Source organism: Enterobacter cloacae complex sp. IR53041, from assembly GCF_049238285.1.
Lineage (GTDB): Bacteria > Pseudomonadota > Gammaproteobacteria > Enterobacterales > Enterobacteriaceae > Enterobacter > Enterobacter roggenkampii.
Genome location: NZ_JBMKHB010000005.1, coordinates 1 through 57671 on the forward strand (window position 1 = coordinate 1; position 57671 = coordinate 57671).

Genomic DNA, 57671 nt, shown 5'->3' on the forward strand with positions numbered 1-57671 from the left:
AACTTTTGCTTTGCCACGGAACGGTCTGCGTTGTCGGGAAGATACGTGATCTGATCCTTCAACTCAGCAAAAGTTCGATTTATTCAACAAAGCCACTTATCTTCCTAAATTGCTGGCAGCTGCGACAGGATCAACTTTTCCTAATGTTAGCAAAGACCTTATTAATAATATTCCAGTAAGTGTTTTACCTGTTGAGAATGCTTGTAATATTAGTAAGCTCATCGAATTGCAGGAAGAGAAAGTATTCACGAATAATCAGATAAACCAAACCCTCGAACAAATGGCACAAGCCCTGTTCAAAAGCTGGTTTGTTAATTTTGAACCCGTAAAGGCCAAAATGGCAGTGCTGGAAGCGGGCGGTTCGCAGGAAGACGCGATGCTTGCCGCTATGACAGCGATTTCCGGAAAAGATGATGATGCGCTGGTGGTTTTTGAGCGTGAACACCCTGAACAATATGCCGAGTTAAAAGCCACGGCAGAACTGTTTCCGTCCGCGATGCAGGATAGTGAGTTGGGAAATATCCCTGTGACATGGGAGTTAGGGAAGCTTCAAGATTTGTTGGTATTACAGAGAGGTTTTGATCTCCCTTCATCGGCACGAAAAGATGGTGAGTTTCCTCTGATTGCCGCCAGTGGCCCCAACGGTACTCATAATGTGGCAATGGCTAAAGCTCCGGGCGTTATAACTGGTCGTTCTGGTGTGCTTGGTAAAGTTTATTTAACGCTTGAAGATTATTGGCCATTGAATACAACCCTTTGGGTAAAGGAATTCAAACGTGCAACACCCTGTTACGCTTATGAGTTGCTGCGACTATTAGATATGAAAGCGTTTAATGCAGGTTCAGCTGTTCCTTCTTTGAACCGTAATCATATACATAGTTTGAGCTATCCACTCCCCCCTATGGCATTAGTAAATTTGTTTGAATCATCAGCCTTGCTTTTGCATCAGCGTGCACATGTAAATTTAAAACACTCTCAATCTTTGGCATTACTCCGCGACACCCTTCTCCCCAAACTCCTCTCGGGTGAAATCACCCTACCGGAAGCCGAGCAGGCGGTAAGTGAGGCGGAAAATGTATAAAGTCGATACGCCGACCAATAGTCTGCATTCTCTGCAAGAGGTGTCGTTCAGCAGCCTCGGCTTTCGCGAGCGCGATCACCTGCAGGAGTGGCTGGCAAAGAATCCCCAGGCGTTAACCCGCGACAACGACGATGAGTTGCTGATTATCCAGAAAGAGTTCGCCGGTTTTGACGACACCAAAGAACGTCTCGATCTGCTGGCGCTCGATAAAAAAGGCAACCTGGTCATCATCGAAAATAAGCTTGATGATTCCGGGCGCGACGTCGTCTGGCAGGCGCTGAAATATGCCGGCTACTGCGCCAACCTGCGTCAGGAGAGCGTGGTGGAGATCTTCCAGCTTTATCTGGATCAGTATGAGCCCAACGAGAACCGCCAGGCGGCAGAGGTCATCGCCGAATTTATGGGCTGGGAAAGCCTGAAAGAAGGGGTGCTCAACCGCAAAGGCACCCAGCGCGTCATCATGGTTGCGGCCAATTTCCGCAAAGAGGTCACCAATACCGCGCTGTGGTTGATGCAGTTTGGTATCCGCGCCCAGTGCTTCAAAGTGACCCCCTACCGTTTTGGTGAAGACGTGTTTGTCGATATCCGCCAGGTTATCCCAACCCCGGAAGCGGAGTCGTACATGATTGGCATGGCGCAAAAAGAGGCGGAAGAGCAGTCCACCTCCAGCAGTAGCGAACTGCAGCAGCGTCACTATCTGCGCCGCGAGTTCTGGACGATGGCGCTGGAAAAATTCCGCACCAGCCCCTGTTCACTGTTTAACAACCGCGCTCCCTCAACCGATCACTGGCTGGCTGCCGGGTCGGGCGTTAGCGGCGTGCCGTTTGAGCTTATCTTTTCCCAGAAAGACGCTCGCGTGCAGCTCAATATTTCGCGCGGAGATGCGCTGGAAAACACCTGGTTATTTGAACGCCTTCAGGAACGTAAAACGCACATTGAATCGCTGTTTGGCGAGCCGCTCGACTGGCGGTTGCTGCCAGAGCGAAAAAGCTGCCAGATCGTCTGTTCAAAGACGTTTGACGGCGGCAATAAAGAGATCTGGCCTGTCATTATCGACTGGATGATGGATAGCATGAACCGTCTGGAAAAAGCGATCCGCCCGAGCCTGCTGGAACTGGCGATTGAGCTGAAACAGACCGGTATGATCACCGAGGGAGAGGAAGAGTAATGCTGAGCGAAGACGATTTAGAGCAGCAATGCCTGAAATGGTTTGCTGAACAGGACTGGGAAGTGCTGCACGGGCCAGATATCGCGCCGGATGGCGACAACCCGCTGCGTGCTTCATTTCATGATGTGTTTCTGCGCCCGGTGATGCTGGAGCAGCTGCAAACCATCAACCCCCATCTCCCTGTTTCCGTGCTGGAAGAGGTGATACTCCGTATTACCCGCCCCGAAAGCCCGGATCTGGTCGTCAGCAACAAAGCATTCCATCACCTGTTGCTCGACGGCGTACCCGTTGAGTACAAGCGTGAAGACAAAACGGTTCACGATAAAGCCCTGCTGATGGATTTCAACCATCCCGGCAATAACCGCTTTATGGTCGTAAATCAGGTGGCTATTCAGGGGATAAAACAGGTTCGTCGTCCGGATATTATCTGCTATATCAACGGCCTGCCGGTGGCGGTGATTGAGCTGAAAAGCCCGATTGATGCCAATGCCGATATCTGGGCTGCGTTTAACCAGCTGCAGACCTATAAAAACGAACTCAGCGACCTGTTTATCTGTAACGAAGCGCTGGTAGTGAGCGACGGGCAAAATGCGCGTATCGGCTCTCTGACCGCTGATGAAGAGCGTTTTCTGCCGTGGAAAACGGTGGCGAACGAAGATGATAAACCGCAGTTTCACTGGCAGCTTAAAACGGTAGTGCAGGGCTTCTTTAATAGCGAACTGCTGCTCGATTACATTCGTTTCTTTGTGCTGTTTGAAAACGATGGCAAACGGCTTATCAAAAAGATTGCCGCTTACCATCAGTTCCACGCGGTGCGTGAAGCGGTTGCGGCAACGATTGTGGCCTCTACCGGTAAACATCTTCCGCTGCGCAGCAACATTACCCCCGGCAGTAAAAAAGCGGGCGTGGTGTGGCATACCCAGGGCTCCGGCAAAAGTATCTCCATGTGCTGTTACGCCGGAAAGCTGCTGCAACAAACAGAGATGAATAATCCGACCATCGTCGTGGTGACCGACCGTAACGATCTTGACGGGCAGCTCTACGCCACGTTTTGCCAGGCGCATGATTTACTCAAGCAAACGCCGTTACAGGCCAACGACCGCGACGAACTGCGCGAGCTGCTCAACGCCCGTGAATCCGGCGGCATTATCTTTACCACCGTGCAGAAGTTTGCGCCGCTGGACAGTGAACAGAGCCATCCGGCACTTAACGTCCGCAGCAACATCGTGGTGATTTCCGATGAAGCGCACCGCAGCCAATATGGCCTGAGCGCCACGCTGGACCGGCAAACCGGGGCCTATAAATACGGCTACGCCAAGCATATGCGCGATGCGCTACCGAATGCGTCGTTTATGGGCTTCACTGGTACGCCGATTGCCTCGGAAGATAAAGATACCCGTGCCGTGTTCGGTGATTATGTCTCTATCTACGATATTCAGGATGCGGTTGATGATGGCGCGACGGTGCCGATTTACTACGAATCCCGGCTGGCAAAACTCGATCTGAACCATGACGAGCTGGAAACGCTCTCTGATCAGGTCGATGAACTGGTAGAAGACGAAGAAACGGGCCAGCAAGAAAAAACCAAAGGTGACTGGAGCCGTCTGGAAAAGCTGGTCGGTTCAGAGCCACGTATTCAGCAGGTCGCCGCCGATCTGGTTCAGCATTTTGAAACACGTAACACTGCCATGAACGGCAAGGCGATGGTTGTCGCCATGAGCCGCGAGATCTGCGTGAAACTGTACGATGCCATCGTGGCGATACGCCCTGAATGGCACAGTGAAGACGTTGAACAAGGGGCGATCAAAGTCATCATGACCGGATCGGCGTCAGATAAAGATCACCTGCAATCGCATATTTACAACAAACAGACCAAAAAACGCCTGGAAGCCCGCTTTAAAGATCTGAACGATCCGCTGAAACTGGTGATTGTGCGGGATATGTGGCTGACCGGGTTTGATGCCCCATGCTGTCACACCATGTATATCGACAAACCGATGCGCGGCCATAATTTGATGCAGGCGATTGCCCGCGTTAACCGTGTGTTCCGGGATAAACCCGGCGGGCTGGTGGTGGATTATATCGGCATTGCCAACGAGCTGAAGCAGGCGCTGAAAACCTATACCGATTCAAAAGGCAAAGGACAGACAACGGTCGATGCCAGGGAAGCCTTTGCGATTCTGCTGGAAAAAATGGATGTCATTCATGGGATGTTTGCCCGTTCGGCGGGTAAGCCGGGATTTGATTACACGGGCTTCTCCCGCGATCCGCTGGCCTTCTTGCGTGATGCCGTGAACTACATTCTGGGACTGGATGACGGTAAAAAACGCTACCTCGATGTTTCGCTGGCGATGAGTAAAGCCTGGTCACTGTGTAATACGCTGGATGAGGCGAAACCCTTACAGGAGGAGTTCGCGTTTCTTTCGGCGGTCAGGGTGGGGCTTATCAAGCTCGATCCGAAGGCAAAGTTTAGCCAGTCAGAAAAAAACTCTCTTCTGAGCAAGATCCTCGATAACGCGGTTGTCGCGACCGGGGTTGAGGATGTCTTCGCACTCGCCGGGCTGGATAAACCGAACATAGGTTTGCTGTCCGATGAGTTTTTGGAAGAAGTGCGGGAAATGCCGCAGCGTAATCTGGCAGTGGAACTGCTGGAAAAACTGCTCAATGACGGCATTCATGCCCGTTCGGGCAATAACGTGGTGCAGCAGAAGAAATACTCCGACCGACTGAAAGCGGTGCTGCTCAAATACAATAACCGCGCCATTGAGACCGCGCAGGTGATTGAAGAGCTGATCCAGATGGCGAAAGCGTTCCAGGAGGCGATGGCGCGTGATGATGCGTTAGGGCTGACCCCGGATGAAATCGCCTTCTATGATGCGCTGGCTGAAAATGAAAGTGCAGTGCGTGAACTGGGCGATGATACGCTGAGAAAGCTGGCCATCGAAGTGACATTGAAATTGCGGCAGTCCACCACCGTGGACTGGCAGGTGCGTGAAAGCGTGCGTGCCCGATTGCGTATTCTGGTGCGCCAGACGCTGCGTAAGTATAAGTATCCGCCGGACAAAACGCCGGGCGCCGTGGAACTGATTTTGAAGCAGGCAGAAGTGGTGTCGAACAGCTGGACAGTCTAAAACGTTCATCGATTATCTTGACGGAGGAGGTTCAATGTCGGTTACTGTAACAGTTGAAAAAGTAGGGGCGGCATTTGCATTGATCAAATGCCACCATAGGCCTGAAGCAGAATATGAATTTACTGGTGAGTTTCTCGGGCTTTCACACGAGCTGAAGTTTGCAGGGAAGAATTTACGAGAACTGAGAGAAACTGGCTGTTCTATTTATGGAATTTATCAGGATGAATACGGCATGACCTTACTTCCTGATCATCCCGGCATTAAACTGGCCGAAATACTAGCGGTATCAAATATAGGACTGAATAAATTTTCGGTTTACATGGGATGTCGCGAGCAAGAGATAGTTGAATTGTTGAACGGTTCAGTTTCACTGACGAAAGCTATGGCACTCCGGTTATCGCATGTAGTCGGTGGAAGTTGGTCGAAGTGGATGTTAATTCAAGAGCAGTTTGAATTACAGTTGGCACAACGAGAGATTAAAGAATTAATGATTTTGACTAATATCGGGGATGAGGTCGTTGGATTATAGTAAAACAACCATCTTTAACTGATGGGTTTGGCCTTTCCATCCATAAGAAAGGCCATTTCTGTAAAAAAATAAATTACCAGCGACTGCAGCCGAAGCTACGGTCGCCATCTCCGTATACTTTTGTATCAAGTTTAGCCAGGTAGTCAAGACGATTCAGTAATTTATTGTATTCTCCTTCAAAGTTAAAATCATTGACGTCTAATATATAACGACAATTTTCAGGGTAGTGAACCAATCCCGGATAATCATCCAGTTCCAATCCCAGTGCGCTATACCATGCTCTTACAATCATCATCCTTAAATTGCTTTCGGCCTCATAATCACCTAAATGGTAATAAGCATCTTTGTTAAAAAAAAGACCAATATGAAAATGACATTTCCCCTCTTCGGAAAACTCCCTTACCCAAACATGACGAACACGATTTGGATAAATTCGTTTACCGTTAGCTGCTCTGGCTTTCTCATTGGCCTCCAGCATTGCATTTAACGCATTACGGAAACGGGATATAGCACCAGGCTCTAGATTAGGAAAACAGCAAACAGTGTCACCTCTGTCTAAAATGGGTGGATAATGAACATCAACACGTAACGCCATTGTTCTGGGGAATTCACTGATAGCATCATTGACGACTCGTTCAATATGTTTTTTATAGGCGAGCACATGCTCACCATGGGAACCATGATATAATTCCATGCTTCGATCCTGTTGTTAGCCCTACGGCTTATGATAGCCGTATACAGTAAAATGATCAGACATAGCTGAATGTCTGTGGTTAGTTATATTAATTAACTATTAATAGTAATGACTGTTGTATAATACCTTTCCAACAATAAAACTTGTTATCAACCCATTACCCATGCAGTAAAATACTTAAAAAGCAACTCTGCAATTATAATCACCCAAAGATGCCATTATCCCAGTGTCTTTTTACCGTGGAAATACTTATTCCTAAGATCTTTGCCACCTTGGATTGAGAGTAATGCTTAGCCTTCTCACTCTGAATTAAATGGTAATATTTACTTCCTTCAGGCCTTCCTAGAATTTTCTTTGATTTTGCTTTGTTAGTAGGCATCTTTTACCCTCATCAAGCTATTAGGTACTAACTCCATACTGTCGAGATGTATGCAACTAAGTGGTTATGCTTAACATTGGTATCAGAAAGTATGGTTTACTTCACCGTTAAAGGGGTTAATAATGATGGCATCTCCTCCTTTCATCGCCTTTTGAGGTGTATCGCCTTCGGCAATCACCGGGACCATTACCGCTAGATCATTTGTGTAATAAATTGGTATCCAGCAATAGCATGATTGTTTATGGTGGATTTTATTTCTTTTCAATACCTCTTCAATTCCAAATGTAATAAGTTCAAAGATTGGCATAATCACAATGCTGCTCAAATCAAAAAAACAACCATCGTAAACTGTTTCCTTTATCAGTATGATATTTGACAACCCTCCTGCAATTAGATGTTTGTGGTTCACGCGCCGATCTGTGTAAATAAAAATTGCTTTTTTTACATTGAAGCTTTTTATAATGTATGTGAGCTTTTCATGAATTAATTTTTTTTCACTCTTCCCCATCTTATCATGAGATATTTTGTGTGCATAAAAATTCTGGTCGATAACCTCGTTCCGGTGTCGAATGTGAGTGTTCCAGACGGAATGAAAAAACTCTTCGTAAGTTAATTTTGGCTCCCCCCGTGCTATTGACGGGGCCTTCTCTTCAAAAATACAGCCTAATGTTGACTCCAAAGTTTGAGCTATATGATATTGCGATGTTATTTTATTCAATGCTGGGACTGTGGCGTTTAATAAAAATGATATCACCTCTGACCTGGAGTATCCTTTTGCATTGCTATAGTCGTCAATTGCATCAATAGTAGAACTATTGTTTACGCTGAAAGTGATGCGTTTTTTCATATGTGACCTTGAATTTTGTTAATGTGAGATGTGATAAATAGTATTAATCTCCCCCCATTGTTAATGGAAGGTTTGTATTAACTAACCCGGCTATTCTTTAGGGAGGGTGCGAATAAGTACCCTCCGCAACGAAAATGAAACTTTTAGTCAATTAAATTCAATCACTTACATAGGCGTTTTTTTGCGTTTGGTGACTTATTCGCACCTTCCCTAAGGGGCGTAAAGAAAGAATATCACGAAAAGTTTAAACCTTTCCGCTGTCAAAAAGTCCGGGTTACTCATCGTGTCGGAAGTTGTGACCGAGTCGGTGACCCAGCGAGAAATAGTGGCGAAATAGATAATAGAGGGGTTTCCATTTCTCCACATTAAATTTTACCCCTCTCTGAGTACGAATTAATAAAGCCTCAGATATGTGGACGCAGGTTATCGTGGCATCAACGGACACCAGGTTCCCCTGCGAACCGGTCAGGGGCGATATCCCGCAAACCTGAGCCTCTATTTGTACAGGACACTCTTTAATTCTCCACGAGTTAATCGTCACCGCCTTTTCCTTATGTAAATTCCCGCAGCTAAATTTGTCCTTTTCAAAAACATATCCCCTCTTTTTCTTCCATTCCGGTGGCGATGCTTTTCCCGTTTTATTTGCGATAGCTTCAATATTCTGCCAGAGCCTGCTGTCCGGGATGTTCAGAACAATATCGGGGTTACCTGTGATATTTTCATAACACTTTCCGGAGGTGCCAAGCCCGAACACGATATTCCGGTCGAGGATCCACCACGAGGAGACCGGGCTCAGGTTGGTTGAACCGTCAGGATTTTGGCTGGAGATAATGGCGACCGGTGTACCAAAATATAAAGAAGCAAAATCGACCTGCTGGGTTTTCATTTTATCATCCTCTGATTAACGAAGGCCCAGTCTACGTTGTGCAAACGTGCGTTACTTCGGTGAAGCGCGAAGTAAAACGCGCCTCACGGAATTTCCAGGAGCGCAATGTTAACCACTTCTTTCTGAGCAGGGGGAAGACATCACGTTCAGCCTTTAAGGAAATAAGAACGTGTGAAATTATGAGCCCATATATGCAGGTCTCCTGGTTTACTTGCCCTTATTTTTGTAAAGCATCGAGACGCAAGCGCCACAAATCATAGCGTTCTTCTCCCGGTTTAACGGTTCCCGCGAAGTGGTCATTGAGGCGACTCGAGGTAAATACCAGGTCTCCGTTAGGACGGATTGCCAGCGTGTCTGGCCAGCGCACCTCTTCGCTTGCCGCAATCAGCGACATGGAATGGGTTTCAGGATCGTATCTGACGATACCATTGCGTGTGACATCGGTAATGTAGAGGTTACCTTTTACATCTGTCACCATTCCGTCGGTGTTGCCCCCCACGCGACCCAGATCGCGGATCTGCCCGGCAATTTGCGCATTGGTTGACGCAGGCTGCCTCAGTATCGCGGTCGGTACCGTATAGGCGTGCGTGCCGGTTGTCACTGTCCAGTACAGCGTGCCCGCATCGGGTGAAAGCGCAATGCCATTGATACCAATCAGTGATGGTTTACCAGGCCAGACTTCAGTCCCGTGCGAGACGACGTTAACGCCTGGCTCAATCTGCAGCGCAGGATGACGATCGAGCACGCGCCGGGCCGTACCGGTAGCGAAATCGACGATAATTAGTCCCACCTGGTTTTCAGGCGCGCTCCGCGAGCCGCTGTCGGAGATATAGGCGACACGGCGGTTTTCATCGACCACCACATCATTCAGAAAGCTGGCCTTGCGGTCCGCTACGCCGTCCAGGGCGATACGTTTGATGGTGCGGCCAGAGTGGAGATCCAGTACGACCAGTTTCTGCGCCCCCGTGGGGGACTCTGTTTCGCCTGCAACAAACCCCATGTCCAGCGCCCATAGCCAGCCGTTTTTACGGTCAATATAAAAACCGAGCACGTTGCGCAGGCTCTGAGCGGGATCGGTGTTCACCGCATTCCCCTCGCGGGAGGGAAACGCCGTCAGGCGGGCAGGGCCAGACTGCGCCGTCGTATCCAGAATGCTTAACGTGGCGGGTGCTGCGGCGGAAACCAGCCGGGGCGTGCTGACAAAGGCCCGGTCCATTGCATCAAAGTGGATACCTGCAATAGGGGCATTGACCGAACCGGAAAACGTCGCAGGAATCTTCCCTTCTTGAGCGGTATCCCAGCTCACACCGGCATAGCTTCGCCAGCGCTTCAGAGGCGGGTGGTTCGCCGCGTTGACAAGACTTGGGAAAGCGAACAACGCCGCCATTGCGATGGCGGGCAGAATATGGGGACGGTTGAACATTGACAGGCTCCAGTGGAACGTTCAGGTGATGAATGCTGGCCACTTTACTCATCGCTCAACGGGAGATAAATTAGCCAAATTGAAAAACATTTGTTCCTGAGAGAGCAAAATGAGCCGGAAATTCGATTACCTCGGCGACGTTGAAGTCTTCATTGCTGTGGTTGAGCACGGCTCATTTACGGGCGCAGCGGTTGCTCTTTCAACCACCCCTTCGGTACTGAGCCGCGCGGTCACCCGTCTGGAAGCGCGTCTTGGACGGCAGCTATTACAGCGAACGACCCGCCGTGTGGGGCTGACTGAAGCCGGACGCGTCTATCTTGAGCAGGCGCGTTCTGCGTTCTCTCTGCTTGATGACGCCGAACGCGTTGGCCGGGGTCAGGAGGGCGATCTGACCGGTCGCGTGAGAATGAGTGTCCCGACCACTTATGCCCACTACCGCCTGCCGCCGCTGCTGGCGCACTATAATCAACGCTACCCACGCGTACAGGTGGAGCTGAACATTACTAATCGCAACGTTGACCTGATCGCAGAGGGGTTCGATCTGGCGATCCGTCTGGGACAGTTGCCTGACAGTGGACTTGTGGCGCGTAAGCTGGAAGACGCGGCATTGCTTCTGGTCGCCTCCCCGGACTACCTGCATCGGAGAGGAAAGCCTCAGACGCTGGAAGAGCTGCAGCGCCATCAGTGCCTGCCGTTTATCATGCCGCGCACCGGGCGTATCGCCCCCTGGGTATTTCATGACGAAGGGCGCGATATTGACTGGATGCCGGGGTCAACTATCGAAATATCAGACGATGTTCTCGGCGTGGTTTCGCTGGCGGAGCAGGGGATGGGGATCTGCCAAAGCTATGAATTTATCGTTCGCGACAGAATACAGGGCGGCCAGTTAGTTGAGGTGCTGCCGCACCTTCGGGGACGATCGCGACCTTTCTCCGTGCTGTTTGCCCCGCACCGACGCCAGTCAGCAGCAACCCGGGCAATGATTGACCTTCTGACCCGACAAGAATGACAAGGACGAGTCCACCATGAAAAAAGCGCGTTTTTCCTTTTGGATCCCTCTCATCGCGGGCGGGATAGCACTGATATCGGCTTTTGTGGTCTGGTCAGTCAACATTTACCGCGTGACATACCTTTCGATCCGCGGGGAGCAGTACCTTGCCTGTGGGGCGTTGCTGCTGGCGCTGGTGCCGATGGTCTATTTCATCAGAAAGGGGAGACTGAAAGGTAAGCGCCTTGCTGACGCGGTAAAAATCTACCTTGGCTTCTTTATCTGCAGCCTGCCGGTTGCCATGTTCGTGGTCTTTACAACGGCCTGGCTGCTGGAGGGGGACTATTCGGCCTGGAGCAAACCTTACCGGTATGAGTCCAGTACCCGCCACACCTGCTCGGGTGCGGAAGTCTACGAGCCGGAATTAAAGAAGGAGATCCGCATCTGTAACCCGCAGGGTAACGTTTATTCCGATACCACCCTGTATGTGGAAAAGCGGAGCAATGCCCTGGGGATTGTGGTGCTCTGGGCTATCACGCGCGCCTGAACCGGAGAAAGTCAGGGCGCGAGAATCAGCCTCAGCCCGCCTCCAGCATCCCAAAACTCACAATCCGCGCACGGCCCAGCTCTTTCGCCCGGTACAAGGCCACATCCGCAGCGCGCAGCAGATTGTCGGTCTGGGCATGTTGTGGGTAGCTGGCAATGCCAATCGACACGTCCACCGGCCCAATCTCGGTCAGCCCGTAGCGAAGCGACAGCTCATGCACGCCGGTGTAAATCTTCTGCGCGCAGGCGTACGCTTCTGCTTCATCGGCACCGGAAAGCAGCACCAGAAACTCCTCGCCCCCGTAGCGGAATGCCAGCCCGTTGTCATGTGCGGCCCGCTGAACAATTGACGCCACGCTTTTGATCACCAGATCGCCCGCTTCATGGCCGAAACGGTCATTAATGCTCTTGAAGTGGTCGATATCAATCATCATGCAGCTTAACGGCACGCCGGTGCGTATCGCCTGTGCCGTTTGGGTTTGCAGGGTATCTTCCAGATGATGACGGTTACGCAGGCCGGTGAGCGGGTCAAACAACGCTTTTTCCAGCAACGCGTCGCGCAGACGCTGGTTGGCCAGCGCCAGCCCGAGCGCCTCGGCCATCAGCTCCAGATACGCGCGGGAAGGGGCATTATCCGCCGTGATATTCTGGAAGGAGAGCAGGCCAATGGCCTCACCCTGAGCGATAAGCGGCACGCAAAGCGCGCTTTCCGCCTGGGATGCCGGAAGATGATAACAGGCAATATCCGGCTCGCCGTTCACCGGCGGGTGACTCTGCCCGCGACGCACGGCCCAGCACTCGTCCGGGTGGAACGTCGTCTCTTCACCAACCGGCGAAAGCCATTGCGCGACGCAGCGCATCTGCCACGGCTCGCGGTCAAGGACGTAGAGTCGGCCCGCGATCCCCGGCGCGATATTGGGGGCAAACAGCTCCGCCACGTTAATCACATCGTTAAAGTTCTCACAGCCCTGCAGCCGCTGGGTCATGCGCGCCAGCAGCTCGCGGATGGCCCAGTCGGCATCGCGCTCTTTTTCCAGACGCTGCCGCGCCAGGCCGTTTTCACGGAAGATGCTAATGGCCTGAGCCATATCGCCTATCTCATCGATCTGGTTGAAATTGGGCGTTTCAACCGCGTAATCCTGGGATGCCAGGCGGTGCACCACGTCGCTCAGGCGCACCACGGGACGCAGCACGCGGCGCTTTAATATAAAGCCGAGTACAAACAGGAACAGCAGGGCGGTCAGGCCGACCGTCAGCTCAGAGGCGGTACGCAGCGCTTTCGATTTTTTTGTCGCATCTTTAACGGAGCCGATAACGCGCTTGTCGAGTATCTGGCGAAAGTGATCGATCTGATTCTGCGCGCGATCCAGCTCCTGCTCATAGGGCTGACCATAGAGTAAGGCAACGGCCTGGGCGTCTTCACCGCGTTCCAGGCTGGCGAGGGCGGTTTGCTGTTCGTCCTGCAGCTCATCGATGATTTTTATGCCTTCGCGCAGCAGGGAGAGCTCATCATCCGATGCGCCGTTATCCTGCAGCTTTTCCAGCCGAAGCTCGATGCGCTTCAGGCTGTTTTCTGCCTGGTTATATTCCTTGAGCACCTGAGGATCTTTTTTAATGGCGTACAGCCGCGCTAGATCAGACTGCGCCCAGATATCGGTTTCGATATCTTCCGTCAGCTGATCAAATTTCTGCCGTTGTTCAACGGCCTGACGCTCGAGGGTATCCGCACTGGACGCCATCAGCATGATGATGCCGGAGGCGATGGTCAGGCAGACCGTGGCCCCATAGGCCCAGTTTGTTATCGTCGCGATTCGCACCAGATGATCCTTTTACGACATGAGTAGGATGGCGTTCTTCAAATTATAGAAAACGTCTGATTTAAGGCGAAAAAAAAGGCGGCACGGCGCCGCCTGGTGTGGTCTTTATCGTCACGTCCTTACAAATCTGGAGGATTTTTTCCTTCTTCGATGAAATCCGCGTCCAGCTCTTCGGCGTTGCCTTCGTGATCGCGTCCGGAGAAGAGGTTCCAGCAGGCGATAAACAGCGCGGCGATGAGCGGCCCAATCACAAAGCCGTTAATGCCGTACAGCTCCATGCCGCCGAGGGTGGAGATCAGAATCAGATAGTCCGGCATTTTGGTGTCTTTCCCCACCAGCAGCGGGCGCAGAATATTGTCCACCAGCCCGACGACGATCACGAAGAAACCGACAATAAACAGCCCCTGCCAGATCTGGTGCGTGGCGAACAGGAAGATAGCGGCAGGCACCCAGACAATCGCCGAGCCGATGGCGGGCACCAGCGAGAGGAAGGCCATCAATGCGCCCCAGAGCACGCTGCCGTCGATACCGGCAATGGCAAAGGCAATCCCGCCGAGGATGCCCTGAACCACGGCCACCGCCGCCGTCCCTTTTACCGTGGCGCGCGACACGCCGACGAATTTGGCGAACAGATGCTGCTTGGCAAAATCGGACAGGGGCAGGGAGTCGAGGATCTGGCGTACCAGATACGGGCCGTCTTTCAGCAGGAAGAACAGCAGATACAGCATGATGCCGAAGCTAATCGCAAAGCCAAAGGTGCCTTTGCCGATCAGGAACGCGCTGCCCGCCAGATACTGTCCGCCCTGCAGCGCGACGTCGGAGAGTTTTTTCTGGATCTGCGCCGCGTTGGTCAGGTTGTGATCCGCGAGGAAGCCGCTGGCCCAGTCAGGCAGGTGGTTGAAGATGCTCGCCACCACTTCCGGGAACTGGGTGTTGTTCTCCTGCAGTTTGGTGTAAACCACGTTCAGCTCAATGGCGAGCGAGGAGAGGATCACCATCAGCGGAATAAAGACGATCAGGCAGATAATACCGATGGTCAAGAGCGAGGCCAGCCCGTTGCGATCCCCCAGCGCGGCGCGCAGCTTGTTTTTTACCGGATTGAAGATAACGGTCAGAATGGCGGCCCACAGTATCGCGGAGAAGTAGGGCGACAGCACGTCGAAGAAGGCCCAGGTCACAAGGGCGAGAATGAAAATAAAGAAACCTTTAGTCAGTCCGTTAAAGCGCATCAGTCAGTCCTGGTTACTAAGAAACTGTGACGACTATAGAACCGATTTGAGGATTTACCAATAATTCTGCGGCTGGCGTGCCGGGCGATGGCTTCGCATGACCTGGCCTATAAATCCTCAATAGTGTGTTATGTTTTGATGAGATTTTAAACAGCTCAGGACGACAGTATGGAAAAGGTTTTTTCAGGCGGGTGCTTATGCGGCGCGGTTCGCTTTAATGCTGCGAACGGGGGCAATGTGCATACCTGCTCGTGTGATATCTGTCAGAAACACACTGGCGCACAAACCGTCGTATGGATTGAATTCCCTGCGGAAAACGTGCAATGGATCGGCCCGGGCGGACGTCCGGCGACATGGCGATCGTCGGACTACTCCAGCCGGGCGTTTTGCCCCACCTGCGGCAGTTCAATTGGCGCAATTGATGATGCACCCACCATTGCCTTTTTTACTGGCGTGTTTGACGATCCGGACCAGTCGGAGTTTGCCCCGGAAAATCACGCCTTCGACGACATGAAGCCTGCCTGGTGGCGACATACCATGAGGGAAGCGTAAAAGTATGATCTGAGAGTTCATCGATACCACTTTCGACTGACCGAAGATCGCCTTTTCCCGCACCATGCTGTAAGTATCTGCTTGCGGAGGTGCTTATGGCCTGGCGTCCGATTCTCTATGTGATCCTCACAACCCATCCCAGACTCAGCGCGCGGCGCGCCCGTTTGCGTCTGGTCATCTAGCTTTTTATTAACAATCGCGGTATAACACACCTTCTTTGGATGTTTAGATGTCCATACGTATAGAAGGTAATATGCAAACACAACAAGAATATGGGCAGCTTAAGCGCACCATGAAAACACGCCACCTGATCATGCTCTCGCTGGGTGGCGTGATTGGGACAGGGTTATTCTTCAATACCGGCTACATCATTTCCACGACCGGGGCGGCGGGCACGCTGCTGGCGTACCTCATAGGTGCGCTGGTGGTCTGGCTGGTGATGCAGTGTCTGGGCGAACTCTCCGTGGCGATGCCGGAAACCGGCGCGTTCCACGTCTATGCCGCGCGTTATCTTGGCCCGGCGACGGGCTACACCGTGGCGTGGCTCTACTGGCTCACCTGGACGGTGGCGCTCGGTTCGAGCTTTACCGCCGCGGGCTTCTGCATGCAGTACTGGTTCCCGCAGGTGCCCGTCTGGGCGTGGTGCGTGGTCTTCTGCGTGGTGATATTTGGCCTGAACGTCATTTCCACGCGCTTCTTTGCGGAGGGTGAGTTCTGGTTCTCCCTGGTGAAAGTCATCACCATCATCGCCTTCATTATTCTTGGCGGCGCGGCGGTCTTTGGCTTTATCCCGATGCAGGACGGTTCCCCCGCGCCGGGCTTAAGCAACATCACCGCCGAGGGCTGGTTCCCGCACGGCGGCCTGCCGATCCTGATGACCATGGTGGCGGTGAACTTTGCCTTCTCCGGGACCGAACTCATCGGTATCGCAGCAGGGGAAACGGAAAACCCGCACAAGGTCATCCCGGTGGCGATCCGCACCACCATTGCGCGCCTGATCATCTTCTTTATCGGCACCGTGTTTGTGCTGGCGGCGCTGATCCCGATGCAGCAGGCGGGCGTGGAAAAGAGCCCGTTCGTGCTGGTGTTTGAAAAGGTCGGTATTCCTTACGCGGCGGATATTTTTAACTTCGTGATCCTGACGGCGATCCTTTCGGCGGCGAACTCCGGGCTGTACGCCTCCGGGCGCATGCTGTGGTCGCTCTCTAATGAGAAAACGCTCCCGCGCTGCTTTGCCCGCGTGAACAAAAACGGCGTGCCGCTGACGGCGCTCTCGGTTTCTATGCTCGGCGGCGTGCTGGCGCTCTTCTCAAGCGTCGTGGCACCGGACACGGTATTTGTCGCGCTCTCGGCGATTTCTGGCTTTGCGGTGGTAGCCGTCTGGATCAGCATCTGTGCGTCGCACTTCGTCTTCCGTCGTCGCCATCTGCAGTCCGGCCAGCCGCTCTCTGCGCTGCAGTACCGTGCGCCGTGGTATCCGCTGGTGCCGGTCCTCGGGTTTATTCTCTGCGTGGTGGCCTGTGTTGGCCTGTGGTTTGACCCGAGCCAGCGCATTGCCCTTTATTGCGGGATCCCGTTTGTCGCCCTGTGTTATGGTGCCTATTACCTGACCCGAAATCTGACATCGCAGGAGCCTGAACATGTCGCAGAATAATCCGCTTACCGCCCTCCTTGAAAAGCAGCCGTTTGTGGTGCTGGATGGCGCGATGGCGACGGAGTTGGAAGCGCGCGGCTGTAACCTGGCAGACAGCCTCTGGTCTGCCAAAGTGCTGATGGAAAACCCGGAGCTTATCCGTGAAGTGCACCTTGATTACTACCGCGCGGGGGCACAGGTGGCGATCACCGCCAGCTACCAGGCCACGCCTGCGGGCTTTGCGGCCCGCGGCCTGGACGAGGCGCAGTCCCGAATGCTGATTGGCAGAAGCGTGGAGCTGGCGCGTAAGGCGCGTGAAGCGTATCTGGCTGAAAATCCGCATGCGGGCACGCTGCTTGTGGCGGGCTCCGTTGGGCCGTATGGTGCCTATCTGGCGGATGGCTCAGAGTATCGCGGTGACTACGTGCGCAGCGCTGAGGAGTTTACGGCCTTCCACCGCCCGCGCGTGGAAGCGCTGCTGGACGCGGGCGCTGACCTGCTGGCCTGCGAAACGCTGCCGTCTTTTGCCGAGATTAAGGCGCTGGCGGCCCTTCTGGCCGGGTATCCCCGCGCCCGGGCGTGGTTCTCCTTTACCCTGCGGGACAGCGAGCACCTGAGCGACGGCACGCCGCTGCGTGACGTGGTCAGCGTGCTGGCCGACTCTCCGCATATCGTCGCGCTGGGCATTAACTGCATCGCGCTGGAAAATACCACGGCGGCGCTGAAGCACCTGCAGAGCCTGACGTCGCTGCCGCTGGTGGTCTACCCGAACTCGGGCGAGCATTATGATGCGGTGACCAAAACCTGGCACCACCACGGCGAAGCGTGTGAGACGCTGGCGGGGTATCTGCCCCAGTGGCTGGACGCCGGAGCGAAGCTGATTGGTGGCTGCTGTCGCACCACGCCGAAGGATATTGCTGAGCTTAACGCGAAGCGCTGAGTTTTTTGCCGGGTGGCGGCTGCGCCTTACCCGGCCTAGGTATAGCACAATGTGTAGGCCGGGTAAGCGCAGCGCCACCCGGCATAAAACAACCGCACAAAACCAACTATCCTTTCCCATTTTTTATCTAAAAACGAATCGTTATGAGCGATTCATTTTTATTCCTTTATCAAAATTCCCGCGTTGGAAATACTGCCCTCATAACAACAAGGGGAGCAGGCACTATGGCAATTTCATCGCGAATCACACTACTCGGCGCGCTGGCGCTGTGGGCATTTCAGGCGCAGGCGGTGGACGTCACCGTCGCGTATCAAACTTCTGCGGAACCGGCGAAAGTCGCGCAGGCGGATAACACCTTTGCCAAAGAGAGCGGCGCGAAGGTCGACTGGCGCAAGTTCGACAGCGGCGCGTCCGTGGTGCGTGCGTTAGCCTCCGGCGACGTGCAGATCGGCAATATCGGTTCCAGCCCGCTGGCGGTTGCGGCCAGCCAGCAGGTGCCGATTGAGGTGTTCCTGCTCGCCTCGCAGCTCGGTAACTCTGAAGCGCTGGTGGTGAAGAAAAACATCACCAAACCGGAAGACCTGATCGGCAAACGCATCGCCGTGCCGTTTATCTCCACCACCCACTACAGCCTGCTGGCGGCGCTGAAACACTGGGGCATCAAGCCGGGGCAGGTACAAATTATTAACCTCCAGCCGCCGGCGATTATTGCGGCCTGGCAGCGCGGCGACATTGACGGGGCCTATGTGTGGGCGCCTGCGGTGAACGAGCTGGAAAAAGACGGCACCGTGCTGACCGACTCCGAAAAAGTGGGCCAGTGGGGCGCGCCGACCCTCGACGTGTGGGTCGTGCGCAAAGACTTCGCCGAGAAACATCCTGAGGTGGTGAAAGCCTTCGCGAAAAGCGCGATTGACGCCCAGCAGCCGTACATCAGTAACCCGGATGAATGGCTGAAGCAGCCCGCCAACCTGGAGAAACTCTCCCGCCTGAGCGGCGTGCCGGAAGCGGACGTGCCGGGGCTGGTGAAGGGCAATACCTATCTGACCCCCGCGCAGCAGGTGCAGCAGCTGACCGGGCCGGTTAACAAAGCGATTGTGGATACCGCCACCTTCCTGAAGGAGCAGGGCAAAGTGCCCGCGGTAGCGGCGGATTACAGCCAGTACGTGACCGATCGTTTTGTGAAATAAGGAGTTCGTCATGCTGAATATTACAAATCTGTCTGCCGATTACGGTGGTAAACCCGCCTTACAGGACATCAACCTGACGCTGGACAGCGGTGAGCTGCTGGTGGTGCTGGGCCCGTCCGGGTGCGGAAAAACCACGCTGCTGAATCTCATCGCCGGGTTTGTCCCTTATCAGCATGGCACCATTCAACTGGAAGGCAAAAAGGTGGAGGGCCCCGGCGCCGAGCGCGGCGTGGTCTTCCAGAATGAAGGCCTGCTTCCCTGGCGCAACGTGCAGGAAAACGTGGCGTTTGGGCTGCAGCTTGCGGGCATCCATCGTGAACAGCGGCTGGAAACCGCGCGGGCGATGCTGAAAAAAGTGGGGCTGGAAGGCGCGGAAAAACGCTATATCTGGCAGCTTTCCGGCGGCCAACGGCAGCGTGTCGGGATTGCCCGCGCGCTGGCCGCGAATCCGCAGCTGTTGCTGCTGGACGAGCCGTTCGGGGCGCTGGATGCCTTCACACGCGAGCAGATGCAAACCCTGCTGCTGCGCCTGTGGCATGAGACGGGCAAGCAGGTGCTGCTGATTACCCACGATATCGAAGAGGCGGTGTTTATGGCGACCGAGCTGGTGCTGCTCTCGCCCGGGCCGGGCCGCGTGCTGGAGCGTTTGCCGCTGGATTTTGCCCGCCGCTACGTCGCGGGAGAACCCGTGCGCAGCATCAAATCCGACCCGCTGTTTATCGAACAGCGTGAATACGTCTTAAGCCGCGTGTTTGAACAGCGGGAGGCTTTCTCATGAGTATCGTCTTCAGTGAAAAAACGCGCCGCACGCGTCTGGCGCTGCGCTGGCCTTTCTCACGTCAAATCACGTTGAGCGTCGGCACGCTACTGGTGCTGCTGGCGGTGTGGTGGGCAGTTGCTGCCCTGCAGTGGGTCAGCCCGCTGTTTCTGCCGCCGCCGGGACAGGTGCTGACCAAACTCATTACCATCGCCGGCCCGCAGGGCTTTATGGATGCCACGCTCTGGCAGCACTTAGGTGCCAGCCTGGCGCGTATTCTGGTGGCGCTGCTGGCGGCGGTGATTATCGGCATTCCCGTGGGGATTGCGATGGGGCTGAGCCCGACGGTGCGCGGCATCCTCGACCCGCTGATTGAGCTTTACCGCCCGGTCCCGCCGCTGGCCTATCTGCCGCTGATGGTGATCTGGTTCGGCATCGGTGAAACGTCAAAAATCCTGCTGATCTATCTGGCGATTTTCGCCCCGGTGGCCATGTCGGCGCTGGCGGGCGTGAAGAGCGCCCAGCAGGTGCGGATCCGCGCGGCGCAGTCGCTGGGGGCCAGCCGTACGCAGGTGCTGCTGTTCGTGATTTTACCGGGCGCACTGCCGGAGATTTTAACCGGGCTGCGCATCGGCCTCGGCGTGGGCTGGTCCACGCTGGTGGCGGCTGAGCTGATTGCCGCCACGCGAGGGTTAGGGTTTATGGTGCAGTCGGCGGGTGAGTTCCTGGCGACTGACGTGGTGCTGGCAGGGATCGCGGTCATTGCCGCGATCGCCTTCGGATTAGAACTGGGGCTGCGCGCGTTACAGCGCCGCCTGACGCCCTGGCATGGAGAAATACAATGAGTGAACGTCTGACCATTACCCCGCTGGGGCCGTACATTGGCGCACAGGTTTCGGGCCTGGATGTGACCCGTCCGCTGAGCGATAACCAGTTCGAGCAGCTGTACCACGCGGTGCTGCGTCATCAGGTGGTGTTCCTGCGCGAACAGGCGATCACCCCGCAGCAGCAGCGCGCGCTGGCCCTGCGGTTTGGCGATCTGCATATCCACCCCGTCTATCCGCATGCGGAAGGGGTGGAGGAGATTATCGTCCTCGACACCCACAACGATAACCCGCCGGATAACGATAACTGGCACACCGATGTGACCTTTATCGAGACGCCGCCCGCCGGGGCGATTCTGGCGGCGAAGCTGCTGCCGGAGACGGGGGGCGATACGCTGTGGGCCAGCGGCATTGCGGCGTATGAGGCGCTCTCCGAGCCGTTCCGGACGCTGCTGAGCGGGCTGCGGGCGGAGCACGACTTCAAAAAATCGTTCCAGGAGTACAAGTACCGTAAAACGGAAGAGGAGCATCAGCGCTGGCAGGAGGCGGTGGCGAAACATCCTCCGCTGCTGCACCCGGTCGTGCGCACCCATCCGGTGACGGGCAAGCAGGCGCTGTTCGTCAACGAAGGGTTCACCACGCGCATCGTGGACGTGACGGAAAAAGAGAGTGAGGCGCTGCTCAGTTTCCTGTTCGCGCATATCACCAAGCCGGAGTTCCAGGTGCGCTGGCGCTGGCAGGAGAACGATCTGGCGATCTGGGATAACCGCGTGACGCAGCATTATGCCAATGCGGACTATCTGCCGCAGCGCCGGATTATGCAGCGGGCGACGATTTTGGGCGATAAGCCGTTTTACCGCCCCTGATCCTGTAGTACCCATAGGCCGGGTAAGCGCAGCGCCACCCGGCGAAAACGGTGCACAATTGCCGGGTGGCGGCTACGCCTTACCCGGCCTACAAAATACCGCACATTTAAAGGTGCGCCTCAATATACCGCTGATAGCGGTTCGCCTTCAGGTAACACAAATCCACCAGCACCAGGCCGTCAACGCAGTTGTTGAACGCCGGGTCGCTGCCAAAATCAATAAACTGCACGCCGCCGGGCTCGCACAGCTCGGAATATTGCTTGTAGAGCGGCGGAATGCCGCAGCCAAGATTGCCGAGCAGGGATTTCAGCTTCGTCAGATCGTCCACGTAATCCACGCCGCCAAACTGCGCCAGCACGTCCGGCAGGGATGCGGGATACGGCTGGCGCGAGGCGGCGAGCGGATGCGTCGCCGGGAACCACAGGCGGTAAAAGGCGACCAGCAGATCCCGCGCGGCAGGCGGTAAGCCGCCGGAAATCGAGACCGGGCCAAACAGGTAGCGGTAGTGCGGATAACGCGCCAGATACGCCCCAATGCCGGACCATAAATAGTCCAGGCCGCGGCGCCCCCAGTAGCGCGGCTGAATAAAGCTGCGCCCCAGCTCAATGCCGTGTTCCAGCACGTCCTGCATTTTGTCGTCGTAGTGGAACAGGCTATAGCTGTACAACCCCTCAACGCCGCGCTTTTCGATCTGCATGGCCGTCGGCATAAAGCGATACGCGCCGACGATCTCCAGATCCTCCTCATCCCACAGGATCAAGTGCAGATAATCATCGTCGTAGCAGTCGGTGTCCCGGCGTTTGCCGCTCCCTTCCTCCACCGCGCGAAAGGCAATCTCGCGCAGGCGGCCCAGCTCCCGCAGCAGCGGGGCGTCTTCCTGACCGTTGCGCTGCCAAAGATAGATGGTTTTCCCGTCGCTGGTTTTGCCCAGAGATTCGGCCTGCGCCAGCGCGCGCTTCAAAGTGGCCCGGTCTTCCGGACGGGCAATCGCGCACTGGGTTTTAAAGACGCCGGGCACTCCCTTGCCAAGACGCATCACGTGCTGACGGCACTGCTCGGCCATCTCACGCGACGAAAGGGTGGCGCTGTGCCAGTGATGCCACGCAATCTGCTGGCCGATTTTAATCGGCAGCTGGCTGTGGCGGCGGCGGAACATCTGCTGCATCAGCAGCAGCATCGACAGCGTCGGGGAGACCAGCGTGCTGGCGTAAAAGAGCAGGCTGTTGTGCGCCTGAATATGCACCGGCAGCAGCGGGACGCGCAGCTTGCCGGCGAGTTTGATAAAGCCAGAGTGCCATTTCTTATCGCGAATGCCTTTGCGCGTGGGGCGGGAAACTTCGCCTGCCGGGAAGAAGATCAGTACGCCCGCGTTTTGCAGGTGCTGTTCCATCTGCACCAGCGACGACTTCGCCGTCCTGCCGCCCATATTGTCCACCGGAATAAACAGCGAGCTGAGGGGCTCAAGGTGGGTCAGCATCCGGTTGGTCACGACTTTAACGTCGCGCCGCACGCGGGAGACGGCGTACAGCAACGCCAGACCATCCAGCGTACCCGTCGGGTGGTTGGCAATGATGACCAGCGGGCCATGTTCGGGGATTTGTTCGAGATCGCGGGCGGAAACGGTGCAGAGAATATCCAGGTGTTCCAGAACCTGCTCCACCATATCCAGTCCTTTCAGATGGCGGTGGGCGGCGGCAAACTGCTGAAACTCGTCTTCGTAGAACAGTCTTTTTAACAGACTTTTTTGCCAGGGGGCGGGCCTCGCCTGAGGCCAAAGATCGTCGAGAACGCTATCGAGGCTAAACATGGTCACTCCTCCTGCCGTCTTGCGAAGACAGTAGAAGGCGCAGATGTCGGTTGTATTGCAGTTGGGTGAAGATTTGAGCAGAGAGCAGGCCGGGTAAGGCGAAGCCGCCACCCGGCGCTAAAGCGGATTAACGCAGAATTTTCTTCTCGGCCAGATCCAGGGCGAAGTAGCTGAAGATCAGATCCGCGCCCGCGCGTTTGATCGCGCCCAGGCTTTCAAGGATCACTTTCTCTTCGTCGATCGCCCCTGCCAGCGCGGCGAACTTGATCATTGCGTACTCGCCGCTCACCTGGTAAGCGCCCAGCGGCAGCTCGGTGCGTTCGCGGATGTCGCGCAGGATATCAAGGTACGCGCCAGCCGGTTTTACCATCAGGCAGTCTGCGCCCTGGGCTTCATCGAGCAGGGATTCACGAATCGCTTCGCGGCGGTTCAGCGGGTTCATCTGATAGGTTTTACGATCGCCTTTCAGCGCCGTGCCGGCTGCTTCACGGAACGGGCCGTAGAAGGAGGAGGCAAATTTGGTGGAGTAGGACATGATGGCGGTGTCGGTGAAACCGGCCGCGTCCAGCGCCTGACGAATCGCCTGAACCTGTCCGTCCATCGCCGCAGACGGTGCGATGAAGTCCGCACCCGCAGCGGCCGCGACGACCGCCTGCTTGCCGAGGTTCAGCAGGGTAGCATCGTTATCCACGCCGTGATCGCACAGCACGCCGCAGTGGCCGTGAGAGGTATATTCACAGAAACAGGTGTCGGACATCACCACCATTTCCGGCACCGTCTCTTTGCAGATGCGGGACATGCGGGCGACGAGGCCATCTTCCTTCCACGCGTCGCTGCCGGTGGCGTCGGTATGATGGGAGATGCCGAAGGTCATCACCGAGCGGATCCCCGCGTTGGCGATACGTTCGATCTCACGCGCCAGATATTTCTCCGGAATGCGCATGACGCCCGGCATGGCCTCGATGGCTTTGTAGTCATCGATCTCTTCTTCAACAAAAATCGGCAACACCAGATCGTTTAAGGTCAGGGTTGTCTCTTCAAACATAGCGCGCAGTGCAGGTGACTTACGCAGACGGCGGGGACGTGCAATTAAATCGGTCATGGTATGCCTGATGTTTGTGGAACAAAGAGGGCTAGTGTACCTCAAAGTGGCGACGGGTGTTTTACTAAAGTGGGCATTTTGCTTTTGCGAAATGCAGCAGAAGAGTTTGCCTGTTACCAATAATATATAATGCAGGACAGTATAACGCTGAGAGAAGAATGAGATATTTGTGTTATTTCTATATGGAAATGAATGTATCATTAAAAATGATTTATTATTTTTTATGATATTTCCCTGATTGCTTTGCCCGTGCATTAACATTTTGTTTTTATAATATTTATTTTATGACGCCCTGTGCGTTGTGGTCTGAATCTGTTTTTTGTCTGAATGCGGACTTAATGGAAACATTCATTGAACCTTTTCGAAATGAAACTGCATAATTCCCTCCGCAATTAAATATTGCAAATTCATTGATGGACAAACTTGCTTACGTCCCTGAGGAGGGATGACCCAATGCAAACATGGAAAAAGAAACTCGTTGTATCTCAACTTGCATTAGCCTGCACCCTGGCTATCGCTTCTCAGGCCAATGCGAAGGATATTTCCGGTACGACATATAATACCTTCGGATACGATAATACAGCGACCACTCCCTGGTATTATGGCTATGCCGACTGGGATTTCTCAGATGCCATCCACGATGGTGATATTTACCCGGTGATTAATAAATCCACCGTGAATGGTGTTATTTCAACGTACTATCTCGATGATGGCATCAATGGTCGGGCGAATGCGTTGAGTATTTCCAACAGCACCATTAATGGCATGATTACCTCTCAGTGTATTACCGCCACCTGTGCTGATGGTCTGGATGCCGACGGCACCCAACATGCTCAATACGATCGTTTTAGCCTGACCGTTGATAATTCCACCCTTAACGATACGTACGAGCATTATGCGTATGATGTCGTGAATGGGGAAAATACGGAAAGACACTATCTGGATACGTACGATCTGGGTAATGCGATTACCCTGGATGTGGAATCGGATATTGTTATCCAGAATAATTCTCACGTCGCGGGGATTACCCTGACGCAGGGGTATCAGGAACGGGATAATACCCCGTACGACGGCGTTGAAGGCGTAGCCAACAGCAGCAAGGTCTTTACCGACACGCTGCTGGTAAAAGATTCGGTACTGACTTCCGGTGCGTACCGCGATTTAGGTACCAGCGGATTCTACGGCCAGACTGCGAAGCCGAGCGACTATAGTGAAACCGACGCGACAGGGGCAGATGATGCCGCGCTGATTGTTACCGCCAGCGCGTCTGATAACGCGATGCAGACCGCTGCCACCTTCGATCACTCCACCGTTACGGGCGACATCCTGTTCTCAAGCACCTTCGACAACAACTTCTACCCGAACGGCGATCCGGCAACCGATACCACCGAAGACGGTGTCTATAACCCTACCACCAACGGCTGGGACGGCACCGATAAGCTGGATGTCACCCTGACCAACGGCAGCAAATGGGTCGGTGCTGCGCAGTCCAGCGTTGAGGCTATCGGCACGACGCAGATGTATGGCCAGGGCTACAGCAACGTAGACTGGCGCACGCTGTCCCCGAACAGCATTTGGCCGGATTCCACCTATGACAGCAACGCACATGTTGCGGGTGAAGCGGTGTATCAGAGCGGTCTGTTTAACATTGCGCTGGATAACGGCTCCGAGTGGGATACCCGCAAGATGTCAAACATTGACACGCTGACGGTAAACAACCAGTCTCAGGTCAATGTTGAAAACTCAGGCCTGCTGGCGGATACCATCACTCTGACCAATGCTTCCTCATTGAACATCGGCGACAACGGCGGCGTGGCCACCGACCATCTGTATCTGGACAGCGATAGCCGTGCGGCACTGACGGAAGAAACGGCCGAGCTGTATGCCAACACCATCACCGTGGATAACGGTGCAGAGCTGGCGCTGGGTCTGGGCCAGGTTGATACGCACACTATGGTTCTGACCGATGGCGGCGTGCTGAATGTTGCCAGCCGCGATTACGTGCTGAACAGCGATCTGAACAACGCACGCTATATCACTAACGACAAGCGCAGCGCCGATTATGACTACGGCGTAGTGGCCATTCACTCTGACGGCCATCTGGCGGTGAACGGTGACGTCGCAGGCAACTATAAAGTCCGTATCGACGACGCGACCGGAGCAGGTTCCGTCGCTGATTACAAAAATAAAGAGATTGTCCGTGTCTATGACAATAACGCAGATACGGCGGCCAGCTTTACTGCCGCAAACAAAGCCGATTTAGGTGCTTATACCTACCAGGCGCAGCAGCAGGGTGACACCGTCGTTCTGCAGCAGAAAGAACTGACCGACTATGCCAATATGGCGCTCAGCATCCCTTCTGCTAATACCAATATCTGGAATCTGCAGCAGGATACCGTAGGTGCGCGTCTGACCAACAGCCGTCACGGCCTGGCGGATAACGGCGGGGCGTGGGTGAGCTACTTCGGCGGCAACTTCGACGGTGACAACGGCGTTATCAGCTACGATCAGGACGTGAGCGGTATTATGGTGGGTCTGGATACCCAGATTGACGGTAATAACGCGAAGTGGATCGTCGGTGGTGCGGCAGGTTTCGCGAAGGGCGATATCAGCGATCGTACCGGTCAGGTCGATCAGGATAGCCAGACGGCGATGATCTACGCGTCAGCGAAGTTCATGAACGATCTTTTCCTCGACAGCTCCCTGAGCTACACCCGCTTCAACAACGATCTCTCCGCTAACATGAGCAACGGTCAGTATGTTGACGGCAATACCACCAGTGACGCTGTTGGCTTTGGTCTGAAGCTGGGCTATGACTGGAAGCCAAACCTCTCTGGCTACGTAACACCATACGCAGCCGTATCGGGTCTGTTCCAGTCAGGCGATGATTATCGCCTCAGCAATGACATGCGCATGGATGGACAATCATACGATAGCCTGCGTTATGAACTCGGTGTTGATACGGGTTACACCTTCAACTACGGCGGCGATCAGGCTCTGACCCCTTACTTCAAACTGGCCTGGGTTTATGACGACGCCGATAACAATGCCGATATTAACGGTGACAGCATTGATAACGGCGTGAAAGGTTCAGCTGTTCGTGTTGGGCTGGGCACCCAGTTCAGCTTCACGAAGAACTTCAGCGCTTACACGGATGCCACATATCTTGGCGGCGGCGACGTTGACCAGAACTGGGGCGCAAACCTGGGTGTGAAATATACCTGGTAATGAATAAAGCGGGGGAGGGGGTATCTCCTCCGCTTTTTAGCGAAGCAATAAAAATAATATTGAACCGACAAATACGGATGACTTGAGGTCTGCATGAACGTTAATGCGAAACCACTTTCTGAATTACGCCGGCTCGAACAGGGGTTAATAGCAGCCAGTACCCCTTTTACATGTGCACCCCAACAATTAATTACGTCGGGCGAATCGAATGAGCCTCGCACGATCGTATTACAAACCGGCGTTATTGAGATCTATCGCCCTTCTGATGAACTTCTGGTGGGGATTGCGACCGCCCCCTTTATTTTTGGTCTGGCTACGGTGATGATTAATCATTCACAGGAATACAGAGTGATTGCCAAAACGGCCTGTACCGGTTTTTATTTATCCACAGAAACTACCCGACAACAAATCCAGCAATTTTCACTGTGGAAAGAGGCCTTCAGCTGGTTATCCTGGATAAATTACATTCTTGAGAAGCGCGATAAGCAGCTGGTTGGCAATAACTCCTATCACCAGATCCGCGCGATGCTGCTTAATATGGCCGAGTGGGATGAAACGCTGCGTTCAAAATCGGTGTGATGAATCATATTCAGCAAAGCACACGCATTTCACGTTCTGTTGTTGCCGAGGTTCTGGCCGCCCTGCGACAGGGAAATTATATCAATATGAGCCGGGGCAAGCTGGTCAGCATCAACCGCTTGCCCACGGAATATTAATCTCAGTTGGATGCGGTAAGCACCTGGGCTTTATTGGCACTCAATTCCGCCACCAGGTTATTAACACCGTCACTCATATTGACGAAACGCGTATGCGGGGAGCGAGTGACCACCACAAACGCGCCCACGTTCGACTGCGGAATCATAGCCATATAGGTGATGAATCCGCCGCCGCCGCCGGTTTTCTGAATAATCCCCGGCCGGCCATTTTTCGGTGCCATATAGACCCAGCCCATGCCGAGCGCATCGGCTTTACCCGGCACGTCCATCCCGATGACCCGATGCAGCTGAGTACGCTGATAAATCAGGGTCTGCATACGGTCGGCCTGGCTGCTGCGAGAGTAGAAATCCGAAGAAAGGAACTGCTGCATCCAGCGCATCATGTCGCCAGGCGTGGAGTAAACCCCGCCGCTGCCCACGGCCGCCAGCGTGTTATTACAGGGGCTGGCGCCTTTCTCCGCCACCATCAGGCGACGACACTGGTCCGGGGACGGGGTGAACGTGGTGTCTTTCATGCCCAGCGGACGGGTGATCTGCTCTTCAAACAGCTGGGTGTAGGGTTTGCCAGCCGCCGTTGAGAGGGCATCCGCCAGCAGGTCAAACGCCAGGTTTGAATATGAGGCCTGCGAACCCGGCGCTGCCTTCAGCGTGGCGGTACTCAGATAGCTCCAGCGCTGGTCGCGCGTTGGCCAGACGAATACGTCACGATGCGCCGCGCCGCCTGGCTGTTCACGCGGCAGGGCGCTGGTGTGGGTAGCAAGGTTCACAAGCCGGATCGGCGTACCCTGATACGTGGGGACCCGGGCGCCTGGCGGCGCGTATTTGCTGAGCGGATCGTCGAGCTTCACCACGCCCTGATCGAGCAGTTTCACCAGCATTTCGCTGGTCATCAGCTTGGTTAAGGATGCTATGCGGATAACGGAATCCAGCTGCGGGTGAACGTTATTGCCCGGGCGCGTTTCGCCAAAGCTGCGAAATACACGCTGGTTTCCGTCGATAACGACCATCGCCATACCGGTCGCGCCGCTGCCGTAATAGATAAGGTTCGCGTAGCGATCGGCAATATCTGAAGCTAAAACGGGAGCCGTCAGCGGTTGGGCTGCCTGGGCGGTAGAGAAGCTCACCGCACACAGCGCGGCAAAAGAGAGCAGACAACGTTTCAACGAAAAGCATCCATGAAGTGAATGAGGAAAGTAATGGGTATTTATACTACTAATCGGTACCGTGCAATGCCCCGAATTGCATAACGATAGCGAGAAAAACGTAACCATGGGTAAATATGAACAATTTACTTGCGAGCCATCTCCCATTTTGTGACATCGGGCTTATGATAGGCACCAGTGTCACTCAATCTTACGGAGAACGGTATGTCTGAGAAGCGTGTGGTTATGGTTGTCGATATGCAGAACGGGGTGTTTGAAACCCCTCGTCATCAGCGCGAAAAGTGTGTCTCTCTGATCAACCAGCTTACGCAGGCAGCCGACACGGTGATTTTTATACAGCATACCGAGGCCGGGGGGTTGGAAGAGGGAAGCGAAGGGTTTGCGCTACTGCCTGAACTCCATCAGCCTGCTGGTGCGCTTTACGTGACCAAAACGGCCTGCGATGCCTTCTACAACACCGGGCTTGAGGCGCTGCTGCGGGAGCAGGGCATTCGCGAGTTTGTCATCTGCGGCTGCGCCACCGATTACTGCGTCGATGCGACGATCAAGAACGGCGTTAGCCGGGGTTATCACATCACCGTTGCCGAAGATGCCCATACCACCGCCAACCGTCCGGCTGCTGACGCACAGATCCTGATTAACCATCACAACGACGTCTGGCGTAACTTCATTGCGCCAGCGAATCCTCTCGCGGTGAAACGCACCGAAACAATTCTCGAAAACTGGAAAGCGAACTAATAATCAACCCGTGGGTCTGACCTTTTTGCCCGGGCCGGGAGTCTGGCGCGGGCAGGTTTATCGTGTGGTGACGTGTTGTACACAGCAACAGCCATAACAACAAGAAGGAAGCATTATGTTTAAGTCTTTTTTCCCAAAGCCGGGGCCTTTTTTCCTGTCGGCATTTATTTGGGCACTGATCGCTGTCATTTTCTGGCAGGCGGGCGGCGGCGCATGGCTGACGCGCATCACGGGGGCGACAGGTGAGGTGCCGATTAGCGCGGCGCGCTTCTGGTCGCTCAGCTTTATCGTATTTTATGCCTACTACACGGTATGTGTGGGGCTGTTTGCACTCTTCTGGTTCAAGTATTCTCCGCATCGTTGGCAGGTTTGGTCGATTTTGGGATCTGCGCTGATCATTTTCGTTACCTGGTTCATGGTGGAAGTGAGCGTTGCAATTAATGCATGGTATGCACCCTTCTACGATTTGATCCAAAAAGCGCTAAGCGCCCCGAATAAGGTTCCGATTGGTGAACTCTATGCCAGTCTCGTTAGTTTTACCGGCATTGCCATGATTGCAGTAACAGTGGCAGTGCTGAACAATTTCTTCGTTAGCCATTACGTTTTCCGTTGGCGTACAGCTATGAACGAATATTACATGGCAAATTGGCAACGACTGCGGCACATCGAAGGTGCTGCACAGCGTGTGCAGGAAGACACCATGCGTTTTGCCTCAACGCTGGAGGACATGGGGGTCAGCTTGCTTAATGCTGTGATGAAACTTATCGCTTTTTTACCGATTCTGATTGCACTTTCACCCCATGTGCCTGAACTTCCAATTGTTGGTCATTTACCCTATGGTTTGGTTATTGCCGCACTGGTCTGGTCTCTTATGGGAACGGGGCTTCTTGCTGTGGTGGGGATCAAATTACCGGGGTTACAATTTAAAAATCAGCGCGTGGAAGCGGCTTACCGTAAAGAACTCGTTTACGGTGAGGATGACCCATCACGAGCTGCGCCACCAACGGTAAAAGAGTTATTTCAGAACGTCCGTTTTAACTACTTTAAGCTCTACTTCCACTACATGTATTTCAACATAGCTCGTATTTTATATCTTCAGGCCGATACTGTTTTTGGAATAGTCCTGTTGTTCCCGTCAATTGTTGCAGGGACAATTACCCTGGGACTGATGACCCAAATTACTAACGTTTTCGATCAGGTCAGAAGTTCATTCCAGTACCTGATCAGCTCCTGGACCACGCTGGTGGAACTGATGTCCATCTACAAACGTCTGCGCAGCTTTGAACGCGAGCTGGACGATCGTGACCTGCAGGAAGTCACTAACACATTTAGCTAATACAGGACGTTGCTATGCCTTTTGCCGTACCGCGCGCGTTACCGTTGACCATACTGGCCGCTTTTGTGCTGGCAGGCTGTGCCGAAAAGGGGGCCGCTCCGCTCAAAAAGGGCGAGAAGCCCGTTGATGTGGCGAGCGTTGTGCGGCAGAAAATGCCCGCCAGCGTGAAAGATCGCAATGCGTGGGCAGACGCGCTGGCAAAAACCTTTGAGAGCCAAAAGATCGCGCCGACCGAGGAGAATATCTGTTCGGTGCTGGCGGTGGCACAGCAGGAGTCGATGTACCAGTCAGACCCGGCTGTGCCGGGGCTGAATAAAATCGCCTGGAAAGAGATCGACCGCCGCGCGGAGTCCATGCATATCCCGGTGTTCCTCGTGCATACCGCGCTTAAAATCACCTCGCCGAACGGCAAAAGCTACAGCGAACGGCTGGACACGGTGAAAACCGAAAAACAGCTTAGCGCTATTTTCGATGATTTCATCAACATGGTGCCGATGGGGCAGAAGCTGTTTGGCTCACTGAATCCGGTCCACACCGGTGGCCCAATGCAGGTAAGCATCGCGTTCGCGGAGAAACACACCGACGGCTATCCGTGGAAAATCGACGGTACGGTGCGCCAGGAGGTCTTCTCCCTGCGCGGCGGACTGTGGTTCGGCACGTATCACCTGCTGAACTACCCGGCGAACTACGATGAGCCGCTGTACCGCTTTGCCGACTTTAACGCCGGCTGGTATGCCAGCCGTAATGCGGCATTCCAGAGTGCGGTCAGCCGCGCAAGCGGCGTTAAGCTGGCGCTGGACGGCGATCTTATCGCCTACGGCAGCAGCGAGGCGGGAAGCACCGAGCGGGCGATCCGGAAATTATCGACAACGCTTGATATGAGCAACAGCGACATTCGCCGTCAGCTTGAGAAAGGCGACAGCCTGGCCTTTGAGAAAACGGATCTCTACAAGAAGGTGTTTGCGCTCGCAGAGCAGAAAAGCGGGAAAACGTTACCGAGGGCTATCCTGCCGGGTATTCAGCTGGAAAGCCCGAAGATCACGCGTAACCTGACCACCGCGTGGTTCGCAAAACGCGTGGACGATCGCCGGGCTCGCTGTATGGGGCTTTAACGGCGGCGGCGAAAGCGCAGCACTAATGCCACAACGCCCAGAATCATACATCCCGCGAGGAAGGGAATCAGGCCGAACAGGGTGCTGACGCCAAAGCCAATCTCAACTCGCGGGCGTCCGTTATCCTGCACCTGCATCAGGTGTTCATAAACGCCAGGCGCATGGACCAGCATATTGAGCAGCTGCGAGCCAGCCCAGAAGCAGAACAGGACAAACAGGGCATACGCGATATTACCCGCCGTGGAGGTTTTTGGTTTTCCGCCAAAAATCGGTTTCGACAATGTAAAGTCAGCCATGATGACCTCCGGATAAATCGCTCTGTTAATACGCTTCGTACAGGGTGAGTTTGACAGGTCATCGCATTTGTCAATATCAGAATCGTGGTAATTTACGCGACGGATTCCTCCTGGATTGTTGATTTCTGCAGCACGTCACAATTTATTAACTTAAGTGAAATTGCATCGCGTTTCAGAATTTCCGTATCTGCCACAGACCTGGCCGTAAAACTGTGAGAGGATGTCTTTTTTTCCTGCCGGAGTTGTTATGAAGCTCACGTCCAAACTACGCCGTGACTGGCACTACTACGCCTTCGCTATCGGGCTGATCTTTATTCTTAACGGTGTCGTGGGTCTGCTGGGGTTTGAAGCAAAAGGCTGGCAAACCTATGCCGTCGGGCTGGTGACCTGGGTCATCAGTTTCTGGCTGGCGGGGTTGATTATCCGCCGCCGTCCTGAAGAGACGACAGCGGATGAGGCAGCGTCGGCGAAGCGCGCCGATTAACCGTTTACGGAACTTTTAAGCGCGCTGTCGGCAGCGTGACGCTCCAGCGCCAGTTCGATCAGGCGGGTGATCAGTTCCGGGTAGCTGAGGCCGCTCGCCTGCCACAGCTTCGGATACATGCTGATGTTAGTGAACCCCGGCAGCGTGTTGATTTCATTGATCACCACCTCGTTTTCCGCCGTCAGGAACACATCCACGCGCGCCATGCCGCAGCAGCCGAGCGTCTGATAAGCGCGAATGGCGATCGCCCGGATCATATCGTTAACCGCCGGATCGAGATCCGCAGGCACGACAACCTGCGCGCCTTTATCATCAATGTATTTGGTGTCGTACGAGTAGAAGTCGCTGTTTAAGACCACTTCGCCGCAGGTGCTCGCCTGTGGAAAATCGTTGCCCAGCACGGCGCACTCAATTTCACGGCCTTTGATGCCCTGCTCAACCACCACTTTATGGTCGAACTCAAACGCCAGGCGGACGGCCTGGGTGAACTCAGCTTCGCTGGTCACTTTGCTGACGCCCACGGAGGAGCCCTGGTTTGCAGGCTTCACAAACAGCGGCAGACCCAATTCAGCGCTAATCTGCGCGAAGCTGTGCTTGTCGCGGTTGGCGCGGGTGAGCGTGACGAACGGCGCGATATTCAGCCCGGCGTCGCGCAGCAGGCGTTTGGTGACGTCTTTGTCCATGCACGCGGCGGAGCCGAGTACGTCCGAGCCGACGAACGGCAGGTTGGCCATGCGCAGCATCCCCTGCAGGGAACCATCTTCCCCCAGCGTGCCGTGCACGATAGGGAAGACGACGTCGATCTGAGCGAGAGCCTGTGCATTGCCTGCATCGATAAGCTGCCCCTTCGCGACGCCGGGTACGGTGGCGACGCTAATTTCTGAAGGATTCAGGGCGATATGGGCCGGATCGTGAGCATTCAGCAGATACTGGCTGGCATCGTTAACGTGCCACTGGCCCTGTTTATCAATGCCCAGCAGCACCACGTCGAAACGGCTTTTATCGATCGCATCAACGATATTTTTAGCCGATTGCAATGACACTTCGTGTTCCGCTGATTTTCCCCCAAAGACAATACCTACGCGCTGCTTAGCCATCTCACTCTCTTCCAGTCTGACGAAAAGCCAATAACATACCACGATGCCCGGCGGGTTTCGCGACCTTCTGCCATAATGTTTGGGGGAATGTTCAGGGGGGCGAGTGAAAGGAAAAACGCTGCTGACCGTTTTGATTCTTATCGCCGTCGCAACGGTGGGTTACCGCTGGTTGCCGCCTTACTACAACCCTTTCATACCGCTGGCGCTTGACGATCCGCCAGGCCGAATCACCCAGTATAAGCTTCGGCGCTTAACGCCCGAGGCCTGCGCAAGCCTGCTTGCGCAGGCTAATCAACGCGATCTCATCCGCACCCAGCCGGTCGCTGACAGCGCCGGGGAATGCCCGCTGAGCGACGTCGTGCGCGTGCGAGACTTCGGCCCGGTCGGCCTGAACGGCAGCTTTCTTGCCAGCTGTCCGCTGGCGCTCAGTTCAGCCCTCTTTATCAGCCAGCAGGCCCGGCCGCTGACAAAACGCTATACGGGCAGCGACCTCGCGCGTATCGATCACCTCGGCAGCTTTGCCTGCCGCAATATTTACCACCGCCCTGACGCGCGCCGCAGTGAACATGCCACGGCGGAGGCGCTGGATATTGCCGCTTTTCGTCTGGCGAACGGCGACCGCGCCACGGTGCTGAACGGCTGGAAGGCGGCCACGACGCAGCCCTGGCTAAAGGCGATGCTGGCGGCAAGCTGCGGGTACTACGGGAACGGTCTGGGGCCAGAGTACAACGCGGCGCATGCCAACCATTTTCATCTCGGAATGCGCGGTTTTGGCCTGTGCCGGTGAAGCATAATATTCCGCCAGAAAATGGATGAATTGTGACTTATTTCACAAATATGATGACTGGGAAGATAAAACACCAAAGTCGGTCAGGCCGCATCTCTGGTGCGACGTTAACACGCGTAACTTGCTAATCTGACGGCGAATTCGCCTAAAAATGAAGACTATTCTGTATGGAATCCTGGAAAGTTAATCTCATCTCGGTCTGGTTCGGTTGCTTCTTCACCGGGCTGGCCATCAGCCAGATTTTGCCGTTCCTGCCGCTGTACGTCTCGCAGCTGGGGGTCACCTCGCACGAAGCGCTCTCTATGTGGTCCGGCCTGACGTTCAGCGTCACCTTTCTGGTTTCCGCGATTGTGTCACCCATGTGGGGCAGCCTGGCCGATCGAAAAGGCAGAAAACTGATGCTGCTGCGCGCCTCGCTCGGGATGGCAATAGCCATTCTGCTGCAGGCCTTCGCCACCAACGTCTGGCAGCTGTTCTTTCTGCGGGCGGTGATGGGGCTGACGTCCGGGTATATTCCAAACGCCATGGCGCTGGTCGCCTCTCAGGTGCCACGCGAGCGGAGCGGCTGGGCGCTGAGCACGCTCTCCACGGCGCAGATCAGCGGCGTCATCGGTGGCCCGCTGCTGGGGGGCTTTCTGGCGGACCACGTCGGACTGCGCGCGGTATTTATCATCACTGCGGTTCTGCTGGTGGTCAGTTTTCTGGTCACGCTCTTTCTGATTAAAGAGGGAGGCCGCCCGGTTATCAGTAAATCTGAACGCCTCAGCGGCAAGGCCGTTTTCGCCTCGCTGCCTTATCCGGGGCTGATGATCAGCCTGTTTGTCACCACCATGGTGATCCAGCTCTGTAACGGTTCGGTGGGGCCGATACTGGCGCTGTTTATCAAGTCAATGGAGCCGGAAAGCACGAACATCGCTTTTTTAAGCGGCATGATTGCCGCCGTGCCGGGCGTATCCGCCCTGATTTCCGCGCCGCGTCTCGGAAAACTGGGTGACAGGATCGGTACGGCGCGCATCCTGATGGCGACGCTGATCTTTGCGGTGGTGCTCTTCTTTGCGATGTCGTTCGTCACCTCTCCGCTTCAGCTTGGCGTGTTGCGATTTCTGCTCGGCTTTGCCGATGGTGCCATGTTGCCTGCGGTACAGACCCTGCTGGTCAAATATTCCAGCGACCAGGTGACGGGGCGTATTTTTGGATATAACCAGTCATTTATGTATCTGGGGAATGTTGCCGGTCCGCTTATTGGCGCCTCCGTTTCCGCGATGGCCGGTTTTCGTTGGGTATTTGCGGCGACGGCGATTGTCGTTTTAATCAATATTATCCAGCTGGCTATTGCGCTGCGACGCCGCAGACAAATGGCGGAGGCGAAATCGGCGAGATAACGCTTTCGCAGATGTATTATATATTCTTATGGTAGCCGCATTTTTATATAACAAAATGCGGCGTCTTTTTATAGAAAAACGTTTCGCTCACGGCGAGGTCTCTTTATTTCCGTTTCTGTATCACTTTTGCATACCATAATTAATTTCTTCTCTTTGCATTATGGATTCAGAGTGATAACGTCAGATAAAACTGAAAAGGAACCGGCACGATGAAAAACCTCATTGCTGAATTGCTGGTCAAGCTGGCACAAAAGGAAGAAGAGTCAAAAGAGCTGGTGGCCCAGGTCGAAGCGCTTGAAATTGTGGTCACCGCGCTGCTGCGACAAATGGCGAAAACCGATCAGCAGGCGTTGATTGAGAGCGTGGAAGGCGCGCTGGAGAGCGTCAGGCCTGAATCGCAGGTACCGATTGAAGATGCTGAGATGCTCCACCAGTACGTAAAGAAGCTGTTAAGGCATCCGCGCAGCTAAACCGTCACAGGACGTAACGACGTGTCATAGAATTGTCATGCAGGATGCCTATAGTCGCTCTGTTTTTATTTTTATGTATTTTTACATGGAGAAAATAAATTGAAACAGAGCGCACTTTTCATCGCATTACTTCCTCTGTTAATTACCCCTGCCATTTATGCTGACACGACGCAAACCAGCGTCCTGGATAATCGTGCGGCAAAAGGGGATATCACCCAGCCCGGCGGCGCGCGCCGATTGTCGGAAGATCAAACCGCCGCCATTCGCGCTTCGCTTAATGAAAAACCGGCGAAAAATATTATTCTGCTGATTGGCGATGGAATGGGTGATTCCGAAATCACGGCGGCGCGAAATTATGCCGAGGGGGCGGGCGGCTTTTTTAAAGGTATCGACGCATTACCGCTGACCGGACAATATACCCACTACGCGCTGGATAAAAAAACCGGTAAACCGGATTACGTAACGGACTCTGCGGCCTCGGCCACGGCGTGGTCCACCGGCGTGAAAACCTATAATGGCGCGCTGGGCGTGGATATTCACGAAAAAGATCGTCAAACCCTTCTGGAGATGGCAAAAGCGGCGGGCCTGGCGACCGGTAACGTCTCCACCGCTGAACTTCAGGATGCGACGCCTGCGGCGCTGGTGGCACACGTGACCTCGCGTAAATGCTACGGCCCGTCAGTGACCAGCGAAAAATGCCCAACGAACGCGCTGGAAAAAGGTGGCAAAGGCTCGATTACGGAACAGCTGCTGAATGCGCGTCCTGACGTGACGCTGGGCGGCGGCGCGAAAACCTTCGCGGAAACCGCGACGGCGGGCGAGTGGCAGGGCAAAACGCTGCGCGAGCAGGCGCAGGCGCGCGGCTATCAGCTGGTGAGTGACGCAAATTCGCTGGCGGCGATAACCGAGGCTAACCAGGACAAGCCGCTGCTGGGGCTGTTCTCTGACGGCAACATGCCCGTGCGCTGGGAAGGTCCAAAAGCCTCATATCACGGCAATATCGATAAGCCAGCAGTGACCTGTACGCCTAACCCTAAACGCACGGACAGCGTACCGACGCTGGCGGCGATGACCGATAAAGCGATCGATCTGCTGAGCAAGAGCGAAAAAGGGTTCTTCCTGCAGGTTGAGGGGGCGTCAATCGATAAGCAGGATCATGCGGCAAATCCGTGCGGTCAGATTGGCGAAACCGTCGATCTGGACGAAGCGGTGCAGAAGGCGCTCGCGTTCGCGAAAAAAGACGGTAACACCCTGGTGATCGTCACCGCGGATCACGCGCACGCCAGCCAGATCGTTCCGCCAGATACCAAAGCCCCTGGCCTGACGCAGGCGCTCAACACCAAAGATGGCGCCGTCATGGTGATGAGCTACGGCAACTCTGAAGAAGAGTCCATGGAGCACACCGGCACCCAGCTGCGCATTGCCGCCTACGGCCCGCACGCGGCCAACGTGGTAGGCCTGACGGATCAAACGGATCTGTTCTACACCATGAAGGCGGCGCTGGGTCTGAAATGATAAATTCCCGGCGGAAATCACATCTGCCGGGTGGTTTTTTTTCTGTCACGAACCAGACTTACAGGGAATGTTCACAAAAGGATGGTGCAATGAAAACAACATTACTGGTTACTCTGCTCTCCGGCCTGTTCCTGGTCGCCTCGGCGAACGCGGAAGAGAAAACGTTAACGCCGCAGCAGCAGCGTATGACCACCTGTAATCAACAGGCGACGTCTCAGAGTCTGAAGGGCGATGCCCGCAAGACCTACATGAGCGACTGCCTCAAAAACGGCGCTTCAAAGCCAGCTGAAAAAAGCCTGACGCCTCAGCAGCAAAAGATGCGCGAGTGTAATGCCAAGGCAACCGAGCAGTCCCTGAAAGGGGATGACCGCAGCAAGTTCATGAGTGCCTGCCTGAAGAAAAAAGTGTAGTTCGAACGGGTGAGCGGCTCCGGCGGCTCACCCGAAATTTCATACTTTCCCCGCAGACCCACTCTCTATAATTTGGGAAAATGTTTCAGAATATTCCCAAAAATGATGAATGATGAAACGTATTACAACACAAAGCGCATTCGGGAAGAGTGGAATTTAACCCTTTCTCAGGATGACCCTCACCGCGCCGGCATTCAGTTTGCCCGGCGCGTTCGGCTGGCGCGCGCCGTGGGGCTGGCAGCGATGTTTTTCCCGGTTGCGGGGATGCTGGTCACCCATTTTTTACCCGGAGGCTGGTGGCTTTTACTGGTGGGGTGGGCGTTCGTCTGGCCCCATTTCGCCTGGCAGTTATCCTGCCGGGCCGCGTCACCTCATCAGCAGGAAGAGTTCAATCTTAAGATCGATGCCATTATTGCCGGGCTCTGGATCGGCGTGATGGGGATGAGCGCGTTACCCTCGGCAGCGCTGGTGATGATGGTCGGGATGAATATGATGGGCTCCGGGGGCTGTCGTCTGTTTATCCCGGGGATCCTGCTGACTCTGCTCTCCGCGCTGGTGACGCTGCCGATTGTTGGGCGCGTGGCCGTCTTCAACCCCGACCTCGTGGAGTGGAGCTTAACGCTTCCCGTACTGGTACTTTATCCCATGCTGTTTGCCTGGCTCAGCCACCGCACCGCCGTCAGGCTTGCTGAGCACAAGCAGCGGCTGGAAATGATGAGCACCCGCGACGGCATGACCGGGGTCTATAATCGCCGACACTGGGAAATGCTGCTGCGAAATGAATTTGAGCATTGCCGCCGCGATCGCTGCACCGCCACGATTTTACTGATTGATATCGACCACTTTAAAAATATCAACGATACCTGGGGGCACGCCGTGGGCGACGAGGCGATCATTGCCATCACGCGCCAGCTTCAGATGTCGGTGCGGTCAGGTGATGCCATCGGCCGGTTTGGCGGAGATGAGTTTGCGGTGATTATGTCGCAGACCGCAGCGGAAAGCGCCATCGCCGTCATGTCCCGGGTGCATGAGCGGCTGGAAACGCTGTCGCTACCGTGCGCGCCAAAAGAGGCGCTGCGCATCAGCGTGGGCGTTGCCCCCTGGGGGCCGCAGTTTGCACATTATCGGGAATGGCTAAAGGCGGCTGACGTGGCGCTGTACAGGGCGAAAAATGCCGGGCGCAGCCGCACCGAAGTGGCCGCCTGACGCCCGACTGAAACGATCAGGATTTACTCAGCTTCTCTGATTTTTCCATGCATTTTGCCATTGCTTCAATGACGGCCGAGCGGAATCCACACTCCTCCAGCACCCGCACCGCTTCGATGGTGGTACCGCCCGGGGAGCAAACCATATCTTTCAGTTCACCCGGGTGTTTGCCGGTTTCCAGCACCATTTTGGCGGAGCCCATGACGGCCTGCGCGGCGAACTTATACGCCTGGGCGCGCGGCATTCCGCCAAGCACGGCGGCATCGGCCATCGCTTCCAGGAACATGAAGACATACGCAGGCGCAGAACCACTCACGCCCACCACCGGATGGATCATCGATTCGGCAATCACTTCCGCTTCGCCGAAGCAGCGGAAAATGTTCAGCACATCGGCTACGTCTTCCGGGGTCACCAGCGCGTTAGGCGTGACGGAGGTCATGCCGGCGTTCACCAGCGAGGGGGTATTGGGCATTGCGCGAACAATTTTGCGGTCATGGCCCAGCGCGCGCGCCAGCTGGTCAAGCGTCACGCCCGCGGCAATCGACACCACCAGCGTCTCTTTATTCAGGCTGGAGGTGATGTCGCTCAGCACTTTGATCATGATGTTCGGCTTGACGGCGCCAAAGACGATATCGGCGACCTGGGCCACTTCCTGCGCGCTTTCGGCGGCGTTAATCCCGTATTGATCGCGCAGCGCGGCGACCTTATCCGGTGACGGGGTATAGACCCAAATCTGACCCGGCAGCACCTGCCCGCTGGCGATCAGGCCGCCCAGAATGGCTTTGCCCATGTTACCGCAGCCGATAAACCCGATTTTCTTGTCCATCACGATCCTCCGTCATTATGCGTTGTTTTCTCTGATTGATAGCTTAACAACGAAATGCAGGCGACAATAGTCGGCAGAGTCATTATGGGGAGACAATATGGCGATTTGGGTTGATGCGGACGCGTGTCCGAACGTGATTAAAGAGATTTTATTTCGCGCCGCCGAGCGCGTTCAGATGCCGCTGACGCTGGTGGCGAACCAGAACATTCGCGTGCCGCCTTCGCGCTTCATTCGTTCTTTGCGCGTGCCTGCCGGATTCGACGTGGCAGACAACGAAATTGTCCGCCTGTGCAGCGCGGAAGATCTGGTGATCACGGCGGACATTCCGCTGGCGGCCGACGTGCTGGAGAAAGGGGCGGCAGCGCTCAATCCGCGCGGTGAGCGATACTCGCCGTCGACCATCCGCGAGAAGCTTACGATGCGCGATTTTATGGATACCTTGCGGGCCAGCGGCGTGCAGACCGGTGGGCCGGACAGCCTGTCACAGCGCGATCGCCAGCAGTTCGCTGCCGAGCTGGATAAATGGCTGCTGGAAGTGAAGCGCCGTACAGCGAAATGATAATTATTGTCAATGTGTGGTACAGTGTGGCCTCCACAGGGTTGTCATCCCGTACCGCTTTGCAGTAAAGTAATCGCAACATCTTCTGCAATTATTTCTTTACACTCTTCAGCCTTCCGGCATCAAGGGGAACACCTGGCTATGACCCAACCCATCTTTTTAGTTGGCCCCCGCGGCTGTGGGAAAACCACCGTTGGCCTGGAGCTGGCACGCGTGTGTCATCGCCAGTTTGTGGATACCGACCACTGGCTGCAAACCGAGGCCGGAAAAACTATCGCCGACATTGTTGAGCAGGAAGGCTGGGAGAGCTTTCGCGCACGCGAAACGGCCGCGCTGAAAGCGGTCACGACCCCGTCCGCGGTGATCGCCACCGGCGGTGGCATTGTTCTGGCGGAGTGTAATCGTCACTTTATGCGCGAAAAGGGGATTGTGATTTACCTCAGCGCGCCAGTGTCGGCCCTGGTTGGGCGTCTGGAAGCCTTTCCGGAAGAGGGGCAACGCCCTGCGCTGACCTCCAGGCCGCTGAACGAAGAGGTGAGTGAAGTGCTGGCCGAACGCGATGCGTTATACCGCGAAGCGGCTCACCACGTGGTGGATGCGTCCGCCTCTCCCGAAGACGTTGTGATTCAGATTATTACCGCCCTGCGTTTGGCGTGTGCCAGCTAAGCGGTGTCTATACTTATAGCTCAGACATAAAAAAAGGATGAGCTATGCCAACAAGACCTCCCTATCCGCGTGAAGCGCGCATTGTGACCGTTGAAAAAGGCCAGACAGGTCACACTGTGACCTGGTATCAACTGCGTGCCGATCACCCCAAACCCGACTCGCTGATCAGTGAACACGAGACGGAACAGGAAGCGCTGGATGCGAAGCGGCGCTATGAAGATCCCGACATAACCTGAGCGGTTTCCTAAACGCTCCAGGATCGTGCCTGAATCACACTTTTTACTCATCGTAAAAGTTAAGCAGGAGTTAATATTTAGTTAATACAAGTAACTCTGGTATCGGCAGGCGATCTTTACATTTCGGTGTCGGGATCACCTGCTACGCTTGGTGCTGTTTTGTTGAAAAAACGAACTGTGCAGCGTAGTGAGCCTGTACCTGTGTGCACGATGTTGGAGTAATGGAAGGCGATAAAGATGAAGGCAACGTTGGCGATCCTCACCATTGGTGTGGTCCCTGTAAGCGAAGTGTTACCGCTCTTAACCGAGCATGTATCTGAACAACAGATTACGCATCTCAGCCTGCTGGGCAAGATGAGTCGGGAAGAGGTCATGGAAGACTACGCTGTCGAGGCGGGGGAGGATCCCCTGGCGACGTTATTAAGTGACGGTAAACTGGCGCATGTTTCCCGCCAGAAGATCGAGCGCTCGCTGCAGGGCGTAATAGAAGTGCTCGATAATCAGGGATATGACGTTATTTTGCTGATGAGCACCGCCCCCATAAAGGGACTTACGGCGCGCAATGCGATTTTGCTGGAACCGATGCGCATCATTCCGCCGCTGGTGGCCTCCATCGTGGATGGTCATCAGGTGGGGGTGATTGTCCCCATCGAGGAGCTCATGGATAACCAGGAGGCAAAATGGCACGTGCTGGAAAAAGTGCCCTTGTACGCGCTGGCGAATCCGTTCTGGGACAGCGAGGCCAAACTCATTGCGGCCGGGAAGGAACTGCTGGAAAGAGGGGCCGATGTCCTGATTCTGGACTGCCTGGGTTTCCACCAGCATCATCGTGATTTACTGCAAAAAGCGCTGGATGTGCCGGTGCTGTTGTCCAACGTTCTGATGGCTCGCCTGGCCTCGGAACTGCTCATGTAATGATTTTGCGTGACAGGTGATGAGCATGGCCCCTATAGTGAATTTTTATCTAAAAATATAAGGGCCAGTTCATGCTTCAGAGTAACGAATACTTTTCCGGTAAAGTGAAATCCATTGGTTTTACCAGCAGCAGCACTGGCCGCGCCAGCGTTGGCGTCATGGCGGAAGGGGAATACACCTTCGGCACGGCGGAAGCGGAAGAGATGACGGTCGTCAGCGGGGCGCTGAACGTCTTACTGCCGGGTGAAACGGAATGGAAAGTTTACGCAGCCGGACAGGTTTTCAACGTCCCTGGCCACAGTGAGTTCCATCTGCAGGTGGCTGAACCTACCTCTTATCTGTGCCGCTACCTGAAATAAAAAATTAGCCGGGTGGCGCTAACGCTTACCCGGCCTACGGTTTGCCCGTTATCTCTGCGCTTCGCCGCCGAGACCTTCCACCAGATTCTGAATCAACGCCGCCAGCTCGCCGGTCATCAGGATGAAGTCCGCGTCAAAACGCTGGGCGTAATCTTCCCTGTCGATATCTTCGTTCTGATCGCGCAGCTCGTCGCAGAACTTCAGACGCTTCACGGAGCCGTCGTCGCACATCACAAACTGAATACGCTGCTGCCAGTCGAGCGCCAGCTTGGTGACCACTTTACCCGCTTCGATGTGGACGGCGATTTCATCGCTCACCAGATCCTGCTTCTTCGCGCGGATCACGCCGCCATCTTCCAGCAGGGCTTTCAGCTCGGCTTCATCAAGGATCTGGAAACCCTGAGCCGCAGCACCGCTGCGTACCCATTCGGTCAGCGTCAGCTCGATCGGCGTTTCCAGCGCCAGCGGAACGACCGGTAAAGATCCGATGCTTTTACGCAGCAGGGCCAGCGTATCTTCTGCTTTCTTGGCGCTGGCGCAGTCCACCATGATCAGCCCGTTAACGGTGTCGATCCACATCATGGTCTGGCTGAAGCGGCTGAAGGCGCGCGGCAGCAGGGAGTGCAGTACTTCATCTTTCAGCGAATCTTTTTCGGTCTTTTTCAGCTTGCGGCCCTGTTCGGCTTCCAGCTTGAGAATTTTCGCTTCGAGTGCCTGCTTAACCACCGGCGTCGGCAGTATTTTCTCTTCTTTACGGGCGCAGACGATGATTTGACCCGTGCTGCTGGCGTGGGTCAGTGCATCGCTTTGTGAACCCATTGGCGGAACCCAACCGGTTTTCGCCATATCCTGGCTACCGCAAGGGGAAAAGGTATAAGCGGCTAACTGTTTTTCCATCTCTTCTGCACGCAGCGAAACGTCGCGGCTGAGACGGTAAACCATCAAATTTTTGAACCACAGCATGATAATTTCCACGGCCTTGTCGTTAAATCAGCGGGCATGATAACGAATTGTCGCATCGCTTGCATTGCTAATCGGGAAGCGTGCTTCTACTCTGTTGATAATCAAAATAATGAGGAGAGTCTTGTGCGTATTGGGATCGATTTGGGCGGCACCAAAACAGAAGTCATCGCACTGAGCGAGCAGGGGGAGCAGCTGTTCCGCCATCGTCTGCCAACGCCGCGCGATGATTATCACCAGACTATCGAGACGATTGCCAGGCTGGTCGAGATGGCCGAGCAGGCGACAGGGCAAACCGGCAGCGTCGGGATGGGGATACCGGGGTCGATCTCGCCGTATACCGGCGTGGTTAAAAATGCCAACTCCACCTGGCTCAACGGTCAGCCGTTTGATAAAGATTTAAGCGCGCGCCTGAAGCGGGAAGTGCGTCTGGCCAACGACGCCAACTGCCTGGCGGTCTCTGAGGCCATCGACGGCGCGGCGGCCGGTGCCCAGACCGTGTTTGCCGTGATCATCGGCACCGGCTGCGGTGCGGGCGTAGCGTTCGGCGGGCGCGCCCATATCGGCGGTAACGGCACCGCGGGCGAGTGGGGGCACAACCCGCTGCCGTGGATGGATGAAGACGAACTCAAATACCGCACCGAAGTGCCGTGCTACTGCGGAAAACAGGGCTGTATTGAGACCTTTATCTCCGGTACCGGTTTTGCGACCGATTACCACCGCCTGAGCGGCCAGCCGCTCAAGGGAAATGAGATCATGCGTCTGGTCGAAGCGCAGGATCCGGTGGCGGAGCTGGCCCTGAGCCGCTATGAAATGCGGCTGGCGAAATCCCTGGCGCACGTGGTGAATATTCTCGACCCAGACGTAATTGTGCTGGGCGGCGGCATGAGCAACGTCGACCGGCTGTACGCCACGGTGCCGAACCTGGTGAAGCAGTGGGTCTTCGGCGGCGAGTGTGAAACGCCGATCCGCAAAGCCGTCCACGGGGACTCCAGCGGCGTGCGCGGCGCGGCGTGGCTGTGGCCAGAATAAACGGCTCTGTAAGCCCGGTAAGCGAAGCGCCACCGGGCGAATTCAGGCAGCCACAATAAAAAAGCCGGGTGGCGGCTACGCCTTACCCGGCCTACATGTGGAGTGGACCTTTACTGCACGGCAAATTCTTTATCCAGCTTGCTGTACCCCAGCCCGTTAATCTTCTTCACTTTGATCTGCACCGGAATACGCTCTTTCATCGCCTCAACGTGGCTGATCACGCCGATGGTTTTCCCGGTGGCGTTCAGCGCGTCGAGCGCATCCAGCGCGGTATCCAGCGTCTCACTGTCGAGCGTGCCGAACCCTTCATCCAGGAACAGGGAATCGATTCGCGTTTTATGACTCACCAGATCGGAAAGCGCCAGCGCCAGCGCCAGGCTGACCAGGAAGCTCTCGCCGCCGGAGAGGGTGCGGGTATCGCGGACCGCATCCGCCTGCCACGTATCCACCACTTCCAGCTCCAGCGCGTCGCTGGCCTTACGCTGCAATAAATAACGCCCGTGCAGGCGGTTAAGCTGCTGGTTAGCCAGCCAGACGAGATTGTCCAGCGTCAGCCCCTGGGCGAACTTACGGAACTTGTCGCCGGTGCTGGAGCCGATCAGCGCGTTCAGATAACCCCAGTCATCCGCCTGGCGCGCGGCCTCTTCAATTTGCTGCATCAACGCCAGCTGGTGCTGCCGGTTATCGCTGTCCTGCTTAAGCTGCTGGCGGATCTCGCCCTGATGCGTGGTGTTCTCGCGCAGCTGTTGCGCCAGCTGCTGCAGCTGGCTTTGCAGCGTGGCGGCATCGGCGTCGAGCCCTTCCGGGCGCAGCGCCAGATGAGACTGCAGCTGCTGGTTAGCTTGCCCGCACAGCGCCGCGGCCTGCTGGATCTGGTTTTCCAGCGACTGTTTCAGCTGTTCAAGGTGGCGAATAGCATCGTCATCCAGCAGGGCGGCAAGAAACGCGTCCTGGTCGGCAAAGCAGCTCGCCGAGCGCGCCGCGGTGAACTGCGTCTGCGACTGCTGCAGGCGCTCTCGCTCCAGCCCTTCCTGCTGCTGTTGCGCGGTCAGCTGGCTTTGCAGCGACACGCACTCGTCGTGGATGGCGCGCCAGTTATCAGGAATAACCGGTTCGGCGTCTTCGCTGTTCGCTGCCGGAAGCGCGTCGAGCAGCGGCTTCAGGGCGTTTATGCGTTCCTGAAGCACGCCGTGCTGCGCTTGCTTCTCCTGCCACTGCGCGAATTCCGCTTCGCGGGCCTGAAGCCAGGCGGCTTCCTGACCCTCTTCAGGTGCGTTAAGTGAGAGCGCGAGCAGGGCATGTTCCAGCGCCTGCCGCGTGGCCGCCAGCTGCTGCTGATACTGCCGCTCCTGCGCGTCCTGTTCGTTGAGCTGGTTCTGCAGGGTGAGACGCTGACTGAGCTGATAAAGCTGGCGCTCGTACTGTTCCTGTTCGTTCAACCATGGCGCGATATCGTCCTGAATATTCAAGGTAATGTTCAGGGACGTGCAGGCCGCCACCCACTCTTTAGTGAGCGCTTGCTCTTCCTGAGAAAGCGTCTGCGCGTCGTCTGTCTCGCGCTGGATCTGCTGAGTCAGGGCATTGACCTGTCCCAGCACCAGCAGGCCTTCCTCTTTAAGGGCGGCGACCTCTTTTTCCAGGGCATCACGGCGGCGCTGGTTATCCGTCAGCTCAAGTGACTGATATTGCTCAACGGCCGGATGTTCGCAGGAACCGCACAGCGGACAGGGTTTGCCTGCCTCAAGCCGGGAGCGGTAATGCTCCAGCTTCTTAATTGTTGCTTCGGTTTCGCACAGGGCTTTCAGGTCGAGATAGTGCTGGTTTTTCTCTTTGTACTGCTGGCGGCGCAGGGTCAGCGTTTCATTGAGTTTATTTTGTTCGGCCTGCGCCTTCTGCACGTTTTCACCGCTCTGGCGCAGGCGCTTTTGCAGCGGCTGATAGCGGGCATGCAGCGACGTCAACTGCTGGCGCAGCGTGCGGGACCTGGACTGCTGCTCCATGGCCGCGCTGACCTCATCCGCCGTCAGCGTCAGCGCGTTTTCCGGCATCGCAGCCAGCCTGTTGCGTAATTCACCTATCCGCGCAGCAAGCGAGGCTAACTGCGTTTTATCGCGGTTAAGCTGCGAGAACTGGGCGCGCCAGCCTGCAATCTCCTGGCCTAACAGACGATAGCGCTCGTGCTCCGCCAGCCACTGCGCCAGCGCCGTCAGTTCGGTCTGAAGCTGCTCGTGGTTACGCAGGGCGGTATTGCGAATACGTGAACGCAGCGCGGTTCTGGCTTGTAAGCGAGTATTTACTTCGATAATTCGCTGCTGCGTTTGTGCCAGACGCGCGGTTTGCTCCTGCTGATGCTCCCAGAGCGGTCGCAGCTGGGCGGCGGGCAGAGCAAGCTGCAGTTTTGCCAGCTCAGGCGCAGCGTCCGTTAGCGCCTGTTGCGCCTGCTGCTGCATCGCGGCGGCGCGCTGTTGCTCGCGCACGAGCTCATCATGGCGCGTAAGCCACTGAAAATGTTTCTGTTGGTTTTGCTGCTGTTCCAGCAGGGTTTTCTCTGCGTCAGTAAGTGCCTGCAAACTTTGCTGTAACTGCTGCTGTTGTTCTTCGCTCAACAGCACGACGCCCGCCGCCTGCGCCTCGCACTTTTCAAGCACGCTGCGGGCCGCTTTGTGTTTCTCAAACACCATGGCGGAAATCTGACCGTAGATTTCGGTGCCGGTCAGCTCTTCCAGCAGCTCGGCGCGATCGCTCGGCTTGGCATTAAGGAAGGCGGCAAACTGCCCCTGAGAGAGCAGCATCGAGCGGGTAAAGCGCCCGTAGTCCAGCCCGGTGAGTGCGGCGGTTTGCTCCAGCTTATCCGTCACTTTGTCGGCCAGGATTTTGCCATCTTCGCAGCGCGCCAGCTCCACGCGCGGCGCCTGCAGGTTACCGTCCGGCTGGTTGCGCGCCCGGTTCTGGCTCCAGAAGGCGCGATAGGCGATGCCTTTTACCTCGAACTCCACTTCCGCCAGACATTCGGCGGTGTCGCGGGTCATCAGGTCATTTTGCGCCTGGGAGACTTTATTCAGGCGCGGCGTTTCGTGATAAAGCGCCAGACAGATGGCGTCGAGCAAGGTGGTTTTACCTGCCCCGGTTGCGCCGGTGATGGCAAACAGCCCGTTGCTGGCAAACGGCTCAGCGGTAAAGTCAATTTTCCACTCGCCCTTGAGGGAGTTGAGATTTTTCAGGCGCAGGCTCAGAATTTTCATGCGTTTTCTTCCTCGTCATTGAGCGCATGCAGGGTATGGCTGAACAGTTCGCTGAGCCTTGCGCGCTTCGCATCGTCAATCTCCTCCTGTGAGAGCCTGCGTTCAAATACCTCTTCGACCCCCAGTTCACTGAGCGTTTCGCGTTGAGCGCTTAGCAGAATTTTCTCGCGCTGCTCGCGGCTGCGGCGCACCAGCAAGACCTCTACCGGCAGGTCTTCGGTCAGCGCCTGGATTTTCCGCTGCATATCGTGCAGGTAGTCGTCGGTGGTGATTTCGATGTCCAGCCAGATGGGGGGATCTTGCTCGACGCCGCGCCACTGCTCCAGCTGGGCGGTGATGGCATCGAGATCGCCTTTCAGCACCGCCAGTGGCTGGGTAACGGGCACCTCCAGCGTGTCGACGGCGCTGAGTTTGCCCTCGCAAAAGCTCACCAGATGCACGGATTTGGCTTTGCCCGTTTCGTCAAAGCTGAGCGAAAGAGGCGAGCCGCAGTAGCGGATGTGCTCGCAGCCGCCGACGATCTGCGCCCGGTGAATGTGCCCGAGCGCAATGTAGTCGGCGGGCGGGAAGTGCTGCGCCGGAAAGGCATCCAGCGTGCCGATATAGATGTCACGCACGGCGTCACTTTTACTGGCCCCGACGGTGGTGAGGTGCCCGGTCGCAATCACCGGAATCGGCTGGTCACCGCGCAGGGCACAGGCTTCGGCGTGCTGCTGGCGGTAATAATCGGCGATCGCCTGTAACAAATGCTGCTGCTTTTCCGCGCCCGACAGCCCCGCCTGGCTTTGCACGATGTCGCGCGGACGCAAAAAGGGAATCGGACACAGTACCGCCCCGGGCGACCCGTCGCGCTTTTTCAGGATCTGCGGGGCATGCCCGGCGCTGGCGACGACGGTGGTATTGAGAAACGCCAGGATGTCGCGGGATTCGTTAAGCGTCGCGACGGAATCATGGTTGCCGGCGACAATCACCAGATGACAGCCGGTTTGCTGCAGATTCACCACGAAGCGGTTGTACAGCTCACGGGCATAGCTCGGCGGCGAGCCGGTATCAAAAATATCTCCCGCCACGATAATCGCGTCCACCTCATGCGTCCGGGCCGTTTCCAGCAGCCAGTTCAGGAACGCTTCATGTTCAGCCGCACGGCTTTTGCTGTAAAAATTTTGACCCAGATGCCAGTCCGAGGTGTGAAGTATGCGCATAGCTGATCCGTGGCAAAAAAGAGAAAGCAGGATTATAAACGTTCAGAGAAGGGAAAATAACCGCTGTAATAAAACAACAGTTTGCCATTTATAGTGGTACTGTTTTTCATAAATCTGTCATAAATCTGACGCATAATGGCGCCGAATTACAAACTTGTAACGTAAATAAGATAAGACAGGGCAAAGTATGGCGAGACGTATTCTGGTCGTAGAAGATGAAGCTCCAATTCGTGAAATGGTGTGCTTCGTGCTCGAGCAAAACGGCTTCCAGCCGGTTGAAGCGGAAGATTATGACAGCGCAGTGAACCAGCTGAATGAACCCTGGCCCGATCTGATTCTGCTGGACTGGATGCTGCCCGGCGGCTCCGGACTGCAGTTTATCAAACACCTGAAGCGTGAAGCGCTGACCCGCGACATCCCGGTTGTGATGCTTACGGCGCGCGGAGAAGAAGAGGATCGTGTGCGCGGTCTGGAGACCGGCGCGGACGATTACATTACCAAACCGTTCTCCCCCAAAGAGCTGGTGGCCCGCATTAAAGCCGTGATGCGCCGTATTTCGCCGATGGCGGTGGAAGAGGTGATTGAGATGCAGGGGCTGAGCCTTGATCCGACTTCTCACCGCGTGATGACCGGTGAAAATCCCCTCGACATGGGGCCTACCGAATTTAAACTTCTGCACTTCTTTATGACCCACCCGGAACGCGTGTACAGCCGCGAGCAGTTGCTGAATAACGTCTGGGGAACTAACGTGTATGTCGAAGACCGGACGGTTGACGTACATATCCGCCGCCTGCGAAAAGCGCTGGAACTGAGCGGCCACGATCGCATGGTGCAGACGGTCCGCGGCACGGGTTATCGTTTTTCTACCCGTTTCTGAATAATGACAGGAGTGTGACGCGTGCTGGAACGTCTGTCATGGAAAAGGCTCGTCTTTGAACTGATCTTATGCTGTATTCCGGCCTTCATTCTGGGGGCCTTTCTTGGACATCTGCCGTGGTTTCTGCTGGCGTCGGTCACCGGGCTGCTGATCTGGCATTTCTGGAACCTGCTGCGCCTCTCCTGGTGGCTGTGGGTTGACCGAAGCATGACGCCGCCGCCCGGAAGCGGCAGCTGGGAGCCGCTGCTGTACGGTCTGCATCAGATGCAGATGCGAAATAAAAAGCGCCGCCGCGAGCTGGGAAGCCTGATTAAGCGTTTTCGCAGCGGTGCGGAGTCGCTACCGGATGCGGTCATTCTGACCACCGAAGAAGGGACGATCTTCTGGTGTAACGGCCTGGCGCAGCAGCTGCTGGGCCTGCGCTGGCCGGACGATAATGGCCAGAATATCCTCAACCTTCTGCGTTATCCCGAGTTTACGCTGTACCTGAAAAAGCGTGATTTTACCCGTCCGCACAATCTCAAGCTCAATAACGGTCGCCATCTGGAGATCCGCGTGATGCCCTACAGCGATAAGCAGTGGCTGATGGTGGCGCGCGATGTCACCCAGATGCACCAGCTGGAAGGGGCGCGCCGCAACTTCTTCGCCAACGTCAGTCACGAATTGCGTACCCCGCTGACCGTGCTTCAAGGCTACCTGGAGATGATGCAGGAGCAAACGCTGGAAGGTGCGCCGCGTGAAAAAGCGCTGCACACCATGCGCGAGCAAACGCACCGGATGGAAGGCCTGGTGAAGCAGCTGCTGACGCTCTCGAAGATTGAAGCGGCACCCACGCTCGCGCTGAATGACACTATTGATGTGCCGATGATGCTGCGGGTCGTGGAGCGTGAAGCGCAGACGTTAAGCCACAAAAAGCATCACCTGACCTTTGAGGTCGACAACACGCTAAAGGTGCTGGGCAGTGAAGATGAGCTGCGCAGCGCTATCTCCAACCTGGTGTATAACGCGGTAAACCATACGCCGGAAGGGACGGAGATCGTGGTGCGCTGGCAGCATACCCCAACGGGGGCCGAGTTTAGCGTGGAGGACAACGGGCCGGGGATCGCGCCGGAGCATATTCCGCGTCTGACCGAACGCTTCTATCGCGTGGATAAAGCGCGATCGCGGCAGACGGGCGGAAGCGGCCTGGGGCTGGCGATTGTGAAACACGCGGTGAATCACCATGAAAGCCGTCTCGATATTCAGAGTACCCTGGGTAAAGGAACCCGCTTCAGCTTCGTGATCCCGGAACGATTAATTGCCAAAAAGATCGCCTGACGGCAGGTGTGTCATTTTACCTTTCCACGGGTCAGCCATCGCTGGCCCGTTTGCTTTGCAGTCAAGCGAAACGCGTGTGAATTTTATACGGTTGGCTGTTTTTTGTTCGCATGATTAGCCATGGGTTTTTCTTATAATTAGCGTATTGTGCTGGAGTGTATTTTCATGCTGGCATATTGTTCTGGTTTTACGATCCCACCTTGCCTTTAAACGTTATAAGCGTTTAAATTGCCCCCCAGATACTGTCAGACCGACTGTATTTGCGTGGTAAATCGAAAAACTATTCTTCTCCACGCCAGGACGGGAGCATATCCCGCTAAAATTGAGCAAATTTTCGGCTGTATCGTCCCGTCAGGTGCAGCGAAAATCTCAATGTTTTCAACACCACATCCACAGGCAGTAAGGTTTTATGACCCATCACTTAAAATCGCGTGACATCATCGCGCTGGGCTTTATGACATTTGCGCTGTTCGTTGGCGCAGGCAACATCATTTTCCCTCCAATGGTTGGCTTACAGGCGGGTGAACACGTCTGGACCGCCGCGTTTGGTTTCCTGATTACTGCCGTGGGTCTGCCGGTGCTGACCGTCATCGCGCTGGCGAAAGTCGGCGGCGGTGTAGATAGCCTCAGCACCCCGATTGGCAAAGTGGCGGGCGTTCTGCTGGCTACCGTCTGCTACCTGGCCGTGGGTCCGCTGTTTGCCACCCCGCGTACCGCGACCGTTTCCTTCGAAGTGGGTATTGCTCCGCTGACCGGTGACGGCGCGATGCCGCTGTTCATCTACAGCCTGATCTACTTCGCTATCGTGATTCTGGTTTCCCTCTATCCGGGCAAGCTGCTGGATACCGTGGGTAACTTCCTGGCTCCGCTGAAAATTGTGGCGCTGATTGTTCTGGCGGTGGCGGCTATCGTCTGGCCTGCAGGCCCGATTAGCGACGCGATGGACGCCTATAAAAACGCCGCGTTCTCTAACGGCTTTGTGAACGGCTACCTGACGATGGATACGCTGGGCGCGATGGTGTTTGGTATCGTTATCGTTAACGCCGCGCGTTCCCGCGGTGTGACCGAAGCGCGTCTGCTGACCCGCTACACCATCTGGGCTGGCCTGATGGCCGGTGTAGGCCTGACGCTGCTGTATCTGGCGCTGTTCCGCCTGGGCTCCGATAGCGCGATGCTGGTCGATCAAAACGCGAATGGTGCGGCTATCCTGCACGCCTATGTCCAGCACACCTTCGGTGGTGCAGGCAGTATGCTGCTGGCGGCGCTCATCTTCCTGGCCTGCCTGGTTACCGCGGTTGGCCTGACCTGCGCCTGTGCTGAGTTCTTTGCGCAGTACCTGCCGCTCTCTTACCGCACCCTGGTGTTTATCCTTGGTATCTTCTCCATGGCGGTATCCAACCTCGGTCTGAGCCACCTGATTCAGGTCTCTATTCCGGTACTGACGGCGATCTATCCGCCGTGCATCGTGCTGGTGGTGCTGAGCTTCACCCGCCCGTGGTGGAACAACTCCTCACGAATTATTGCGCCAGCCATGTTTATCAGCCTGATTTTTGGTATCCTTGACGGGATTAAAGCATCAGCGTTCGCTGAAATTCTGCCAGCCTGGACACAGCGTCTGCCGCTGTCCGAGCAGGGCCTGGCCTGGCTGATGCCTACCGTTGTTGCACTGGTTCTGGCGGTTATCTGGGACCGTGCTGCAGGGCGTCAGGTCGCATCGAACGCCCATTAATCAACGGCAACAAACTGTTTAACCACGGGGCTTAAGGCCCCGTGGTTTTTTGTTTTTTTCGTGTTGAATGGCAAGATTTAAATGGAAAGCACTAACAAACTTAAACGTGGATTGAGCACGCGCCACATCCGCTTTATGGCGCTGGGCTCTGCTATTGGCACCGGTCTTTTTTATGGCTCGGCAGATGCCATCAAAATGGCCGGTCCAAGCGTGCTGCTGGCGTACATCATCGGCGGCGTGGCGGCGTATATCATCATGCGCGCCCTCGGCGAAATGTCGGTTCATAACCCCTCCGCCAGCTCCTTCTCCCGCTACGCGCAGGAAAACCTCGGCCCGCTGGCCGGGTTTATCACCGGCTGGACCTACTGCTTCGAAATCCTGATTGTGGCAATAGCCGACGTAACGGCGTTTGGCATCTACATGGGCGTCTGGTTCCCGGCGGTGCCGCACTGGATCTGGGTGCTGAGCGTGGTGTTGCTCATTTGCGCCGTCAATCTGATGAGCGTGAAGGTGTTCGGCGAGCTGGAGTTCTGGTTCTCCTTCTTCAAGGTCGCCACCATTATCATCATGATTGTGGCCGGTTTCGGGATCATCATTTGGGGGATTGGCAACGGCGGGCAGCCGACCGGGATCCATAACCTCTGGAGCAACGGCGGCTTCTTCAGCAACGGCTGGCTCGGCATGGTGATGTCGCTGCAGATGGTGATGTTCGCCTACGGCGGTATCGAGATTATCGGTATTACCGCTGGTGAAGCGAAAGACCCGGAGAAATCCATTCCGCGTGCGATCAACTCGGTGCCGATGCGTATTCTGGTGTTTTATGTGGGTACGCTGTTTGTGATCATGTCCATCTACCCGTGGAATCAGGTGGGTACCAACGGTAGCCCGTTTGTCCTGACCTTCCAGCATATGGGCATTGCCTTTGCGGCCAGCATTCTGAACTTTGTGGTGCTGACCGCGTCGCTTTCGGCGATCAACAGTGACGTCTTTGGCGTGGGGCGTATGCTGCACGGCATGGCGGAGCAGGGCAGCGCGCCGAAGGTGTTCGCCAAAACCTCACGCCGCGGCACGCCGTGGGTGACCGTTGTGGTGATGACCGTGGCGCTGCTGTTCTCGGTTTATCTGAACTACATCATGCCGGAGAACGTCTTCCTGGTGATTGCATCCCTGGCGACCTTCGCGACGGTGTGGGTGTGGATCATGATCCTGCTGTCGCAGATTGCCTTCCGCCGTCGCCTGTCGCCGGATGAGGCGAAAGCGCTGAAGTTCAAAGTACCGGGCGGCGTTGCGACGACCGTCGTCGGGCTGATCTTCCTGGTGTTTATAATTGGCCTGATTGGCTACCATCCGGACACCCGCATTTCGCTCTACGTGGGCTGCGCGTGGATCGTGCTGCTGCTGGTGGGCTGGGTTTTCAAATGCCGCCGCGACCGTCAGCTGGCGGAAGCGCAGTAAGGTAAAAATGCCGGGTGGCGCTGCGCTTACCCGGCCTACACTCCCTTTTGCCCCGAAAAAAACTCCTCCCCCGTCCTCCTCCCCCAATAAATCCCATCATGGTGAGCTATCCTTAACCACCCTGTGGCAAGGTGACGTCAATTTCATCAGAGGGGATTCGTGATGTTAAACGCCTGGCACCTTCCGGTTGCCCCATTTGTTAAGCAAAACAAAGACAACCTTGTGATTACGCTCTGGCTGGCGGGGGAAAACCAGCCCGATCGCGTGACGCTCCGCGCCGAAATCGATAACGAAGAGACCGGGTTGAAAATGCACAAGCTGCGCAGCCAGCCGCAGCCGGGTATTACCGCCTGGCGGGCGAATATCGATCTGAACAGCGGACAGCCGCGCCGCCGCTACAGCTTTAAGCTTTTGTGGAACAACCGCCAGCTGTGGTTTACCCCGCAGGGGTTTAGCCGTTTCCCGCCTGCACGGCTGGAGCAGTTTGCGGTCGATTATCCGGATAACGGCCCGCAGTGGGTTAACGATCAGGTCTTTTACCAGATTTTCCCGGACCGTTTTGCGCGCAGCGAAAAGCGCACTGCCGACCAGGATAAGATCTATTACCACCATGCCGCGGGCCACGACATTATCCTGAATGCGTGGGATGAGCCGTTAACCGCGCAGGCGGGCGGCTCGACCTTCTACGGCGGCGATCTCGACGGTATCAGCGAAAAGCTGCCGTACCTGAAAAAACTGGGCGTGACGGCGCTATACCTCAACCCGGTGTTTAAGGCCCCGAGCGTACACAAATACGATACCGAAGATTATCGCCACGTTGATGAGCAGTTTGGCGGCGACGAGGCGCTGCTGCGCTTGCGTAAGAATACGCAAAAAGAGGGGATGCGCCTGATCCTGGACGGCGTGTTCAACCACAGCGGCGATTCGCATGCGTGGTTTGATCGGCATAACCAGTCGATGGGCGGGGCATGTCATAACCCGGATTCGCCGCAGCGCGACTGGTACAGCTTTAACGAGGAGGGCCGCGCGCTGGACTGGCTGGGCTACCCGAGCCTGCCGAAGCTGGATTTCCAGTCGCCAACGCTCGTTAATGAAATCTACGGCGGCGAAGACAGCATCGTCCGACACTGGCTGAAGGCGCCGTGGAATATGGACGGCTGGCGCCTGGACGTGGTGCATATGCTCGGCGAAGCGGGCGGGGCGCGGAATAACCTTCAGCACGTCGCCGGGATTACGTGCTCGGCAAAAGCCGCACAGCCGGAAGCGTTCGTTTTTGGCGAGCACTTTGGTGACGCGCGCCAGTGGCTGCAGAACGATGCGGAAGATGCGGCGATGAACTATCGCGGCTTTACCTTCCCGCTGTGGGGATTCCTCGCCAACACCGATATCTCCTACGATCCGAATCATATCGACGCGGAAACCTGCATGGCGTGGATGGAGAACTACCGCGCCGGGCTGTCGCATCAGCAGCAGCTGCGGATGTTTAACCAGCTCGATAGCCACGATACCGCGCGTTTTAAATCCCTGCTGGGCAAGGATGTCGCGCGTCTGCCGCTGGCGGTCACCTGGCTCTTCACCTGGCCGGGCGTGCCGTGCATCTACTACGGAGACGAGGTGGGGTTGGACGGCAACAACGATCCGTTCTGCCGCAAAACCTTCCCGTGGGCACCAGAGAAACAGGACAAAGTGCTGTTCAGCCTGTATCAGCGGCTGGCGAAGCTGCGTAAGCAGAGTCTTGCCCTGCGCTACGGCGGCTGCCAGGCGGTATACGCTCATGATAACGTCGTGGTCTTTGCCCGCGTTTATAACCAGCAGCGCGTGCTGGTGGCGATTAACCGGGGCGAGGCCTGCGAAGTGGTGCTGGATGATTCACCGCTGCTGAATGTCGCTGCGTGGAAGAGTAAAGAGGGCAAGGCGACAATACAGGATGGCGTGCTGGCGCTGCCTGCAATATCCGCGACGATCTGGTT

At 55.7% G+C, this 57671-nt stretch carries 50 protein-coding genes and 2 pseudogenes (1 of these 52 running past the window's edge); 36 read left to right on the forward strand and 16 right to left on the reverse strand.

Annotated elements, in window-relative coordinates:
• Positions 1-62: hypothetical protein (locus ACOTXF_RS05145; RefSeq protein WP_225385476.1), on the reverse strand; the 62-nt coding region annotated here is incomplete at its 3' end.
• 188 nt (positions 63-250) lie between these two features.
• Between ACOTXF_RS05145 and ACOTXF_RS05150 the strand changes: the two are divergent.
• The 4 genes and pseudogenes from ACOTXF_RS05150 to ACOTXF_RS05165 form a co-directional block, all read left to right on the forward strand.
• Positions 251-1081: pseudogene (locus ACOTXF_RS05150) on the forward strand (restriction endonuclease subunit S); the annotation flags it as partial.
• A complete protein-coding gene (locus ACOTXF_RS05155) occupies positions 1074-2249 on the forward strand; it encodes a DUF4268 domain-containing protein (protein ID WP_001581473.1) in 1176 nt (391 codons plus the stop codon). The pseudogene ACOTXF_RS05150 and the gene ACOTXF_RS05155, both read left to right, overlap by 8 nt.
• The gene (locus ACOTXF_RS05160) at positions 2249-5380 is read left to right on the forward strand and encodes a type I restriction endonuclease subunit R (protein WP_023305543.1); all 3132 of its coding nucleotides are present in this window, start codon (positions 2249-2251) and stop codon (positions 5378-5380) included. The genes ACOTXF_RS05155 and ACOTXF_RS05160 overlap by 1 nt, the downstream gene beginning before the upstream one ends.
• Before the next feature lie 34 nt (positions 5381-5414).
• The gene (locus tag ACOTXF_RS05165; protein ID WP_006809979.1) at positions 5415-5909 is read left to right on the forward strand and encodes a helix-turn-helix transcriptional regulator; all 495 of its coding nucleotides are present in this window, start codon (positions 5415-5417) and stop codon (positions 5907-5909) included.
• A gap of 73 nt (positions 5910-5982) precedes the next feature.
• Here the strand turns inward: ACOTXF_RS05165 and ACOTXF_RS05170 are convergent, their stop codons facing one another.
• From ACOTXF_RS05170 to ACOTXF_RS05185, 4 genes are all read right to left on the reverse strand, one after another.
• On the reverse strand, positions 5983-6603 hold the full coding sequence (locus tag ACOTXF_RS05170) for an inovirus Gp2 family protein (RefSeq protein WP_023305544.1): 621 nt from the start codon (positions 6601-6603) through the stop codon (positions 5983-5985).
• A 461-nt stretch (positions 6604-7064) separates the two neighbouring features.
• Positions 7065-7829 (reverse strand): hypothetical protein, encoded by a 765-nt coding sequence (locus tag ACOTXF_RS05175; RefSeq protein WP_016246899.1) that lies wholly within the window; start codon positions 7827-7829, stop codon positions 7065-7067.
• 274 nt (positions 7830-8103) lie between these two features.
• Positions 8104-8715 (reverse strand): flavin reductase family protein, encoded by a 612-nt coding sequence (locus ACOTXF_RS05180; protein WP_045416749.1) that lies wholly within the window; start codon positions 8713-8715, stop codon positions 8104-8106.
• Positions 8716-8932: 217 nt separating this feature from the next.
• Positions 8933-10138: an L-dopachrome tautomerase-related protein gene (locus tag ACOTXF_RS05185; protein ID WP_316937124.1), complete on the reverse strand. Its 1206-nt coding sequence runs from the start codon at positions 10136-10138 to the stop codon at positions 8933-8935.
• A gap of 109 nt (positions 10139-10247) precedes the next feature.
• Here ACOTXF_RS05185 and ACOTXF_RS05190 point away from each other — a divergent pair, with 109 nt between their 5' ends.
• Together ACOTXF_RS05190 and ACOTXF_RS05195 are read left to right on the forward strand one after the other, a co-directional pair.
• Positions 10248-11147 (forward strand): LysR family transcriptional regulator, encoded by a 900-nt coding sequence (locus tag ACOTXF_RS05190; protein WP_045416745.1) that lies wholly within the window; start codon positions 10248-10250, stop codon positions 11145-11147.
• Between the two features lie 16 nt (positions 11148-11163).
• Positions 11164-11673 (forward strand): hypothetical protein, encoded by a 510-nt coding sequence (locus tag ACOTXF_RS05195; RefSeq protein ID WP_023326760.1) that lies wholly within the window; start codon positions 11164-11166, stop codon positions 11671-11673.
• A 31-nt stretch (positions 11674-11704) separates the two neighbouring features.
• Here ACOTXF_RS05195 and ACOTXF_RS05200 read toward each other — a convergent pair whose 3' ends face one another.
• Complete coding sequence (locus tag ACOTXF_RS05200; protein WP_047745464.1) at positions 11705-13489, reverse strand: diguanylate cyclase; 1785 nt, start codon at positions 13487-13489, stop codon at positions 11705-11707.
• 119 nt (positions 13490-13608) lie between these two features.
• Positions 13609-14718 carry an AI-2E family transporter gene (locus ACOTXF_RS05205; protein WP_008503245.1) on the reverse strand — a complete coding sequence of 370 codons (1110 nt, stop codon included), beginning with the start codon at positions 14716-14718 and terminating at the stop codon, positions 13609-13611.
• A 168-nt stretch (positions 14719-14886) separates the two neighbouring features.
• On the opposite strand from ACOTXF_RS05205, the gene ACOTXF_RS05210 reads away from it, so the two are divergent.
• From ACOTXF_RS05210 to tauD, 7 genes are all read left to right on the forward strand, one after another.
• A complete protein-coding gene (locus ACOTXF_RS05210; protein ID WP_047745463.1) occupies positions 14887-15270 on the forward strand; it encodes a GFA family protein in 384 nt (127 codons plus the stop codon).
• 253 nt (positions 15271-15523) lie between these two features.
• Positions 15524-16924 (forward strand): S-methylmethionine permease, encoded by a 1401-nt coding sequence (mmuP, locus tag ACOTXF_RS05215; RefSeq protein ID WP_047745461.1) that lies wholly within the window; start codon positions 15524-15526, stop codon positions 16922-16924.
• Positions 16911-17843 carry a homocysteine S-methyltransferase gene (gene mmuM / locus ACOTXF_RS05220; RefSeq protein ID WP_047745458.1) on the forward strand — a complete coding sequence of 311 codons (933 nt, stop codon included), beginning with the start codon at positions 16911-16913 and terminating at the stop codon, positions 17841-17843. Before mmuP ends, mmuM begins: the two co-directional genes overlap by 14 nt.
• Before the next feature lie 224 nt (positions 17844-18067).
• Positions 18068-19030, forward strand: a complete 963-nt coding sequence (gene tauA, locus ACOTXF_RS05225; RefSeq protein WP_023293188.1) for a taurine ABC transporter substrate-binding protein — start codon at positions 18068-18070, stop codon at positions 19028-19030.
• Between the two features lie 10 nt (positions 19031-19040).
• Positions 19041-19808 (forward strand): taurine ABC transporter ATP-binding subunit, encoded by a 768-nt coding sequence (tauB, locus tag ACOTXF_RS05230; RefSeq protein WP_023343464.1) that lies wholly within the window; start codon positions 19041-19043, stop codon positions 19806-19808.
• Positions 19805-20632, forward strand: a complete 828-nt coding sequence (gene tauC, locus ACOTXF_RS05235) for a taurine ABC transporter permease TauC (protein WP_008503401.1) — start codon at positions 19805-19807, stop codon at positions 20630-20632. Before tauB ends, tauC begins: the two co-directional genes overlap by 4 nt.
• Positions 20629-21477 (forward strand): taurine dioxygenase, encoded by an 849-nt coding sequence (gene tauD, locus ACOTXF_RS05240; protein ID WP_008503402.1) that lies wholly within the window; start codon positions 20629-20631, stop codon positions 21475-21477. Before tauC ends, tauD begins: the two co-directional genes overlap by 4 nt.
• A 106-nt stretch (positions 21478-21583) precedes the next feature.
• On the opposite strand, the gene ACOTXF_RS05245 is transcribed toward tauD, so the two are convergent.
• Entirely contained in the window at positions 21584-23284 is a 1701-nt protein-coding gene (locus ACOTXF_RS05245) for a lysophospholipid acyltransferase family protein (protein WP_047745454.1), read from the reverse strand.
• A gap of 127 nt (positions 23285-23411) precedes the next feature.
• Entirely contained in the window at positions 23412-24386 is a 975-nt protein-coding gene (gene hemB / locus ACOTXF_RS05250; RefSeq protein WP_021241687.1) for a porphobilinogen synthase, read from the reverse strand.
• 453 nt (positions 24387-24839) lie between these two features.
• Between hemB and ACOTXF_RS05255 the strand changes: the two genes are divergently transcribed.
• Together ACOTXF_RS05255 and ACOTXF_RS05260 are read left to right on the forward strand one after the other, a co-directional pair.
• On the forward strand, positions 24840-27614 hold the full coding sequence (locus ACOTXF_RS05255) for an autotransporter outer membrane beta-barrel domain-containing protein (protein ID WP_045416733.1): 2775 nt from the start codon (positions 24840-24842) through the stop codon (positions 27612-27614).
• 93 nt (positions 27615-27707) lie between these two features.
• A pseudogene (locus ACOTXF_RS05260) lies at positions 27708-28330 on the forward strand (helix-turn-helix domain-containing protein).
• A 2-nt stretch (positions 28331-28332) separates the two neighbouring features.
• On the opposite strand, the gene ampH reads toward ACOTXF_RS05260, so the two are convergent.
• A complete protein-coding gene (ampH, locus tag ACOTXF_RS05265; protein WP_008503291.1) occupies positions 28333-29493 on the reverse strand; it encodes a D-alanyl-D-alanine-carboxypeptidase/endopeptidase AmpH in 1161 nt (386 codons plus the stop codon).
• Between the two features lie 204 nt (positions 29494-29697).
• Here ampH and ACOTXF_RS05270 point away from each other — a divergent pair, with 204 nt between their 5' ends.
• The 3 genes from ACOTXF_RS05270 to ACOTXF_RS05280 all read left to right on the forward strand — a co-directional run bounded on the left by ACOTXF_RS05270 (position 29698) and on the right by ACOTXF_RS05280 (position 32679).
• A complete protein-coding gene (locus tag ACOTXF_RS05270; protein WP_023343468.1) occupies positions 29698-30231 on the forward strand; it encodes an isochorismatase family protein in 534 nt (177 codons plus the stop codon).
• A 115-nt stretch (positions 30232-30346) separates the two neighbouring features.
• Entirely contained in the window at positions 30347-31567 is a 1221-nt protein-coding gene (gene sbmA / locus ACOTXF_RS05275; protein ID WP_021241683.1) for a peptide antibiotic transporter SbmA, read from the forward strand.
• Positions 31568-31581: 14 nt separating this feature from the next.
• Positions 31582-32679, forward strand: coding sequence for a DUF1615 domain-containing protein (locus tag ACOTXF_RS05280; protein WP_047745450.1), 1098 nt, complete (start codon positions 31582-31584; stop codon positions 32677-32679).
• On the opposite strand, the gene ACOTXF_RS05285 is transcribed toward ACOTXF_RS05280, so the two are convergent.
• Positions 32676-32975, reverse strand: a complete 300-nt coding sequence (locus ACOTXF_RS05285; RefSeq protein WP_008503287.1) for a DUF2755 family protein — start codon at positions 32973-32975, stop codon at positions 32676-32678. The genes ACOTXF_RS05280 and ACOTXF_RS05285 overlap by 4 nt on opposite strands.
• Before the next feature lie 247 nt (positions 32976-33222).
• Here ACOTXF_RS05285 and ACOTXF_RS05290 point away from each other — a divergent pair, with 247 nt between their 5' ends.
• On the forward strand, positions 33223-33459 hold the full coding sequence (locus ACOTXF_RS05290) for a DUF2754 domain-containing protein (protein ID WP_008503286.1): 237 nt from the start codon (positions 33223-33225) through the stop codon (positions 33457-33459).
• Here ACOTXF_RS05290 and ddlA read toward each other — a convergent pair.
• The gene (ddlA, locus tag ACOTXF_RS05295) at positions 33456-34556 is read right to left on the reverse strand and encodes a D-alanine--D-alanine ligase (protein ID WP_047745449.1); all 1101 of its coding nucleotides are present in this window, start codon (positions 34554-34556) and stop codon (positions 33456-33458) included. The two genes, ACOTXF_RS05290 and ddlA, sit on opposite strands and share 4 nt — an antisense overlap.
• Positions 34557-34659: 103 nt before the next feature.
• Here ddlA and ACOTXF_RS05300 point away from each other — a divergent pair, with 103 nt between their 5' ends.
• The 6 genes from ACOTXF_RS05300 to adrA all read left to right on the forward strand — a co-directional run bounded on the left by ACOTXF_RS05300 (position 34660) and on the right by adrA (position 40326).
• Entirely contained in the window at positions 34660-35343 is a 684-nt protein-coding gene (locus tag ACOTXF_RS05300; protein ID WP_316937125.1) for an extensin family protein, read from the forward strand.
• A gap of 167 nt (positions 35344-35510) precedes the next feature.
• Complete coding sequence (locus tag ACOTXF_RS05305) at positions 35511-36725, forward strand: multidrug efflux MFS transporter (RefSeq protein ID WP_008503282.1); 1215 nt, start codon at positions 35511-35513, stop codon at positions 36723-36725.
• A gap of 209 nt (positions 36726-36934) precedes the next feature.
• Entirely contained in the window at positions 36935-37195 is a 261-nt protein-coding gene (gene iraP, locus ACOTXF_RS05310; RefSeq protein WP_021241678.1) for an anti-adapter protein IraP, read from the forward strand.
• Between the two features lie 99 nt (positions 37196-37294).
• On the forward strand, positions 37295-38710 hold the full coding sequence (gene phoA / locus ACOTXF_RS05315; protein WP_021241677.1) for an alkaline phosphatase: 1416 nt from the start codon (positions 37295-37297) through the stop codon (positions 38708-38710).
• 89 nt (positions 38711-38799) lie between these two features.
• On the forward strand, positions 38800-39120 hold the full coding sequence (psiF, locus tag ACOTXF_RS05320) for a phosphate starvation-inducible protein PsiF (protein ID WP_008503278.1): 321 nt from the start codon (positions 38800-38802) through the stop codon (positions 39118-39120).
• Between the two features lie 102 nt (positions 39121-39222).
• Positions 39223-40326: a diguanylate cyclase AdrA gene (gene adrA, locus ACOTXF_RS05325; RefSeq protein WP_048962024.1), complete on the forward strand. Its 1104-nt coding sequence runs from the start codon at positions 39223-39225 to the stop codon at positions 40324-40326.
• Between the two features lie 16 nt (positions 40327-40342).
• On the opposite strand, the gene proC is transcribed toward adrA, so the two are convergent.
• Entirely contained in the window at positions 40343-41152 is an 810-nt protein-coding gene (gene proC, locus ACOTXF_RS05330; protein ID WP_316937126.1) for a pyrroline-5-carboxylate reductase, read from the reverse strand.
• A gap of 97 nt (positions 41153-41249) precedes the next feature.
• Between proC and ACOTXF_RS05335 the strand changes: the two genes are divergently transcribed.
• From ACOTXF_RS05335 to ppnP, 5 genes are all read left to right on the forward strand, one after another.
• Positions 41250-41711: a YaiI/YqxD family protein gene (locus ACOTXF_RS05335; RefSeq protein ID WP_421635256.1), complete on the forward strand. Its 462-nt coding sequence runs from the start codon at positions 41250-41252 to the stop codon at positions 41709-41711.
• 141 nt (positions 41712-41852) lie between these two features.
• On the forward strand, positions 41853-42377 hold the full coding sequence (gene aroL / locus ACOTXF_RS05340) for a shikimate kinase AroL (protein WP_008503273.1): 525 nt from the start codon (positions 41853-41855) through the stop codon (positions 42375-42377).
• Positions 42378-42421: 44 nt separating this feature from the next.
• Entirely contained in the window at positions 42422-42613 is a 192-nt protein-coding gene (gene yaiA, locus ACOTXF_RS05345; protein WP_008503272.1) for a protein YaiA, read from the forward strand.
• Between the two features lie 237 nt (positions 42614-42850).
• On the forward strand, positions 42851-43528 hold the full coding sequence (locus ACOTXF_RS05350) for an AroM family protein (protein ID WP_008503271.1): 678 nt from the start codon (positions 42851-42853) through the stop codon (positions 43526-43528).
• 71 nt (positions 43529-43599) lie between these two features.
• The gene (gene ppnP / locus ACOTXF_RS05355) at positions 43600-43887 is read left to right on the forward strand and encodes a pyrimidine/purine nucleoside phosphorylase (protein WP_008503270.1); all 288 of its coding nucleotides are present in this window, start codon (positions 43600-43602) and stop codon (positions 43885-43887) included.
• Positions 43888-43935: 48 nt separating this feature from the next.
• Here the strand turns inward: ppnP and rdgC are convergent, their stop codons facing one another.
• Positions 43936-44850, reverse strand: a complete 915-nt coding sequence (gene rdgC / locus ACOTXF_RS05360) for a recombination-associated protein RdgC (protein WP_008503269.1) — start codon at positions 44848-44850, stop codon at positions 43936-43938.
• Between the two features lie 123 nt (positions 44851-44973).
• On the opposite strand from rdgC, the gene mak reads away from it, so the two are divergent.
• Positions 44974-45879: a fructokinase gene (mak, locus tag ACOTXF_RS05365; protein WP_021241673.1), complete on the forward strand. Its 906-nt coding sequence runs from the start codon at positions 44974-44976 to the stop codon at positions 45877-45879.
• 110 nt (positions 45880-45989) lie between these two features.
• Here mak and sbcC read toward each other — a convergent pair whose 3' ends face one another.
• Positions 45990-49121: an exonuclease subunit SbcC gene (gene sbcC / locus ACOTXF_RS05370; protein ID WP_316937127.1), complete on the reverse strand. Its 3132-nt coding sequence runs from the start codon at positions 49119-49121 to the stop codon at positions 45990-45992.
• Entirely contained in the window at positions 49118-50323 is a 1206-nt protein-coding gene (gene sbcD, locus ACOTXF_RS05375) for an exonuclease subunit SbcD (protein WP_045416712.1), read from the reverse strand. Before sbcD ends, sbcC begins: the two co-directional genes overlap by 4 nt.
• A gap of 187 nt (positions 50324-50510) precedes the next feature.
• On the opposite strand from sbcD, the gene phoB reads away from it, so the two are divergent.
• The 5 genes from phoB to malZ form a co-directional block, all read left to right on the forward strand.
• Positions 50511-51200, forward strand: a complete 690-nt coding sequence (phoB, locus tag ACOTXF_RS05380; protein WP_008503265.1) for a phosphate response regulator transcription factor PhoB — start codon at positions 50511-50513, stop codon at positions 51198-51200.
• Between the two features lie 21 nt (positions 51201-51221).
• Positions 51222-52517 (forward strand): phosphate regulon sensor histidine kinase PhoR, encoded by a 1296-nt coding sequence (phoR, locus tag ACOTXF_RS05385; RefSeq protein WP_008503264.1) that lies wholly within the window; start codon positions 51222-51224, stop codon positions 52515-52517.
• A gap of 409 nt (positions 52518-52926) precedes the next feature.
• The gene (gene brnQ, locus ACOTXF_RS05390) at positions 52927-54246 is read left to right on the forward strand and encodes a branched-chain amino acid transporter carrier protein BrnQ (protein ID WP_008503262.1); all 1320 of its coding nucleotides are present in this window, start codon (positions 52927-52929) and stop codon (positions 54244-54246) included.
• A gap of 81 nt (positions 54247-54327) precedes the next feature.
• Positions 54328-55701: a proline-specific permease ProY gene (proY, locus tag ACOTXF_RS05395; protein WP_032656531.1), complete on the forward strand. Its 1374-nt coding sequence runs from the start codon at positions 54328-54330 to the stop codon at positions 55699-55701.
• A gap of 162 nt (positions 55702-55863) precedes the next feature.
• On the forward strand, positions 55864-57671 hold the 5' portion of the coding sequence (gene malZ / locus ACOTXF_RS05400; protein WP_047745438.1) for a maltodextrin glucosidase. It continues 10 nt past the right edge of the window; 1808 of the gene's 1818 nt are visible here — the first part of the coding sequence; the start codon lies at positions 55864-55866; its stop codon lies off the right edge, out of view.

Coding starts and splice junctions, on each gene's coding strand:
- ACOTXF_RS05155 (WP_001581473.1), top strand. CDS start 1,074: ATGTATAAAGTCGATACGCCGACCAATAGTCTGCATTCTCTGCAAGAG.
- ACOTXF_RS05160 (WP_023305543.1), top strand. CDS start 2,249: ATGCTGAGCGAAGACGATTTAGAGCAGCAATGCCTGAAATGGTTTGCT.
- ACOTXF_RS05165 (WP_006809979.1), top strand. CDS start 5,415: ATGTCGGTTACTGTAACAGTTGAAAAAGTAGGGGCGGCATTTGCATTG.
- ACOTXF_RS05170 (WP_023305544.1), bottom strand. CDS start 6,603: ATGGAATTATATCATGGTTCCCATGGTGAGCATGTGCTCGCCTATAAA.
- ACOTXF_RS05175 (WP_016246899.1), bottom strand. CDS start 7,829: ATGAAAAAACGCATCACTTTCAGCGTAAACAATAGTTCTACTATTGAT.
- ACOTXF_RS05180 (WP_045416749.1), bottom strand. CDS start 8,715: ATGAAAACCCAGCAGGTCGATTTTGCTTCTTTATATTTTGGTACACCG.
- ACOTXF_RS05185 (WP_316937124.1), bottom strand. CDS start 10,138: ATGTTCAACCGTCCCCATATTCTGCCCGCCATCGCAATGGCGGCGTTG.
- ACOTXF_RS05190 (WP_045416745.1), top strand. CDS start 10,248: ATGAGCCGGAAATTCGATTACCTCGGCGACGTTGAAGTCTTCATTGCT.
- ACOTXF_RS05195 (WP_023326760.1), top strand. CDS start 11,164: ATGAAAAAAGCGCGTTTTTCCTTTTGGATCCCTCTCATCGCGGGCGGG.
- ACOTXF_RS05205 (WP_008503245.1), bottom strand. CDS start 14,718: ATGCGCTTTAACGGACTGACTAAAGGTTTCTTTATTTTCATTCTCGCC.
- ACOTXF_RS05210 (WP_047745463.1), top strand. CDS start 14,887: ATGGAAAAGGTTTTTTCAGGCGGGTGCTTATGCGGCGCGGTTCGCTTT.
- mmuP (WP_047745461.1), top strand. CDS start 15,524: ATGCAAACACAACAAGAATATGGGCAGCTTAAGCGCACCATGAAAACA.
- mmuM (WP_047745458.1), top strand. CDS start 16,911: ATGTCGCAGAATAATCCGCTTACCGCCCTCCTTGAAAAGCAGCCGTTT.
- tauA (WP_023293188.1), top strand. CDS start 18,068: ATGGCAATTTCATCGCGAATCACACTACTCGGCGCGCTGGCGCTGTGG.
- tauB (WP_023343464.1), top strand. CDS start 19,041: ATGCTGAATATTACAAATCTGTCTGCCGATTACGGTGGTAAACCCGCC.
- tauC (WP_008503401.1), top strand. CDS start 19,805: ATGAGTATCGTCTTCAGTGAAAAAACGCGCCGCACGCGTCTGGCGCTG.
- tauD (WP_008503402.1), top strand. CDS start 20,629: ATGAGTGAACGTCTGACCATTACCCCGCTGGGGCCGTACATTGGCGCA.
- ACOTXF_RS05245 (WP_047745454.1), bottom strand. CDS start 23,284: ATGTTTAGCCTCGATAGCGTTCTCGACGATCTTTGGCCTCAGGCGAGG.
- hemB (WP_021241687.1), bottom strand. CDS start 24,386: ATGACCGATTTAATTGCACGTCCCCGCCGTCTGCGTAAGTCACCTGCA.
- ACOTXF_RS05255 (WP_045416733.1), top strand. CDS start 24,840: ATGCAAACATGGAAAAAGAAACTCGTTGTATCTCAACTTGCATTAGCC.
- ACOTXF_RS05270 (WP_023343468.1), top strand. CDS start 29,698: ATGTCTGAGAAGCGTGTGGTTATGGTTGTCGATATGCAGAACGGGGTG.
- sbmA (WP_021241683.1), top strand. CDS start 30,347: ATGTTTAAGTCTTTTTTCCCAAAGCCGGGGCCTTTTTTCCTGTCGGCA.
- ACOTXF_RS05280 (WP_047745450.1), top strand. CDS start 31,582: ATGCCTTTTGCCGTACCGCGCGCGTTACCGTTGACCATACTGGCCGCT.
- ACOTXF_RS05285 (WP_008503287.1), bottom strand. CDS start 32,975: ATGGCTGACTTTACATTGTCGAAACCGATTTTTGGCGGAAAACCAAAA.
- ACOTXF_RS05290 (WP_008503286.1), top strand. CDS start 33,223: ATGAAGCTCACGTCCAAACTACGCCGTGACTGGCACTACTACGCCTTC.
- ddlA (WP_047745449.1), bottom strand. CDS start 34,556: ATGGCTAAGCAGCGCGTAGGTATTGTCTTTGGGGGAAAATCAGCGGAA.
- ACOTXF_RS05305 (WP_008503282.1), top strand. CDS start 35,511: ATGGAATCCTGGAAAGTTAATCTCATCTCGGTCTGGTTCGGTTGCTTC.
- iraP (WP_021241678.1), top strand. CDS start 36,935: ATGAAAAACCTCATTGCTGAATTGCTGGTCAAGCTGGCACAAAAGGAA.
- psiF (WP_008503278.1), top strand. CDS start 38,800: ATGAAAACAACATTACTGGTTACTCTGCTCTCCGGCCTGTTCCTGGTC.
- adrA (WP_048962024.1), top strand. CDS start 39,223: ATGATGAATGATGAAACGTATTACAACACAAAGCGCATTCGGGAAGAG.
- proC (WP_316937126.1), bottom strand. CDS start 41,152: ATGGACAAGAAAATCGGGTTTATCGGCTGCGGTAACATGGGCAAAGCC.
- ACOTXF_RS05335 (WP_421635256.1), top strand. CDS start 41,250: ATGGCGATTTGGGTTGATGCGGACGCGTGTCCGAACGTGATTAAAGAG.
- aroL (WP_008503273.1), top strand. CDS start 41,853: ATGACCCAACCCATCTTTTTAGTTGGCCCCCGCGGCTGTGGGAAAACC.
- yaiA (WP_008503272.1), top strand. CDS start 42,422: ATGCCAACAAGACCTCCCTATCCGCGTGAAGCGCGCATTGTGACCGTT.
- ACOTXF_RS05350 (WP_008503271.1), top strand. CDS start 42,851: ATGAAGGCAACGTTGGCGATCCTCACCATTGGTGTGGTCCCTGTAAGC.
- ppnP (WP_008503270.1), top strand. CDS start 43,600: ATGCTTCAGAGTAACGAATACTTTTCCGGTAAAGTGAAATCCATTGGT.
- rdgC (WP_008503269.1), bottom strand. CDS start 44,850: ATGCTGTGGTTCAAAAATTTGATGGTTTACCGTCTCAGCCGCGACGTT.
- sbcC (WP_316937127.1), bottom strand. CDS start 49,121: ATGAAAATTCTGAGCCTGCGCCTGAAAAATCTCAACTCCCTCAAGGGC.
- sbcD (WP_045416712.1), bottom strand. CDS start 50,323: ATGCGCATACTTCACACCTCGGACTGGCATCTGGGTCAAAATTTTTAC.
- phoB (WP_008503265.1), top strand. CDS start 50,511: ATGGCGAGACGTATTCTGGTCGTAGAAGATGAAGCTCCAATTCGTGAA.
- brnQ (WP_008503262.1), top strand. CDS start 52,927: ATGACCCATCACTTAAAATCGCGTGACATCATCGCGCTGGGCTTTATG.
- proY (WP_032656531.1), top strand. CDS start 54,328: ATGGAAAGCACTAACAAACTTAAACGTGGATTGAGCACGCGCCACATC.